We start from the raw sequence: 51027 nt of genomic DNA, 5'->3' as shown, positions 1-51027 counted from the left end.
GATCGAATTCTTCCACTTGTTCTCTGAGTTTTTTAAGAACGTTGGACGCTTCCGCAACTTTTGTATTTCCGTTGAATACGGCGGTGTTCGTGGAATTAACAAGCGAACCGATCTCTTGCACACTGGAAGAAGTCTGCGAGGCTAACTTTCCGATTTCTTCGGCGACGACCGCAAATCCTTTTCCCGCTTCGCCCGCTCTTGCGGCTTCGATGGCGGCGTTGAGCGCGAGTAAGTTCGTCCTTTCGGAAATTTCGGTGATGATGGATAGGATTTCCGTGATTCGAGAAGCGCTGTCTCCGATCGCGGCCATGGCGCTTGTAGACGCGATCATCGCGTTTTCACCGGTAACTCCTTGTTCTTTGGATAGCGCCGCGAGTTCCACTAAATCCTGCATCTCCCGGTTGATATTCACGATTTGTTCCTTGAGTCGCACGACGTTCCCGTCGATTTCCTTCATGCTGAAAACCGCTTTTTCCATGGACTTACCCACGTTTTGAGCGGAGGCGGCGAGTTCTTCGACGGCCGCGGAGGATTCTTCCGCAGCAGAGGCCTGCGTTTGTGCTACGTCGGAAAAATTTCTGGAAGAGTCCGCCATTTTTTCGGATGTGTCTCTGAGAGTGGTTGCGGATCCTCCGATCTCTCTCAAAACTTTGAGAAGATTTTCCCGCATCTGATTCATGGAACCGAGAAGCGTACCGATCTCGTCCTTTTTATCGTGAGAACTTTGCGCGACTAAATTTCCGCCCGCGATTTCTTCGGAAAATCCGACCGCTTTGAGAAGTCCGGCCGTAATCAATTTTTGGAATATAAAGTTTAAGCAAAAAAGAACGGAGACGAGTATGAGTAGGGTGGAAATAAAACTTTGAAAAAGAATGGAAACGATCGCGGTTCGATATATCGAATTGGGAATACTGACCTGCATCGCCCAATAACGTTTGTCTTTACCGATATGGAACGGAAAGAAGTAGTGAGTATGTCCGTTCGAGTCGGTAGTGAATTTTTTTCCTTCCTCTTCCTGGCTTTTTTTAAGATAGAATTCCAATTCCTTCGCATCGGGAATTTGTTTTCCCACCAGATTGCCGTCGAAACCGTTCACCGCATAAATCCCTCTGGGAGAAAGGAGGGCTAAATATCCCTGGTCTTGAAACGGCTTTTTCGTTCCGATCAGTTTTTGTAATTCTTCCAACTCATAATCGAGACCGGCAACTCCGTAAAACTGATTGTCTACTCGGAACGGAACGATCAGAGAGATCATAAGAATTTTGATCTTTCCTTCCACCTCGTAATAATACGGATCGGTCACAAAGTGAGAATTCGTTTTTTTAGGAATTTGATACCAGTCCCCTTCCGGACCTTTGTTGTCGTAATACTTAGCCGCTTCCAATACGATTTCTTGTTTTGTTTTTCCGCGATGAAGATAAGGAATGAATCTTCCGGTGGAATCATGTCCGTTCGTATTTTCAAACTGAGGGTCTTGCCCGTCGAAAGCGTTCGGTTCGTAGGCCACTCGGGCTCCGAAGTAATTCTCATTTACTTTTAGTATTTCTTGTAGGGCTAAGATGACTTTACTTCGGGGGGGCGAATCGAATAAAAGCGGGAATCGGAAACCTCGGATTATTCCCATACCCGTGTCTAAATAATCCTTAACCTCCAAGGTCCAACGTTCGGCTGTTACTTCGGAATTGTTGACTACCTCTTGTTCCAGTTTTTGATAGGCCGTATAGGTATTGATACCGGCAAGAATACTAAAACCGATAAACAAAACGATTGAAAGGTAGAGAGAAATACGAAATCGAATGCTCATTGCGCCTCCCGTAAATGGGCCATTTAGGAATTAAAAAATATTAATAGAGTGTGGGACGAAATGCTCGAGTAAAATATTGCCAATTTATAAAAAAATCATTGTTTTCTATCGATAAAAGGTGGGTAAGAGTTCGTCCCAAAACTCGAAAGGAAATATTTGTAGGAGTTCGTACTAAGGTCAGTGATAAGATCAGGGGTTCAGGGTTAAAATTTTTCCGTTTTTATCCATTATGGCACGCGGAAGAGATTTGAGTTTACCGTTTTACGGAAAACGCGGGGAGTTCCCGCGTTTCTGCGAAACTCAGTGTCTCGTTTCCTAAACGCCGCCCGCAGGAAGCCGTTCAGATGAGTTTCCAGGACTTATTCAGATCGCTCGACGGGTTTTGGAGAGGACTCTAAATTTGTTTTATGTCGGATTTATATCTTACGATTTGATGTTTTAAGATCGAATCTTTTCCGAAAGGAGAGTTATTGGATTGTAAAAGTTTTAGGACAAATTCTAAATTCTTTCGTTTTAACCTTTAAAAATAATGTGAGGAAGGTGCTGAATCATATGACTCTTACGACGCGTAAATTACTCTTAAGAATCAACGGAATCATGCTGATTTTTGCGGCTATCGCCGGTTTGTTTTCCATGGATATCTTGGGAATCTTTTTCGCCAAAGGTCCGGCGGCCCGTCTTTTCGAAGGACAAGAATATATAGGAATCGGATCTCTGGAAGCGCACGGTTTGGCCTTGATTCTCGGGGTGCTTCTTTTTCGCGCGGAACCGACTCGTTCCTGGCACATCACGGCGGTTGCAATTCATACTCTATTAGGAACTGCGAATATACTTTTATGGCAGATTTTTATCGTGGTGGACAGCCTTCCGATGGGTTATATCACAACGATCATGCACTGGTGTTTCGTTCTGATTCAACTGATTGCGGCCTTTCAATCCGAACCGGATACGGACGGCGAACGGAAGGGGTAAAACTCCGAGACGGGGAATCAAATTCGGAGTTTTAAAAACAAAAATGATTTAAGCCGAAAGACCGAAAACGTCGTGGATCTTGTTGACCGCGACCTTCGCCTGATCTTCCGGAATCACGCAGGAAATTTTGATTTCGGAAGTGGAGATCATTTCAATATTGATTCCGTTGTCCGCAAGAACCTTGAACATTCCCGCCGCAACTCCCACATGAGACTTCATTCCGACTCCGACCGCGGAAACGATCGCGATGTTTTCGTTGATTTCCGGTTCTTGCGCGTTATGCGACTTTGAAAAGCTCTGTAGAATCGGTTTCGCTTCGTGGACGTCTTTTTTCGAAATCGTAAAGGAGATCGTATTGATTCCGTTATGTGGAGAGGATTGAACGATCATGTCCACGAGAATATGTTTGGAACTGAGTTCTCCGAAAAGACCCGCAGCTAATCCCGGTTTGTCGGGAACTCCCGCGATCGTGATTCTTGCCTGATCGCTTTTTGCGGTGACTCCGCTGACTTTCAATTTTTCCATAATTTTATCCTCGCTCACCACAAGAGTTCCTATGTTTTCGTTGAAGCTGGAACGAACGTGGATGACCACGTCGTAATTCATTCCCAATTCGACGCTTCGAGAATGAAGAACTCCCGCTCCCAAACTTGCAAGTTCGAGCATTTCTTCGTAAGTGATTTGTGTGTGTTTTTTGGCGTTTGGAACGACTCTCGGATCGGCAGTATAAACGCCGTCAACGTCCGTATAAATTTCACATTCTTTCGCGCCTAGGACCGCGGCGATCGCGACTGCGGACGTATCCGATCCGCCTCTTCCCAGAGTCGTGATGTTTTCATCCTCATCGATCCCTTGGAAACCCGCGATGATTACCACCTTACCTTCGTTTAACGCGGAATCGATTCGAGATCGATCGATCATTTTGATCTTCGCATTTGAAAAATTGCCGTCCGTGAGAAGTTTGATCTGAGAACCCGTGAAGGAAGTTGCGGGAACTCCGATTTCCCAAAGCGCCATGGCGAGGAGCGCAGTGGAAATCTGTTCTCCCGTGGAGAGGAGCATGTCCATTTCCCGTTTGGGAGGATTTGCCGAAATTTTTGCCGCTAGATCCACGAGTTCGTCCGTGGTATGTCCCATAGCGGAAACAACGACGACGACTTGCTGACCTTTATCGTGATAGGATTTGATTCTTTTTGCAACGTTCCGGATTCTTTCGGGGGTTCCCACGGAAGTTCCGCCGTATTTTTGAACGATGATATTTGCCATAACCTTAACAGTCATATTTTTCTTTTAAGGAGAGGGATCAAGAGAATTCGATTTTGCTTTTCCGAATTTTGGAAAGAAGGTTTCGTTCTCAGGAAAGGCTTTAAAACTGACGAAAGTTTTATCAACACGGTAATTCGTTTTCGAATAAGAAAAAAGTATGCTCAGCGTTCTCGATTGGTTTTTCATAATTTCGTATTTGTTGTTCGCGTTTGCGGCGGGAATTTTGCTTTCTCCCAAGGCGGGTAAAAGTCTCGTTTCCTATTTTGTCGCGGATCGTAAACTTCCTTGGTGGTGGCTTGGAACTTCGATGGTCGCAACCACGTTTGCTGCGGATACTCCTCTCGTAATTACCGGCTTTGTCGCGACGGACGGAATTTCCGCCAATTGGTTTTGGTGGAGTTGGGCGATCGGTTATATGGCAATGACGGTTTTTTTTGCGGGCAAATGGAGAAGGATGGAAGTACTCACCGACGTGGAGTTCGTCGAACTCCGTTACGGCGGAAAGCCCGCTACGATCCTCCGAATGGTCAAAGCGTTTTATTTGAGTATATTAGTAAATTCGATTGTACTTGGATGGGTGTTCAAGGCGATGTCCAAGATAACGGGCCCGTTTTTGGATTGGAAGGACCTGCTCGGAGCGGACGGATTTGCGATCGTTCAAAATCTATGGCCCTCTTTTCTAATATTCGATTCTTTGAATAATACGATTACGGTCTTGATTTTGTTTTTGATCGTGATCGTCTACAGCAGCATGGGAGGAATCCAAGGTGTGATTCTGACCGATCTCGTTCAGTTCGCATTGGGAATGGGCGGGGCGATTCTTTTTGCGATTTACGCCGTTTCCAGTCAGGGCGGAATTTCCGGTCTACTTTCCAAAATGGAAGAGGTTTATCCGGATAAACACGAATCCATTCTAAGTTTCTGGCCGGACTTTCGGGAAGCATCCCTGCCATTCAATGTTTTTCTAATATTCATTAGCGTTCAGTGGTGGGCGCAGTATTATTCGGACGGTTCGGGATATTTGGCGCAGAGAATTCACACCGCAAAAAATCCAAAGGAAGCGGAGAAGGGCTCCCTTTGGTTCAACGTAGCCAACTTTATCGTTCGGACTTGGCCCTGGGTGTTGACCGCGCTCGTAACGTTAGTCGTCTTTCCCTTACACGATCCGACGAGATATTTTTCGGAAGGACAACTCGTCGCGGGAGATCGAGAGATGGGATATCCCGTTTTGATGAAGTTGATACTTCCGAGCGGGGTTTTGGGAATCGTATTTGCGAGTTTGATGGCTGCGTTCATGTCCACGGCGGACACTCATATCAACTGGGGTGCGAGTTATTTGGTGAACGATTTTTATCTGAGATTTTTGCATCCGAACGCGAGCGATAAGACCTTGGTGAGAGTGAGCAGGATCGCGGTTGTTTTGATGTCGATCGTCGCCATTCTCGTCGCGACTCAGATTCAATCGATTGCGAGCGCTTGGAAATTTTTGTTGGCCTTTGCTTCGGGTATGGGTTTGCCGCAAATTCTAAGATGGATTTGGTGGAGAACCAACGCTTGGACCGAACTTTCCGGTATGATCACGGCGCTCGTTCTATCTATGATTTTGTATCCTTCGTATCCCGACGTTCGATCGGAATATCTTCTGTTTTGGGTGGCGATCGGTTCCGTCGCGGTTTCGATCATCGTTACCTTGGCGACTCCTCCGGTTCCGCAGGAAACGTTAGACGCTTTTGTAAAAAGGGCCAATCCTTTCGGATTTTGGAAGGGGCAGGGTAGTAAGGAAAGGCTGGAAGATTTTCAAAGTAGAATCGTACTTTGGGTTTTGGGAACCGTAGCTTTGTTTTTCGGAATGTTTTCTTTGGGATATTTTTTTCTATTACGATTTTGGCAAGGAACGTTTTGTCTGATCGGTTTTGTTTTATTCGGGGTGGTTTACTGGAAGAAGGAATTCGGCAGGAACAAAGTCGAATGAATGAAAATTTGCAAACTTGTTTCTAAACCTGAATTGTATGAAAAGGGAATATTATAAAAACTTAATAATATTGCGGTAGCAATTGAAGTAAGCGAATATTTCTGAAATCTAAGTCCGGGTTCAAGAGTTAAACCCGACTCTCGGAGTTCCGTTCGATAAGGATGTTTTATCAGTGATCTCGAAAATTTTCCATTCAACGCGAATTCGACGGTTGAAAATTTGGGCGAATCCATCCCTTGTCAAAGCCAAGGGATGGACCGCGCTTTCTGCTCTGATCAACAAATTGACGGATTGCTCGAAAAACGAAATTTTTTCGTCATTCCAATTTGTTGATCTCGCTTCAATCGCTTTCGCATTGGATCTTCTTTTTTATGATAACCTTTTCGAATAGTTAGGGGTTAGGACTTTATATACGATGAAACGCAAGCGTTTCAAGTGGTACATAACATACAGCTGTTCCTAATTCCTATCCACTCGTCCCTAACATCTAATATGCAAGTGTTCCGACAAGAATGGAGCTTTTTACTTGCAAAAAGTATGATTTTCTGATAGAGAAAAGCCACCTGAGTTTTCCCGCCCTCCACCCAAAATTAGGGGAAACTCAATGCAACGCTTCCTAAGGGGCGCGTTGATTTCACAACTTCGTTGTGAGCCACTCGCGACGCTTCTGCTGCTCGTTGGCTGAAACGCTCTCTACGGATCGCGTTTCAGGTCGTTCGACAGTTTTTGGTACAAGCTCGGTTTATGAAACGATCAAGCCGTTCTTCTTTGGGGAACATCGGTTTTCTTCGGACATAGATCGTCTTGTCCACCTTCGCAATCAGTTCGCCGTTCTTTTCTTGAATCGGGATATTTATGTTAAAAAGAGTCTTTTTTCTTTGGCCGCATTCTTCTTGAATTCGAATTAAATCTTCCGGAAAAATTTTAAACTCGGCAAAAACATCCTGAGAAGTCGCTTTCAGATATTGAATCGAACCGTTCACATCCCAGAGGATATAATTCTCTCCCAAATTTTGTTTGAGCATCAATAGCGGAATCGGATCTACGAAGGCATAAAGAGCCCCGCCGAAGTGAGTTCCCATCAAACCTTTTGTTTTACGATTGAGCGGAAGTTTGACCTTCATTTCTCTCATATCATCGGTAAATTGAAGAATTCTTCCTCCGCATCTCCAATAAATGGGCCATTGGAGAAAGATCTTTATCTGATAGAAAAAAACTTTCCAAAAAGAGTGAGTGGCGGTTCGTGAAATCATATATAGTTTGATATAAAACTATATATGATTTGATGTCAAACTAAAACTGGAAAGCGGGTATAATGAAGTCGGCTTCCGTTCAAATTTCATTTTCGTTTTTTCCATCGTCGATTTCCATTTCCCTGGAGAGACAGGTCAAGGCGGCCAAAGTGAAAATGGGAGAAGCGTCGGTTTGGTTCGAAGTTTGTATCGAAGGAACTACGGACTCCAAAAGGGTTGAAATTCTTTTTAATCCGAGATTTTCGGATCGTTGTATCAGTTTTTTCCAATCGTTGATTTTGCGGTATTGTTTTAAACCGATCATACATACTTCGGAGATCGCCGATCTTAATTCCGTAATATAACTTTTTAAAGGATCGGTTTCCGGATGAAGTCTGTCCCGTATCTGAAAACTAGATCCGCTTGTCGGAGATTTTTCAGGATCCAAGTAGGGTTGTAACATCGTAAGACTTCCGTGTTGTTCGATTACGAGCGATACCGGTTTTATAGAAAGTTGACCCGATACGGAACTTGCAATTCCGCAGACGTAACACAAGGAAGAATCGGACAATACTTGCCTAAGATTTTCGAGACCGCTCGATGCCCTGCTGTAATACGGAAAATAAATTTGTGCAACGCTTTCGTTTTTATCTTCCGCTTCTATATTCAATTGTTGTGAAATACTGTCGAAACTGGGTTCGCTAAATCGGTTGATCTTAAAGACGAAAAAATTACCGGCCGCCCAACGAGGACCTAGAGGACGAGGAGGTTTTTCCGAAAGGATCCTAATCGTTTTATTAAAATCATCGGAAAAAATGTCCGCGTGGAGGGAATCAAATAAAAATTTCTGGGGATTTAAAGTCGCTTTATTACCGAATTTTAATCTACCAGATGCGGTTTTTTGAATGGAAGAACTGACGATCGAACTTTTTCCGAAATCCAAAAGTGAAATTCCTTTCAGTGCCGGAAGATTTCCGATAACGTGAAAGGGCTCTTCCGCCGGTCTTTCAAAAAAACGTTCGAATAACAGTATTTCGTCGGACTTAGGATCCGCGAAATAAGAAAGAACTACAAAACCTTTTTTTAATACTCTGATTCCGGAGCCGAGTCCGGTCAGACTTCGAACGATCAATTCGGAGGAATACGACTTCGTATCTCCGCCGATTACTAAGGAAGGAATTTCTCCCTTATTTGCTTTCAGCGCATCCATACGAACGAACCATTCTCCTACAAGATATACGACTTGATCCGGATCGAACAAGGAATCGTGAGAAAGATATTTCGCATATTCTTCCTGCAACTCGGACAAAATATCCGCGGGCCATAAAAGGCCCTCTTCGATACAAGAACGTTCCAGCCGGGATAATCCGTCCTTTAAATGTTCGGAAACGCTTTGAAAGCCGTATTGTACGATTTCTTTTAGGATCGTATTCGCCCGATCCGTTATGTGCGAGGGGATTTCGGTTTTTCGAACGTTGGTGGAAACAAATCCCTTTTCCTCATACGTTAGCCGAAACGCAAAGACCGCGATCGCGATCGCCTGCTCTCCGAGCGATCCTTTACAATCCGCACGCGCATATCGGATATCGTTCGGTACAGGAAAATGTACCGTTCCCAATCCGTGGATTTTGGCGACAGGAATTTCGGTTCGATCCAATTCCACAACCACGCCGGAGTCGAAAACGGATTTGGCTTTTGCAAGAGAAGAAGTAGATAAAAAGGATCGTAAAGTTTCGTCCGTGATTTCTCCCGGATTCCAAGAAGGACTCGGTTTGTTTGCGGCGATTCGTTTTTGATAAGCGACTAACGTGCGGACGATGTGTCTGCACACTCCCGTCGAAGGACAAGTACAATCGGACTCTTGAATCGAAACCGATCCGGGCAAAACGCAGGTAACGCCGTCTTCCCAATCGACTTCGATACTTCCGTCTTCGGTTTCTTTCCATTCGCCTTTTACGCCGGATTCGATATCGTTTAAGGCCCGATTTACGGTTCCTTTACTCGTTAAAATTTCAAGTTCTTGTTGGGATAAGGAGAGAATGTCTTGGCGCATCGTCTTACTACTTGATTTTTTCGCTTACCCAATGAGCGAGTTCACCCGGAGTCATCGCGCCGATTTCGGCTCCCACTTTTACGAGTTTTTCCGCCATTCCTTTATCGTAATTCGGATTTGCAGTTTCGTCTAACGCGGCTAACCCCAATACCTGAACGCCGCTTTCCGTCAATCGATGGGTGGTGGAAACGAGTTTGGAAGGCGAACCTCCTTCGTAAAAATCGCTGATGAGTATGACTACGGTTCGGCGCGGATTTTCGATTTTTCCTTCCGCATACAAAAGCGCCGAGCCTATGTCCGTGCCGCCGCCTAACTGGACTTTCATGAGTGTTTCCACCGGATCGGAACAAAAATCGGTCACGTCCACTACGTTCGTATCGAAAAGGATCAAACGAGTTCGTATCGTTTTGATTCCCCAAAATATGGACGCGGTGATCGCGGAATGAATGACGCTGTTCAACATACTTCCGGATTGATCCACCAGGATGATCAATTGCCAAAGATCCGCGACACAACGACGTATCCTAGAATGAAATAAAGGTTTTTGCAGGATCAATCTTTTGGATGTAAGATCGTAATGTTTTAAGTTGGCGCGGATCGTATTTTTTACGTCGAAGTTTTTATAAATCTTCAAGGAAGAACGTCGATTTCTGTTTTTAACTCCTTGAAAGGAAGTTAAGATCGTAGTTTCCAATTTTTTCATCAATTCCTCAACCACTTTTCGTACGAGTTCGCGGGCGAGGTCCAACACTTGTCGGTTCATGAGATGTTTGGTGTGTAACACCGCTCTTAAAAGAGTCGTGTTCGGAGAGGCGCGTTTTAAAAGTTCGGGACTAGTCACCATTTCCATTACTTGATAACGTTCTAATGCGTCTTTTTCGATCCGTTCGATCGCCTTTTTGGGAAAAAGTTCGTGTACTTCGTTGATCCATAAGGGTACGGTTAAATTGGATTCTCCCAAGTTCGCGTTTCGTACGTTTCGATCCTCTCCGTATTCTCTTCCGTAGAGATATTCGATCGCTCGATCCATTCTTTGTTGTTCTTCCGAGAGGGTTTGGTCTCCGAGAGATTGTTCGGAGCCGTTTCCCAGGATGAGTCTCCATCGGGTGAATGTGGTAAAATCGTTTTTCATAAATTATATTTTAATAATATTTTTGTATTTAGTTGTTTATTTTTAAGTTTTAGAAAATCTTCGGGAAATAAAAAACAAACTTAAAGGAGACTCTGTAAAATCCAAAAAGAATTGCCTTAAAATCAAATTTTTGCATGAAGTTGCCGATCTGTGACTATCATAAAATGAAAAACTCATTTTATAGAGGCGCCCATTAAGTCGTTCTAATCCCGTATTTGGAAGCGGTTTCGAAAAGAAGTCTTTCGAATTCCATCGCCCTCAAAGTCGTTTTCGGATCTTCTTCTTCGTCGGAAAGTCGGTCGATTGGCGGCTGTAAAATTTCAAACAGATTCCGACCGATTTGATGTTTTTCTCTCGGAGTAAAAAAGGTAAAAGCCGTATGAAGCGCGGGCAGGGCTTCTAAAAATTCAATATGAGATAATTCTGATATTCTATCGTTTAATGCGGTCAAAAGGTTTTTGTCCCGTTGTGCGGTTTCCCGCGCGATCAAAAAAAGTCCGGATAAAAAATCTCCCAGTTCGGAGGAATCGTAGAACGAGTTCAGTTGAAGTAGAATCGTGTCCGCGATGTTTAATTTCCACTGAGCTCCACAAACCGCTCCACGAACGAAAGGATCGATTTCCGAATCCGCCCCGACGCGTAGTAAGACGTCTCGTATCTCTTCCGCGGATAACTTTAAAGACTCCGCACAATATTGATACGTTTGTAAGATTGTTTGAACTCCTTTAGCTTGATCTAATCCTTGAAAGGAAGTGACGCCTAACCGATCCAAAAGATTGAGACATCGCCGATAAATTTCTCTGAGAACGCTTTTCAGGCTTTCTTTGCCTTCCAATTTTAATATTTCATCATACGCATATAAGTAAAGGATATGACGCAACGCGGTGCAAGTTTTTATAAAATCGCACGCTCCGAAAATCATGTTTGAAAGTTGTTTCAGTAAAAAGGACGAGTGTTTGCCAAGACCGGCTAACGCGGCGTCGACGAGGCAGGCCGCGGCAAGTTCCGGGTCGATTTCCAAACGGATTCGCGCATTTAATACTCCCGCAGCGGCTTCGGAAAGCGAAGCCCCATACCGAGACGCCTCGATACAAGAGGAATAAAACTCGACTTGCATCGTGATTTTCCATTCTTCTTTTACGTCGTCGATATCGTTTCGAGCGATCATATCCGTACCTTTGACCAGAGTATAACCGACGATCCCTAAAAGATACAAACGATGTAGAACTTTACTTTGTTCCCTTTGTTCCGGATCCGCCAGGCGAAGTTTGAGAGTTCGAACTTCTTGTGCGGCAGTAAGATTCAATTTTTTTAATGTAGTTTCGATGTCGGAAACGATCGGCGGTAAAGAAGTCCCTGCCGCTAAACGACCGATACGATCTCCTTGCATAACTTCCGAAATCGAATCGAGCACAGGATGTCCCGCTCCTCTTGCGATTTCATCCTTTACAAGCGTGGTACGAAGGCCGTCGATCAGATCCCTTCTCCAGATATCTTTGTGGCCGCGTAAATCGGCCAGGGCCCTGCTCATGGTTTCGGAAGCGATTCTGTCCGCAGAACCGAACTGTTGTCCTTTTTTACGGAGTGTTTTTATGATCTTGTGGACTATGGGTCGATGATCGAATGATTTGCTTTTTTGAAAACTTTCCCAGACGAAATCGTAAAATCCCGGACTCGGCATTCCCGAAGTGTAACCGCTTGCGGCGTTCAACCTTGCGTTGGAATACGGGGTCAGTGCGATTCCGGAGTCGTAAGGTTTATGGTCCTCTAAGTCATTTCGGCTCGCCCAAAATAATTCGTCGGTATCGGGAGGTTTTGAAATTCTTTCTTGTAGAACAGAAGAATGATATCCTCCGGTAACGACCAGAATCGGACCGGTAAATTGTGTTTGTGCGAGTCGAATCTGATTGGCCATAAACGCTTCCCTCGTGGAAGTCGTCTCGTCCGAATGATTCGTTTCTTTTCGTGTATGAATACAAAATAAGGACATGCGTTCGATATAATCGTCTGTTTGTGTTAGGTGATTTACCTCGAAAAGTTCGTCCCATAAATCGTGAAAATGAGAGACTCCCATTTTTTTACAGAGTTTGGAAATGAAATCGCTGTTCCAAAAAGGATCGTCGCCGTACAATTGTACGGTTTCGGAAGAGAAGTTTTTAGAATCACTTTCGATTGAACAGATTTCCGCCCAAGGGAGATCTATAAAACGAGCCGGGATTTGTAAGGATTGGGCCGTTTGCAGAGCGACCCATTCCGGAGAGTAATTGCAATAAGGATAATATGCTCCGCGAGAAAATCCGTACTCGTCCCTGACAAAGCTGTAGATCGCTATCGGGAGCGTATGAGGTAAGAACAATTCGTCGATCTTGGGATTAAAATCGTAAGGACCTTCTATTAAAATCGCCGACGGTCGCAGATCATTCGCCAATTTTTGAAACGCGACTGACGCGGCTACGCTGTGATGTCGTACCGGAAAGAAGGAAATGGAATTCATTTTAAATCAAGTTTAACAATCGAAAACAAATCGTTTGCAATTCGGTTTAAACGGGGCTCGGGATGAATCAAGTTATTTTCTCCGTTGTACTTTTCTAAAACTTTTTCTCTCAAAAAACATCCGGCAACTTTTAGAAGTGCGCGCCGGAACTCACGTTAATTTAAATTTTTCCATAAATTAATTTTTCTAACATTCAAAAATTTGAAGAATGTAAATTTATTTAATTTTTTCCCAGTCGGATCTTGGTTTTGGTCAAGCCGCTCGATACATTCCGTTTTTTGAATTTTTCATATTTGTTAAGTATTTCGATCCAGAAGTTTTCTAGATTTAAAGAATTCGTACCAGGCGTGTTCGTTTCGAAACGCCACGACTTGATCGAAATAGTGTCTTATTTTTTTCAAATCTTCCACGGAATCCTTTACGCCCGAACCGAGCATGTTGGAAACGATATGACCCGCGTTTACCTTTCCTTCGTCGTAGTAATACGCGTGTAAGGCGGCTGAAAATCCCACGCTGACCGCTTCCGCCGTACTCAAAGCGGAACTGAGAGGTTCCAACGCTTTGCCGGAAATCGTTTTAGAATTTCGTAATTCGTGAAAGGAGGTCACCAATACTTGAGTCAGATCTTCCGGAAGTCTTACGGGTACGTTGGCCTGTTTCAACAAACGTTCCATCTCGCGCTCGACTAACGCCTGTTCTTCGGAAATGCTGGAAATGGGCGCCACCGTTTCAAAATTAAAACGACGTTTGAGAGCGGAGCTCATTTCGTTTGTGCCTCTGTCGCGAGTGTTGGAAGTGGCTATGATATTGAATCCTTGTTTGGCGAAGAGCGCGTTTTCTTTTTCGTTCAATTCGGGTATGTGTAAAACTCTGTCGCTTAAGATGGAGAGTAACGTGTCTTGAATTTCACCCGGACATCGGGAAAGTTCCTCAAAACGAACGATCTTTCCGGATTTCATACCCTCGTATACCGGAGCGGGGACGAGAGATTTTTCGGAAGGACCTTCCGAAAGCATCAAAGCGTAATTCCAGGAATAACGAATCTGATCTTCCGTAGTTCCCGCGCTTCCTTGGATCGTTAAGGAGGAATCTCCCGAAATCGCGGCGGCCAAAAGTTCGCTCAGATAACTTTTGGCGGTTCCCGGTTCTCCGATGAGCATTAGTCCCCGATTGGTGGCGAGGGCTACGATACAACATTCTATAAAATTTCGTTCTCCTACGAACTTGGGAGAAATCCCGGAACTTGCATCGCCTAACACAAAATCGATGACCGCCTGCGGGGAAAGTTTCCAGCCTGGAGGTTTGGGTTTTGATTCGTCCCTTTTTTTCAATCGGTCCAGTTCTTCCGCGTACAGTTTTTCTGCGGGAGGTTTTTGAATGTCTAAAAGTGAATCTTGTTTTTCCGTCATAGGGTTATTTCCATTTCGTAAATTTTAGAAAATTTTAATGTTCTTATTTTACGGAGCGTTCCACTTATTAGTGGATAGGTTTTAGGAATCAGATGTCAGGAATCAGTGGATAGGAAATTTACAGAAGTAGGAGAATTCTACTTTGTTTAGAGTCTGATTTTTTTTGTACTGAAAAAGACCTAACCACTATTTCCTAACCACTGACTCCTAGAATCTAACTACTGATTCCTATTCACTGACCACTAATAATCGCGTTTAAAAAGTCCGGATCCGTTTTGTAAAAGTCGAAATCTCTTTCGTTCTTAAATTCATCCGCTTTCTTGCCCAATTCTAAAGCCTTAGGAATCGTCTGCAACATAAGATCTTTTTGTTGCGTCAACGCGTAGTAGCAGGCCAGATTGAACGGAATCCTTGCATTGATGTACTGATCCCCCGTCATTTGAAATCCGAGCTTCAAAATTTCTTCGTCCTTTAAGATGGCGGCTAACGCAAATACGTCCGCCGCAAAAACCTCCGCCTTACGGTAGTATCCTTCGGAAATTTTTAATTTCACTTCCCATTGATTGAGTTTTAAAAAGTCCTCCGCCTTGGTGAGAAACAAATGTTTGATCTTGGTCTTTGCTTCCGGATATTTTCTTCCATTCAACAAATTCATATATTTTGCATATTCGAACTCGCACCATTGTTTCAAACGATCGAATTCTTCGCTTTCAAAATAGATCTTTTTCAAGGACTTCATGTTGGAAAGAAAATCCGGAACGTCCTTCAGTCCGGTTTTTCGTAGATACAAAGTAGTGAGGGAAGTCAGTTTTTCAATCTCTTTCGGCAAGGAATTGATCTGTGTGATGTCCAGATCCAAAACTTTCAAAGCGCTTAAATTTCCGATCGATTCTGGTATGGAAGAAATCGGATTTCCATGCAAACGCAGGCCTTTCAGATTTTTCAAAGAGACGACCTCTTCCGGGAAGATAGTCAATTTATTTTTTCCTAAACTTAAATCTTCCAGTTGGGTCAGAGCCCCGATCGTAGAAGGGATTTTGGAAAGTTCATTTCCGTTTAAGTAGATATATGTGAGAAAGGAAAGTTTCTCAATTCCATCCGGTAGGGAAGAAATCTGATTCGATTGAACATAAAGTGTTTGGAGATTTTTTAAGGACAACACAGGGTCCGGAAAAATCGAAAACTGATTGGAATCGATATCAAGCCTTGTCAGTTGATCCAAAGTTCCGATCTCTGTGGGCAATGTCTTCAAGGCGTTTTGGCTCAAATCCAAACTGGTAAGACGTTTGAGATTTCCGATACTTTCCGGAATTTCCGTAAGATTACAATTACACATAGAAAGAGAAGTCAAACTTTTGAACGTAGCCACAGCAACGGGAAAACGATCGAATTTAGTTCCTCGTAAATCCAAACTGATCTTCGCTTTGGATTCGTTTAACAATTTACTGCAATCGAAATCAGTTTCAAAACCTTGAATGTAGCCTAGTTCTACTTCCTCCAATTGTGTGCAGGAAGAAAGAACTTCGAGATCCTTTACGTTCCATTTGGACAGTTTGATTTTTTTGAGATTTTTCAATTCCGCCAAAGGAGAAGTGTCTTTTACCGGTTCGTCTATTTCCAGCTCTTCCAGTTTCGGGAAAAATTTCAATTCCTGGATCGTAGTGATTTTATCGGAACGGCCCAGGTCCAATTTTGTAAGATTTCCGATCTTCTTATGGTTTTTGGACTTTGTGATTTCATGAGAATTGGAAAGAAGTTTTTTCCAAGCGGCCGGTAATCCGTTGTAAATTTCGGTATAATCGATTTCATCGAATACTTCCTCTTTCTTTTCCGGAGTTTTGAGATTTTCCAGTAAAATTCCCGCCGCTTCCTTCAAACTGGTTTCATTCGAGTTTGGATAAGAAAATCCGGTCACTTGTAACAAACCGTGAAGGGTTTCGCTAAAGGCAACCGGATTGATTTCCTCCAAAGATAACTTCGCTTCCTTGTCTTCGTAAGAAGAAGGTTCTCGAAGGCCCTTGACAAAATAAGCGCCTTCCAGTTCCAGATCCTGTCCTCCTATGTTTCCATAGGAAAGATCGTCTCCGTCGTATCGTATAACAGCGGTTACATCATCGGATAGGAATTGTTTGGAATGTTCGTCGATTCCTCCTCCGTCTCCCGCCGCTCCCCGAGACCAGCCCATTTTCTCCAGCCCGAACACGAGCAGTTCCGCTTTTACTTTTTGATCCTTAAAACCCGGAATGTCTTTTTTAAGTTTATCTTCTTCGGAAAGAACGTATACGGGTCTTCCCAGTTGTAAAAACGGAGGAATGATTTCATAATCGCCAAACAATTGTCCCCAGGATTTTTTCTCCTCTGGGGAAAGTAATAACGGATGAACGATTCCGACGTAGGCTCCTCCCTGAAGGTTTAAGGATTTATCATATACGTCCGCATAATCCTGTTCGTCGGTAAGTCTAAATACTTCGATCGATTTGTCTCGATCCGGAAAACAAACCCACCAGAGAATCGTTTTTGCGATATGAGTCATTAACGGATGTTTGGCGATCAACATTTCCCATTCGGTCACCTTCCATCTTCTTCCGGTTACCATGGCCTGTTCCATTCTTTGCGCGTGGATTTTACCGATTTCACGGATTTGTTTTTTCATCAGCTTCCATTCTTCCACGGAAGCGTTCGCTAGGTCTGCGTCGTCTTTTGAATTCGGCTTTGGTAGATCGTCTTTTATTTTACCTTCTTCGTCTTTTATCATCGGTTTTAGATCGGGACCGAGTACGAATTGAAATTTACGAGAACCGAAATCGAATTCCCTTTTTCCTTGTTCGTCCAAACCGCAATCCGGAACCACACGATCTTCGAGTTCCGATTTTCTAAGTCCTTTTTTCTTGGCGATGGATTCCATAAAGGTATTGGCCATTTCTTTGAGCCCTTTGAACTTCACCTTTTGAGCGATTCCGTTCAATTGCATAAGCGCCGTATCCGAGCCGATCGTTTTTAAAATTTCCAAACCTAAAACCGCGCGTTGGTGTTGGGATTCTCCCGGCCACACTTTGATGAGAGGGGTCAGTTTGAGAGCGATTCGATCTCCGCCTAATCGACCTAAGGCGGTAAAAGCCCATTTGTCTTTGCTGGGCGCGCCGAGGGAAATCCAGAGTTCGAAAAGTTTCCAAACGAAATCGTCCAGGCTGGTAACTTCTGCTTGTTCTTTTAAACCTTTCAAAAGAGGAGAATCCGCTTCCAAACCTTTTTCTTTCAACTCGGACAAAACCGCAGCCGTTTGCGGAGCGGAAAGTTTTCGTTTTTGGATTAGAATCGGAGGAAGTTCTTCCGGAACGACCCAGGCGATCGGTTTTCCTTTGGGAACTGCTTGGATCGCTTTCGAGAGCCACTCGGGAGTCGTGGAATCGTCGAAAGGCTCCGCCATCAAAGTAGAATTTTCTAATATTTCATTTTTGATTTTTTCCTGAATTTCGGCGGAATGTTTTTCGTTTTCTTGAACGATTTCCTCGCCGTAACCCCTTGCAAAAAGAGATTGTAGAATGTCCATCGCCAAGTCGGAAATTTTTTTGTCTTTGTCGACGACCGCCGGGACGAGCCCTTCGATCGCAAAATACGGATGATCGATGAACCAGCTTTTCGTTTCCGCCGCCAATTTGGGAACTGCGTAAAGATATAACAACGGTTTAGCGACTTCCGGCGCCTTGATTCCCAGAAATAACTTGAGCATCTCTTTATACCCATCGTTATTGTAATTTTGAAAAACTCCTTTGACGGAGAGGGCAACCCACTCAAGATCGGAATATCCCGTAATCCCGAGCCAACGTTTTATCTCCTCGGCGGAATCGAGCAAATGTCCGATATGCCGCATATTGCGTTTTACAATTTCAGAATTTTCTAATAAAAAGACGATGTTTTTACGGTATTCCGAATGCGTATAATTGACGGCCGGCTCTTTCCGCTGCCAAGATTCCACGATCGGCAATAATTCCTCTTTCATTCCCAGACCCAAAGCGATCAGGAAAGGAGCGATGGCGTCTTTGGATTCCAATTCTTTCGGTTTTAAATAAGGTTTGATCCATTCCTTACAATGCGCTCGCTCCGATTCGTCCAAAATCGGCAAAAGACTCGCAAAACCTTCCACATAAGTTCCATCCGTGTAATATTGGTCTTTCAGATGATAGGTCGCTAAAAAATGAACCGTCTTTTCCAATCCGAATAGATGATAGAATGGAAGTGTAATATACGAAGGAGGTGTGATTCTTTTTTCTTCCCATCTGTCTTCTTTCCGCTCTAAAAGAGTCATGGCTTTTTCGAGAGAAAGATTTCCGTCTATGGTTTGAGAATCGAGGAACTCCTGAAGTTTTTGGATGGTTCGTTTGTTTTTTTTATCCTCGTAATCATCTATGGTTTCCATTTTACTGAGGACCAGAAACCAAAAATGGGCTTCTTGTTTGCTCATAAACAAAGGAATGTCTTGGTTCGTCCAATCCACGTTCCTCCCGTAATCTCCTCTTTTTAAGGAAGAAAGTCTTTCGATTCTTGTTTTGAGGTCGAAAGGTTTCGGTTCTTCTTTGGGAAGAATCGGAACGACGTTGGAACGGATTTGCAGATCCTCTTTGGAAAGCCCCAAAGTTTTTTCGATCCGTTCTTTTAGTTTTTTTGCTTCGGTTTTGTTGATGCCGTTTTTTGAATTTGTTTCCGCCGCTTTGTGGGTTGCAGAGCCGTTGGTTGCGGATTTATCTGTTGTTTGCTTTGCTTCGGTTTTTGCGCCGTTTGTTTCCAAAGTCTCCGTCTTACTTTTTGCGGGCTTTTTCTCCGCTAATTTTGGGGAAGCGGTCGCGACGGCAATTTCGGTTTCGCCGGAATTTTGATAACCCTTCTTCAATTTCTCACTCAAAAGTTTCTGGGCTTCTTTCAGACACTTGTCTTCGTTATCGAAAGTTTTGGTCTGTGTCTGCCCGCTCGTTCCGATTTTTCCGTAAGTTACTGTGAACGAATTTTCGCTTACTTCTATGTTCCAGAATTTATTGGAGCTTCCGTCTTGGTATGTGAGTTGGTGTTTCATGATTTTCCTTTTTAATAGAGATATTTATTTCATTGAGACTTGATTTTGTTTTTACGAAGAGTTTTGTTATCCGCGTTTGATTGTTTCTAATTGTCTCGCCTTCCTATGGGGCGCTCGATGGGTCGCGTTAAAAAACTCATGCAATGCTCACTACGGATTGCGTTGCAGGGCGCTCATCTTTGCTTCGCAAAGAGCCGTCGCTTCGCTTTGGCTATCTCGCTTCCTATGGGGCGCTCGATAAATTCGAATGAAAAAAACAGAATGAGTAAAACGAGCAAGGTTTATTTTGGGTTTCTTCCCTAATTGATAAAGAAACTTATTATACCTTTCACGGAACTGGACGCCTCGTTTTTTGAACTCCCTTTCCGGATTGTGTGACTCAACGTTTTCTCTTAATATCGATTACCCTGAACATTTGAATTCTGGTCACAGCCCTAAATTTGTATATACGCCGTATCTTCTAATCCTGCCATTCGTTATGGTGCATCTTATAAAATGATGAATCTTTTTTTCATTTTTTGTAAGTTCGGAAAAGAGAGTTCGTTCTTAAATTGCCAAATCGAGGAATGCGGATTTGGACAAAACTCTTAGGAAATCTTTGGACGTAGTCGTCAAAAAATTTATGGATTGAAATAGAAACCCTTATCTATTTTTTGAAACTTCCGAGAAGGTTATGGAAAGATTTTTGCAAAATCCGTTTTTAAGCAAAATCGTATCGATTTCGACTAACTTCTATTTTTTCCGTTTTGTTTTTTTACAACGTATCCCAAAACCTAATTCTACCTTATCAGAAAGATCAAGCTGCAAGGTTCTGTTTCGGTTTTGGGAAAAGTTCTTATATTCGTATATCAAAAATAATTTATCACGGTTTCAAATTGCTTTTATTCGAAAAGTATGTATTTTTAATATACGTTATTATCGGCTTCATCTTTCGATTTTGTTCCTCACTCGATTCCGGTTCGGTTTTTTTGTAGTCGGAATTCTATTCCAACTTTCACCTTTGTTCGCGCAAAAACCCTTGCAGGTAGAAGTGGTCATCATGGACGAAACGGGAAACCACGCGGTCTCCAACACTCCCGTAGTATTTCAAGAAATCGGAAAGTATCTCATTACAAACGGAGAGGGTTCCGTAAAAGTGAACTTTCCTTTTCCGGGAACCTACAATCTTAGAATCATGACTTCGGAAAAGGTTTTTAAAAAGACCGTAACCGTGGAACACGACGGTCAGAAAAAATTTCTTTTTGTGCGCAAACCCGTTCCCGGAGAAATCAACGTTTACGGTGAAAAGGATTTGGAATCTCTTTCCAGATACACTCTTCATCAAGAGGAGATCCAAAGATTACCCGGAGCCCAGAACGATGCGCTCAAAGCGATTCAAACTCTTCCTGGCATTACGGCGGTTCCTCCGATCGGGCTTTCCTCTTCTTCGTTTAACAATTTGGTGAACAGCGTGGGCAACTCCAATCCTTATTCGAACAGCGAACGCGGATTTTTGGTCATGCGCGGAGGAGGCACTCTCGCAAACGGTTATTATCTGGACGGTTTTCCGATGTCCTATCCGTATCACCTGGGCGACCAATCTTCCGTATTAAATAATAATATTATAAAGTCTTTTAACGTTTATTCCGGGTCGTTTCCCGTGCAGTTCGGATTCGCAACCGGAGGAATCATCGACATTCGAACGCCCGATGCCGTCGCCAAAACTTTCTCCGTTATGAACCTGAACACGTTTCTCTCCGACGTATATCACCAGAACAAAATCGCCGAAAATTTGTATGCGATCGTTTCCGCGAGAAAGTCCTATCCGAACGTCGCTCTTTTAAAATTATATCCCGACGGAATTCCCAAGGACGCTAAATACGCGGACTATGAGGATTATCAAGCCAAGTTCAACTGGAAACCGGGAAACAATCATACGTTTAACGTTCTGTTGTTCGGAGCCAAGGATAAGCAGAAATATACGAAGGCTCAGGACGATTTTGAAAACAGTAAAAAGGAATTTCTAGGACTTTCGACTTTGCAGGAAGCCGCTTCGGGTCGTCCTCCGGTCGGCCTGGATCGATTGTTTAGAACGAGCGGATTTCGATATACTTACAATAACAAATCCTGGTTGGAAACTTCCATATCCGTTTCCAATAATTACTTTAAGGAATATTTCGAAGTGGATTTCAAAAATCCTCTGACCGCGGAACAGATTTTCGATCTTCAAAACGTTACGACTCAAAACGTAAATTTCGTCGAAAACAACACGAAAATCAATCTGATTGAAAGGCATCTAACGTTCCGTTTCGGGGGACAACTCAGGGATAAAACGATTCAACTTCAGGGTGAAGACATAAAATCTTCCAATGCGACCTTTCTGGATTTTTTCAACGACTTGTTGGATTCCAATCGTCAATTTCGCGCTCTGATCGAAGGGGATTCCATACATACGAGAGAGATTGCGGGTTTTGCCGAGATGGAATTTAAGATCGGAGGTTTTAGCGTTCTTCCGGGATACAGACATGACTACTACGATAAGGTCCACGAAAAAAGGGACGCGTTTCGAGGAAGAGCGGAATACGAGATTTTAAAAACCGGAACAAAATTCTTAGCGGGAACGGGAGAACACTACAACGCTCCTCTTCAGATCGAACAATTTTCTTTTCGATCCGGAAATCCGAATTTAAAGATGGAACACTCGATCCATTCTTCCGGTGGAATCGAACAAAGGATTTCTTCGGATTATCTGATCAAGGCGGAAGGTTTTCACAATCAATATTCTAATCTTGTGACTCCCGACTCGTATGTTCAAGACCCTTATCAACCTAACAACGAAAAACGGGACATCGTCAATCATCCGGACGACGTTCAAGAAAATCCTCTGATCGTAAGGAACATGAATTATTCCAACTCAAGAGACGGTTTTTCGAGAGGGGTCGAGTTTTTTTTGAAAGCTAACCAAGGTTCCGCTCGCAGATTTTTCGGTTGGATTTCTTATACCAATTCCATTTCAAAAAGAAACAATCATCAACCTCAACTTACGGACGACGAGGAAAATCAAAGAACCAGGGACAACAGAGGTCATAGACTTCAGTATCAGATCCACGAAGGCGGGCATTATCTCAATTATTACGACGACGGAAAATACGAACTGCTTGTGGACAACGACAAACTTCTGTTATACGACTACGATAGAACTCATGTCCTGAACTTCGTTTTTGCCTGGAAGCTCGGTCAGAGTTGGCAGTTTGGCAGTAAATACACTTATCTCACGAACGTTCCGATGACGCCTATCGCGGATTCTTCCAAGGCTTCGGCGGTTGCGTCGACCGGAATCAATCTTTACAATCCAACGTATTCCGAATATTATAATTCCGGAAGATGGCCCGACTTTCATCAATTGGATATTCGAATCGATCGTTTTATGAACTACGAATGGGGTTACGTGAACACGTACGTGGAGTTGATCAATTTTTTCGGAAATAGAAATCAGATCAGTCAGACCTTCAACAATTTCGGTCCTTATTCGAGGAACGCCGTTACCAATCCTTTGACGGGAATTACCACTCCAAGTAATCCCGCTCCGGTTTATAACTCCAATTACATCGAGTCGACCGTAATCGGTGGAAAGGTGAAATACTATCCGTTGATCAGCATCGGAATGCAGATTAAGTTTTAGAAAAATATTGGAGCTTGTCCCAAAACTTCAAAGGAAATTTGCAGGAGTTCCCGCAGATTAAGTCTCTTTGGGGTCTTTAGGCTTTCGTACGATTTTGCTTATCGTTTAGAAACGTAGTAGTTCCCACATTTTCAGATTTTGGGACAAGCTATAGAGTTGTTGAAAGATTCGATGACGGAGTTTAACAAAACCGCCAAATCGTCCGTTTCAATGAAACGGAAAGGGATGGAGAATTGTTTTTTCAACAACTCTAATATATAACTCGATTATATATTTAAAATAAAATATTATTCTAATGTACGAAGCGCTAGGGATGTGGAGCGTGCGCAGCAGTCGTCTCGTGAGAGACGACCGGAGGCGAACGCCGTAGCGCGAAACAAGCCCGGCCTGCGCCTTTTCTCATTTAATCTTTGTTTTACGATTGGTAAAGGCGCAGGAGCGCCCGGACTTTTTCGGATTTTTTTGCCGATCTTAAATTTTAGAAATTCTTTTTGCGAATCCGAAATTCGATTTTGAGAACCGTTGCGATTTTGAATCGGTTCTAATTTTAGCCTTTAACTTTGCGAACTATTCCTTCCGAAAAGGATGGACAGAATGTCTTTTTTTTGATTTCTGGAAAGTATCATTCGGATCCAACCTCGTTGGATCTATCATCAAAAGCAAGGAATAACAATCATGTCCGGACATTCGAAATGGGCGACGATCAAACGCAAGAAAGACGCGATCGATTCCAAACGCGGTGCCATTTTTACGAGAGTGGGAAAAGAAATCACGGTAGCCGCAAAGATGGGCGGAGGAGAACCGGAAGGAAATCCGAGACTCAGACTTGCGATACTGAAAGCCAAGTCGGTGAACATGCCCAAGGACAATATTGAAAGGGCGGTAAAAAAAGGAACCGGAGAATTGGAAGGAGTCACTTACGAAGAATGTCTCTATGAATGTTTCGGACCCGGCGGCATTGCGATTATGGTTTCCGCGGTGACCGATAAAAAATCCAGAACCACTCCGGAAGTGAAAAGTATTCTTACGAAGCTCGGAGGATCTCTGGCGACGTCCGGTTCCGTGAGTCGGCTCTTTGAAAGAAAGGGTGTGATCGTTTTGGAATCGTCTCAAATCGGAGAAGACGAACTCGTGGATCTTGCGGTAGGCGCCGGAGCGGAAGACGTAATCAACGAAGGCGAAGTTTATCGAGTCGTCACGGCTCCGGACGATTACGAAACCGTTTTACACGCGTTAAACGAAAAGGGACTCAAGTCGGAAGAGTCGGAAATTCGTTATATTGCTTTGGTGAGTTCCGAAATCGCGGACAAGGAAGTTGCAGAAAAGGTAATGAAGTTGATCGACCAGCTGGACGGACACGACGACGTTACTTCAGTCACTTCCAACTTCGAATTGGCCGCTTCGCTCGAAAAAGAATTTGAGTGATTTTTAGGGAGTTTGTCCCGCTAATCATTGCGGGAATTGACTTTCAATCTTGAAAGCGGTCGGGACGGATTCTCGATATTTCTTGTCTTTTTCCGGAAATAAACGGGAAAGAATCCCGATAGAACTTGCCCCAAAATCCCAAGAAGGATCCGGCAAGTTTTTAAGACAATGCGGGAGTTCCCACAGAATATGTCTCTTCGGCGTTTTTATGGACGTCGTAAATTTAAAATTCATCTATAGAAGTTCTCTTATGTTAAAAAAAAACGATCATTCCTTGAGAATCATCGGAATCGATCCGGGTTCGCATCGGGCCGGTTATGCGGTTTTGGAAAAAGCCTCGTCTAAGATCCGAATCTTAACGTATGGAACCGTCGAGGTCCCTTCCGGAACTCCGAGTCCGGAAAATCTTTTGATTCTGCGGAAAGGATTGAGGGAAGTTCTGGAAACGTTCAAACCTTCCGTCGCCTCGGTCGAGGAAATGTTTTTTGCGAAGAATAAAAAAACGGCTTCCCGCGTATTCGAGTCCAGGGGCGTTCTTTTAGTTACATTAGCGGAAATGAATATTCAAATTTTGGAACCTACTGTTTCCCAGATCAAAAAAGGAACCACGGGAAGCGGAACCGCCGACAAAAAACAGATCCGTCAGGCGTTGAAACTTCTGCTAGGCGTGGACTTGCTTGCGGGACACGACGATTCCTGGGACGCGGTCGCGGCGGCCTACGTCGGTCTTTCCATTAGCTCCAGCCCTTTGTTTGCGGCGCGGAAGTTGTCGTAATTCCGACAGATTTACAGCGTGTCCCAAAACTTAATTTTACATTATCAAAAAGATCAAGCTGCAAGGTTCTTATCTTCAGATCCAAAAGTACTTGTGGGGTTGGTTATGAGCGACTTGAGCGGAAAGCCGTCGTATCTCCGACGCACAGGATCGAATTTTCTTTCTATTATTCCACTTCCGTTCCTTCAAAGGGAAGTTTTGTCGTTTTAACGTCCAGCAAGGGCCCGAGTTCGTAGACGTTGGTATATCCGTAAATTTTTAAGGAAACGAATGTGGATAAATTCAAAGAAGCCGGAGGCGCCTTGGCTGCAAATGCCTGCGGACTTCCCGTAAAATTGTTATTGCAGTAGATTAGAATTTTTGAATTTAGGTTCGGGATCGTTTCTGCAAGGGATTCTTTCGTAAATTCGGTGAACGGTAGGCTGACCGCGCCTTTGATATGTCTGAGTTTGTAACGGGATTCGCTGCGAGCGTCCAAAAGAATCACATCCTCGTTTTCGATCATCTTTAAGAAATCCTCTTCCGTCAGACGTTTGGATTCCCTTTCATCTGAAAAGGAATTTACCGCATTTTGAAATGCTTTGTAGTCGATCAGTCGATTCGGGATTTTGTTTTTCGTTTTAACCGCCGGTTTCCCCTTTCCCGGCAGAATGTTACTCATACAAAGACTCAGTAAAAGAAAGAAAAAAATTCTCATGAAAGTTTCTCCGTAAGGATTGGAATTTTTCGGTTTTAAAATTCGAATGTCAACCTGAAATGATTGCGATTGAGAAAATTAAGCGTAGTTTATCAACGATCGGATCTTTAAAAATCTAAAAGAAAACGCGATCAAAGAAGCGCGATTTAAAAGAATCATCGCCTAATATACGTTAAAGAAAATTTATTTTGAAATCGCCAGACCACCGGGCTTTCAGCGAGACGCTTTAGTTGTACATCGATCCTTTACGCGGAGATTTACAAGTTTAAGATCTAACTTTTAAAACGCGGCGGGTTATCTTTTCTTCTTTTTCTTTGCCGGAGTCGATTTTTTCTTAGGAACCGATTTCGGCTTTGCGGGTTTTGAAGAGGTGGAACTTTTTTTAGGGGCGGACTTTTTTTTGGACGCAGGCGCGGGGGATTTGGAAAGAGTTTTGGAAAGTTCGACAACTTCCGGTTGTTTAGAAGATTCTACTTTTCTAATAATCGGTTTCGGGTCCTTCTTTTCTTCCGCGGTGATCAAATCGAACAGACATTCGATTCCGAGCGGACCCATAAATAAATTCAAATGACCGGCTTCGGGAAGTTCCACGTCGTCAAAATGACCTAAACGAGAATTTTCGGGAGGAAGGATGATTTGATCTTTTTGCGTAAAAACGGATTGAACGTTCGGTAATTTTTCGAATACGGCGCCGACTTCTCGAATGAACTTGGAATTCGGCATCATTTGCCAGCTACAAATAAACATGGGAAAGAAATAAGCGAGATAGGTTCCTCGAACGGGAGTTCCCGCAATGAAAATTTTTTTAACGCGGTCCCTTCCTTTATAGGTAAGACCGGAAGCGATCAAACCGCCGGTCGAGTGACCTACGAGATAACAGTCTTTGATATTTTTCTCGATCAGATACGTTTCTAAAAGTTTGCTTTTTTTTCGGATGTTTCCCACTTGAAATCCGAGGGGAACCGAGTAAACCGGATGTCCGTTTGCGGAAAGATGTTTTAACATCGGTTCCCAAGAAAGAGTTCTACCTAAAAATCCCGGAACCAACACGACAGGACGTTTATCACCTTCGGGAGAATCTTCCAATTGATTGAAAATTCCTATGATCGCGTGCCAGAGATAAAGAATCGAGTACCATTTTTCCGCTAAAAATTGAAGGATAGGATTTCGGACGGAACGATTGTCGGATACGTAGGCGAGGTGATCATTCATAAGGTTGCTCCCGGTTGAGTCCGGATGTAGGGTTGATTTTTCCTCTTTGCCGCTCCTTGAAAATCAAAAAACGAAAGGAGGAATATTTCCGGGCGTTGCAACGTTTCTCGAAAATTCGAGAAGATTCTATTCTTTCTGAAACTTTAAAGAAGCCGAATTGATGCAATAACGCAAACCGGTAGGCCTAGGTCCGTCGTTGAACACGTGACCTAAATGTCCGCCGCACTTCGAGCAAAGAACTTCGGTTCTTACCATTCCGTGACTGCTGTCTTTTTCTTCGTCAACCGCGCTTTCTTTTGCGGGTTGATAGAAGGAAGGCCAACCGGAACCGGATTCGTACTTGGTTTCGGAGGAGAATAAAACCGCGCCACAGGCCGCGCAAACGTAGTTTCCCTTATCGTGATTTTTATAAAGGGCGCCGGTAAAGGCCATTTCGGTTCCCTTTTGTCTTAGAACTTTATATTGTTCGGGAGTGAGTTCTTTTTTCCATTCGTCTTCGGATTTATTGATTTCGTACTTCATCTTTGCTCCTTTTTTGTTTAACTTGTCCGAGTCTCCGTTGGTATCACAACAACCGGCAAATAACAAGGAAACGGCGATAACCGAAAGTAAAATTCTATTTTTCATAACGGAAGATTCGTTTTGGATCTTGGATAAGTTACTGAAATCAGCCGTTTCGTTTTACAACAATGTTAGGCTTCACCAGCATTTAGGTCTTTTAATTCCTAATTTTGTTCATCAAACATCATGACATCTGTCAACGTTCTATGAGTCAGTGAATAGAAATCAGGGTTTCCTCAAAGGGCGACTGGGTTTTAACAAGGTAAAATTCCCTTACTCCGTAAATTAACTAACCACTGATTCCTAACATCTACCCCTAGTACCTGTATTCTTCCACGATCTCGCGGAGCGAATCGTCCATTTCACGGATAAAACGAAGTTCCTGAGTCATTCTCCACATCGTAACCGAACCGTGATAGGCCATCAAAATTCTCCTCGCAACGTATTGAATGTCCATGTTTCTTTTGAGCTGACCGGAACCGATCGCCTTTTGAAGATAGTCTCCGATCATGCGGGTCCATTTGCCGACGATGTCCTTTAAGAATTCCGTATATTCGGGATCGGAATCCATTACCTGACTCGCAAAACCCGCAAAAGGACATCCGACAAATTCTCCGTGGCGTATTTGTTTTTCTTTGAGAATCACCCAGGCTCTTAAAAATTCTCCGAGGTCCGGATAACGATCCATCAAATCTTGAAGATCGCTGAGAGTTTTCTCTTCCTGGCGCGCCAAATAGGCAAGGCCCAATTCTTTTTTGGAAGGATAATGATCGTACAGACTCGCCGCAACGGAATTGGATTCCTGAATGATCTGTCTCATACCGGTATTGGAAAAACCCTGCTTGTAGAAAAGAGAAGTGGCGGTGTCTAAAATTCTTTCCCGAACGCCTGTCCCTGATTCCTTTTTTTTACGCGGTTGAGTTTTCATGACGGAACGTCGTATGTCCAGAAATACTATAAGGTTCATTTTCCCATCCGAAAAAACTTCTGTCAATGACTTTGAAAGTGAGGGATAAAAAAACAGAACGAACGTTCTGTTTTTTTGTTTGATCTAAATTTAGCTCCGTCTAAATTAGGGTTAGAATCTCCAAAAATACGGAGGGCCGATATGATCGCGGATGAAATTCAACTCGTGACTCGGATATCCGATCTGGACACTCAGAGGCACGTGACCAGCAGAACTTACGAGAATTTCTGTCTGGAAGGCCGATTTCGGACCTTGGAAAAGAACGGTTTTTCCCTTAGGGAGATTTTGTCTCAAGGGATTGCGATTCATCCTTTGGAATCTCAGATTCGATTTTTTGCCCAGCAGATGGAAGGGGCCACTTTGAGGACGGAAACGACGGCTTTCTCTCTCAAAGACGGTAAAATTTTTTGGGATCAAAAAATTTTATCGGACGCGGGTATCCCTGCGGCGGAAATCAAAACCCTTACGTATTCGGAAAAAGACGAAAGTCCGATCGATCTTCTCCCTTATGAAAAAACGGAGATAACCGGATTCGATCAGTTCCAGCAAATTCCCGATTTCCGAGGAACTTGTAAGACTGTGGACACGGAGATGGTCACTCTGTACAGCGAGAGAAACATATTCGGAGAATACAATCCCGCTTATCTCTGGAGAATCGTGGAAGATGCCAGATGGTTTTTTTCCACCGAGACCGGTTTGACTCTCGAACGATTTGTGGAGATGGATACCACGATGTTTTTTATGGGCGGTGTGTTTCGATTTTTTCATCCCGTTCCCGCGGGAAGAAAAATCAAGGTAAGCACTTGGATCCATTCATTTGAAAAGATCCGGAGTTATATGAGGCACGAAGTTACGGACGTGGAAACCGGTCTAAGATATTTCGCGGTTCAGGACGAACAATTGGTGGTTTCGCTCGCCAAGTCCCGGCCGAAAAAGGCGCCCGAAGAGTTTCAGAAACTCGTGGGAGATTATGTTGAGAATTTTGAATATTCTCGAAAGTAAATATAGGATTTATGATTAAGAATTTGAAGTTTGGAGAAAGAAAATGAAATTAGCAAAACCATTGGCAATTTGTACACCAAGAAGAACTCCTTTTGCTCAGATCGCGAAAGCACTCGGACCGTATCCCGGACATCACCTGGGAAAAATAGTCGCGGAAGATATTCTCGCTAAAAGCAAACTGAAACCGTCTCGAATCGACGGGGTTGTCGTAGGAGAAGGATTCAGTAACGCGCCTAACTCCGCAAGAGTGATCGCAAATCTGGTCGGAATGAGAGACGAGATCGCCTGTATCACGGTCGCAAACAATTGCGTTTCCGGAATGGAAGCGGTTGCGGAAGCCGCTCGCAGAATCGTTCTCGGGGAAGGCGAAGTGTTTCTCGCGATCGGAGAGGAATCTCAAACTTCCATGCCTTTTATCGTTAAAGGCGCCCGTTTGAACAAAAAAGCGGGATCTCTGGATAAACTGAAAAAACTTCTTCCGGACAACCTACCGGAAGGTGTCGAACTGAGAGATACTCTGGAAGACGGCCTCGGAGACGGAGAGACTTCTTACGGCATGCAAGTGACCGCGGAAATCGTCGCTCAGAATTATGGTCTTTCTCGCGAAGTCCAAGACAAAATCGCTTTCGAATCTTTCAAAAGAGCATTAGAAGCTTCTAAAGCGGGTAGATACGCTCCTTACATTATTCCGATGAAAGACGACGAAGGAAACGAACTCGCCATCGACGAAGCGGTGGGTCTGCGCGAAGGTTTGGTGGAAAACCCGACTCGTATGGGACGCGCTATGCTTATGTTCGACAATCCGGGAATGAAATTCGAAGAGTTCAAAACGAAATACGCGAAGGATCTTAAAAAATCCCACGGTCCTACGGTTTCCATTTTTAACGCAAGTCCTCGTTCCGACGGAGCTGCGGGTGTGATCGTTACAACCGTTGAAAAAGCGAAAGAACTCGGACTGACAATCGAAGCCGTTGTATCCGGATGGCATATGAAAGGCGTTCATCCGAACAACATGGGAATCGGACAAGCCGTCGCCACCGAAGCTTTGTTAGCCGATGTAGGCCTTAAAATCCAGGACATCGATTACGTGGAAATCCACGAGGCGTTTGCTGCAACCGCAGTCGGGGCTCTGGAGCAGATCAAAATGGATACGGGTTGGGATTGGGAAAAATCTTTCGACGCCAAAAAAATCAATCCGAACGGCGGTTCCATCGCGATCGGTCATCCGTTCGGCGCGACCGGAATCCGTTTGATTGCGAACGCGATCATGGACTTAAAGGAAGATCCTTCCGCTAACAAAGTGGTGATCACCGCTTGCGCTCACGGCGGTATCGCCGGGTCCATGTTGATCGAAAGATACAAAGGTTAATTAGAACTTTAGATTTTTCTAAAGTGAAAATCGAACCCGTTTTTCTAAAAGAAGAATGGAAATTTAAAAGCCTCGGTTCAATACCGGGGCTTTTTATTTGAGGTTTAAAGGAATTATAAAACGATCCTCACTAAAAATAGTTATAATCTTGCCCTTAAGTAATAGGAACGGAACCAATTTTACTTTTTGATTCTTTAACAAAAACTCTCTATTTATAAATCGCCGTTAATTCAATCCGAAAGCGTTCAATTTGCGAATATCTTTGATTTTATCGTTTGAATTTTGTTGTACTGAAAAAAATTCGTTTCCAATTCGCGTTAAAGAAAGGATTCGCAAAGGATAAAAGTTTTAAACTTGATTATCATTTCGTATAAAACGATTTCGATTCGACCTTTTTTCTACTTGCGTAAACCGATCTTCCTACAATAGAATTAGGCATGCAGAATGTATTGCTTCAACCGGAAAAAGGAATCTTTATGGATTCCGTAACCTCTACAAATTCAATCATCAAAAGCCAGGAGTTCCCGCACGGAACTTGGATCGTCGCAGAAGAACAAACCGAGGGAAGGGGAAGAAAGGATCGAACTTGGGAAGTCTTTGGTGAAGAGTCTTTGATTTTTTCGGGAAAAATCGGTTTGGAAAATTTCGATGGCGGACCGGGGCTTTCCCTTTTTATAGGCACCGCCGTTTGTAAGGCGATTCTTTCCGTATATCCGGAACTCACTCGGGAAATCAAAATCAAATGGCCGAACGATTTGTATCGAGGAAGCAAAAAGGTTGCAGGAATTCTAATAGAATCCGAAGTGGAAGGTCCTTCCGCGACTTTAATCATAGGGGTCGGATTGAACTTATATGGAAAAAACGAATCGATTCCCGCTCATCTTCCGGATGCGGGTTTTTTAAATACGAATCCGAATCGAGCCGGTAAAAAAAGCGAGATTTTGGAAAAGCTGGTTCCGTTTTTGAACGAAGCGATTCTGCTTTGGAAGGACGTGGAAGGAAGAAAAAAAGAACTCATTTTGTTAAACGAACTCCTGCTCTGGAAGGGACAATCCGTTAGTTATACCGAAAATGGAAAATTACAAACGGGAATCTTGGAAGGACTTGGTGAAAACGGCTCTTTAATTCTAAAAACACCTTCCGGGACGAGCCTGGATTTCATTGACAGTCCGGAGGACTTCCATTCTCTAAACTAAAATGCTTTTAGTAGTCGACGTCGGCAATACGAATACGGTTTTCGGAATTTTCGAAAACGGAAATAACGTTCCTCTTTTTCACAGACGAACCGTAACCAGAAAAGACAGGACATCCGACGAACTCGGATTGTTCTTCAGAGGATTCTTAAGAGAATTCAAAATTGAAAACGAAAACGAAAAAATCACGGGCGGGATTTATTCCAGCGTTGTACCGACGTTAAATCCGATCTTAGAGAGAATGTTTCAAGATTGGTTTAAGATCGAGGCGATTCGAGTTCATTATCAGATGAAACTCCCTTTCTCGATTTCGTATCCGAGGCCCTATGAAATCGGAGCCGATCGACTTGTAAACGCAGCGGCTTGTGTGACCGATTCACCCGGAAAATCCATCATCATCGATTTGGGAACGGCGACAACGTTTTGTGTCCTGAACGAAAAACCCGAATATCTCGGAGGAGTGATCGCGCCCGGATTGAAACTTTCGATGGATGCTTTGACGAGGAATACTTCTCAACTTCCTCCGATTGTTTTTCAATCTCCCGAAAAAATTTTGGGAGATTCCACGATCGAGTCGATTCAAGCCGGATTCTTTTTCGGCTGGATCGGTCTTTTGGAAGGTATCATACGTGAAATTAAAAAGGAAAAAGGCGAAGATTATCGCGTGATCGGAACCGGAGGTTTGGTCACGGTCATTGACGTATCTCATCCGGGAATTTTCGATAAGATCGATCCTCTGTTGACCTTGCGCGGATTGCAGATTTTACATCAAATGAATTCCTAATTTAGTGATTTATGTTTTACTAAATTGCTGTAAGTCGACTTGAAAAAGGGCGTTTTCGATCCTTCTTGTTCTAAAAGCTTTCTTAACTTGTGGGATTGGTTATGGTAGAGAGCGAGACATTGGAACTCTTACGTCACCCTAAACTAAAGTTTTCACTTTAAAACGTATGTCGAGCGCAATGGAATGGGGAAAACTTTCGGACGCGGCCTTCAAAATCGCTTAAAAGAAATTTTCCTTTCAAGCGATTTTTGAAACGACCGGATTCGTTTTAAAAACAATGAATTTCTAAAAACCTACAATGCCCGCAAAATTTACTTCGCGAACCTTAAGGAGAAATTCATTGAATTTCTTTCGGGGTAAGAAACTTATCCTAAAACTTTCACATCCATGTGAAAAGGTCTTAGGATCAATTCTAAATTAAAATCTGTCGTTTTTCGGTTTTGCAACGTTTACTTTCAAGTTGCGTGTAAGAACGTTTTTTCCGTCCAAATCCTTGATCGCTTTGTCCGCTTCATCCTTATTCGGCATTTCGACAAAACCGAAACCTTTGGATTTTCCGGAATACTGGTCCGTGATGATTTTTACGGAATTAACGGCCCCGTGAACTCTAAAAAGATCACCTAACGTTCCTTCGTTCAGATCGTAAGAAAGATTTCCTACATAAATATTAACCGACATATTTGCCTCGTGAGGTTGTAAATTAGATCAAGTTATCTTGATTTAAAAACAGCGTTTTCCGGAAACCGGAAGTAGAAGAATTTTAGAGATGCAGAACTTAGAAATAAGAGCAAACTTTAAGATAGGACTACGTTTTAGAAGTTAGAAAATCGAATGAATAACTGTAATTCTTTATCCATATTATCGGCGGAATTCCCTTTGGCAATACTAAATTTTTCGTAACCCTGGTTCACAAAAAGAATTTCATAGTTCCAATAAAATAGGAACCGAAATTCTCCTTAAAAACGATTAAGTTTTCCTCAAAGTAAAATCGGCGGGCTAATTACCCTGAAAAGGAAGAAAAGAATGTTTTTTGAAACGAAACAAACAAAAGAATGGGTCGGTTTTACCGGATTTCTGAACGTCTCTTTCGAGGCCTCGTTTACTCCCGCAGTCGAAATCGGTTGGAGATTGAATTTTTCTTTTTGGAACCGAGGATATGCGACAGAAGCGGCATCTACTTGTCTGCACTATGGCTTCGAACGACTTGGATTTCCAAAAGTGGTTTCTTTCACTTCCGTTTTGAATACACGTTCTCAGTCGGTTATGAAAAGAATCGGACTCAAAGAAATCGGTTTCTTCCGACATCCTAATCTACCCTCCGAACACACCCTATCCGAGCACGTTCTTTACCAAATTGCGAACCCGAACGAACTTAGGCCCGTTCGATTCCCATTTTTTAAATTGAATCGGTAGTTTTTCTTTTGACGCGAGTTTTCTTAAAAAACGCAAATTTGACGTAATAAAGATTGGGCGAATCCGGCCTTGGCTTTGCCAAAGGCCGGACCGCGCTTTTCGTTCCAATCTGCAAAGCAACATGTTGTATTATTAGTATATTCCAAAATATTCATACTTAGAATCATGTTGCATTGCAGGATTTCCACTACAATCGCTTTCGCATTGGTTATTCTGAGCTCACGTTAAATAAAACTCCAACACCACGGCCCTATAAATCCACTGTGGGAAACTCGCGCGTCGGTCTCTATAAACATTAACCTTTCCATGAGATCTTCTAAGGTCAGTCCTAACCCTAAAGTGCGGGAACTCTTACAAATTTTCGTTTCGATATTTTGATAAGCGTAAAACGCACTTCTAAAACATTCTATAATATAGATTTTCAAAAAATGTGGGTTTTTAGAGGTTTCCAAAGGTCATTCGGAATCCTATCCACTTGAAACGCGGGAGTTCCCACAGCAAATAGTGATCCCTCTCCCCGGAAACGTGGGAACTCCTAAAAATTCTCTATTTTTTTCTTGCTAAAATCCAATGCATAGTGAACATTGTTCACTATGCATTGGCGAACAGCGTTCGCTAAGGAGAATCAAATGAAAGTGAAAAATAAAATCAATTATTCCCCAAAAGAAACCCTTGGGGCCGTTCGGGAAACTCTATCGGAGGAAACGTTTGCAAATCCCGCAATCAAAGGGATCGGTTACTTTTTGAGAGATTTGTTTTTTTTCGGTCTCGCGATAACACTTCTTTGGAATGTAAATAACTGGTACATTCTTCCTTTTTTGTGGTTTTTTGCGGGGATGACGATCGCCGCACTGTTTATCGTAGGACACGATTGCGCTCACGAAGCGCTATTCAAAAGTAAATTTCTTCAGTATTGGATCGGACAGATTGCGATGCTCCCTTCCTTACATGCATACAATCAATGGGCGTACGGCCATAATAGAATCCATCACGGACATACGATTAAAAGACAGGGTGATTTCGTATGGCATCCGGTGACAACGGAGGAATATGCAAAATTTGGAATATTTAAAAAGTTAACGCATCGATTTTTCTGGTCGGCTTGGGGCGGCGGTTTTTATTATATGATCGAAGTTTGGCTTAAAGGAATGGTTTTGTTTACGGCTCCTCTTAAGGAAGCGGGAAGAGATAAATGGATTATGCTTTCTTTCGCGTTGATTTCATCCGGTCTCGTTTTTTATTTCGGCGCTTATTCCGGCTCCGGAGTTTTCAATGTCGGAACGGGGTTGTGGATGTTCACTAAGGTTTGTTTGCTACCTTTTATCGCATGGAATTATTTTATGGGAATCACGGTTTACGTTCACCACATTCATTCCAAAATCCCATGGAAAACAAAAGAGGAATGGACTCCGTTTTACGGACAGATGAAGGGAACCGTCAATTATCACATCAATCCGATCATGAATTTTTTCTTTCATAATATTTTCATTCATATGCCGCATCACGTTCACATGAAAATTCCATTTTACAATCTGAAACGCGCCCTGAATGAAATCAAGACGGTTTATGGGGATAATATTTCCGAAAGAGATACGATTTTCGGAGATTACATTCAATCAACTTCTCGCTGTAAGGTGATCGATTCGAAAACCGGCCAATGGATGACTTATGGAGAAGCCCGAACCGTAACTGCTAAAAAGAAACAATTGGAGACCGTTTCCGCATAAAGGTTTTGTTGTGAAAAATTCTCGGGTGCGTCGGCGACTCAGATTCGACGCTTCGGGAATTTCAACTTGAAATGTGGGAGCTCTTGCAAATTAAACGAAAGTGACTCCCTACAAAACGAACCGGTTTATTTATGGTTTCTTTGAATTGAGATCTAAATTGTTTTTAAAAAAATAGGATTTTAAATCGAAGAGGAATGTTCCGGGTGAATGTTTCACCCGGAAAAATGGAATTACATGTTCAAGAAGGATGCGATGATCGTCCAAACTCCGACTGCGATTCCAATAATTCCCAACTTACCTTGGATGGGAGCCAATTTTGCTAAGAGTTCTGCCCCTTTTTTCTTTGCTTCTTCGTTCTTAGAAAGAACATAAGTAGAAATAGTGCCGAATCCGAGGATAAACCCGAGAATTGCTTGCATGATGTTTCCTGCAAGAAGAGTTACCCAGTAAATAGGCCAAGTGGAAATCATTCCGAGTCCGAGAATTCCGGAAAAGATGACTCCGTAGATTCCCCAAAAGCAGAAAACCAGACCGATCCAACCTTGATAAGGTGAAATCTTTGCAAGTAACTCTTTTGCGTCCGGTTTTTTTGCCAAAAGCAGGGAAGGCACAGCAAGGATGCTGAGCACCATGAGCGTAATTCCTGATACCATTTGTATCTCCTGTTGAAATTGAATTAGATCCAAATATCTGATTAGTTTTGTTTTTCTAAAAAGATTGTATGTATCTACAGATCGGTTAACTCTTTGGAAAGTAATTTTTTGCTCGTTTTTTAGTTTTTACTTCTTATTTTGATAAAAAAATGATCTAAGGACTTTTTTACATATACGGCGCTTTTCCGAAATTTGAATGCGTTTCGTATTGGACTTTAAGGAATTGGAATCATTCTTTTTATGATCCTGTTCAAACACCCAACGAATTTATAATAGGATGAATTCTATATAGTTCAAAATATTTGTTATTCCCACGTGAATTTACTGAAATTGAACTGATTTATTTTTGGTTATTAAGCCACCTTCGTTTGAATACAACCCTCTTTGTCCGAAAAAGATTTTTTGAACTAAAATTACTTCGCTTTCCGGCGTCATTAAGGAGATAGCGACATTCAATTCTAGCCTCTTTTAGGGATATTCTTTATTGTCGAAGAGTTTCTTCGGAAATTGTAGCAGTTCCCACGTAGTAGATGTCAGGAATCAGAGTTAGGACTTTACAAGATGTCAGGGTTAAAATTATCCATAACGGCCGGAAGAGATCCGATTTACCGTTCGTTTAAATATGTAGTAGTTCCCACATTTTTGTGAACTAACGCGTATCGCCTCCTATTGTCGCAATTTTTGATACGCAAAAGACCAACTTTTTAGATCGCTTGACTCCCGAATTTTACCCTTGACCGACAAATAAGGTCGACCAGATTGGTTGAAAACGACTTTAAACAGGCCGGATCGATATGTACGCTATTATTTCAGTTGGAAACAGACAATACAAGGTAACCCAGGATCAGGAGTTTCTGACCGAAAAAACCGGTAAAAACGCAGGTGAATCCTTTGACGCGAAAGTTCTTCTTTTCTCGGAATCCAGCAATAAAGTTCATATCGGTCAACCCGAGCTCAAGACCGCTCGCGTTTCTCTGAAAGTTCTCGAAGATGTGAAAGGCGATAAAATTCACGCTTACGTTTACAAAAGAAGAAAAAATTATCAGAAGGCTTGGGGCCACAGACAACAGCTCCAAAAAGTGAAAGTCGTTTCCCTTTCCGCGGTTTGATCCGAATTCGGATCACTCGGTTCGGAGAATTTTATTCTTCCTTGGAAAGCGAGGGCCACTCCCCAGCTTCTCTTGGAAAAAAAGGTGAGAATCTTCTCTGCTCTGCCGTCTCGGTTTTGGTCCAGACTCTATATCTGCACCTCTTACAATCCGGCAAGGTAAAACCCGCTGAAATCGCCGACGGTTATTTGCGGTTTGAAGTTCTCGGTCAAGATGCATTGATACAAAATAGCTTTGATTTGATACTTTCGGGTTTAAAAAACCTGAAAGGTCAATATCCGAAAGAAATTGAACTGATAGGAGTATTAGAAAATGGCACATAAAAAAGGCGGCGGATCCTCTAAGAACGGCCGGGATTCAAATTCCCAAAGACTCGGAGTAAAACGCTTCGGAGGAGAATCGGTTCTCGCCGGTAACATTCTTGTCCGCCAAAGAGGAACTAAATTCCGCCCTGGCAATAACGTTGGACTCGGTAAAGATCATACTCTCTTTGCTCTCGTTCATGGGAAAGTAAAGTTCGAGATGGTTTCCAAGTTGAAAATGCAGGTTTCCGTTTACCCGGAATAACCCCTCATATTCAAACTCAAACCGGATGAACCGCAGCCTCCTGCCCGTTTCCTGGGTCCGGACTCTGCGGTTTTTTGTTTTTAAATTAGTTTAAGAATTTAGAATATTCAAAAAACATGGAATCTTTTGTAGACGAAATCGCCATCGAAGTTTACGCCGGACACGGCGGGGCCGGATCCGTACATTTCCGCAGAGAAAAGTATGTGGAGTTCGGCGGTCCTGACGGAGGCGACGGCGGTATCGGAGGAAATATCATCCTTCGTCCCAATCTTTCCATGTACACTTTGGATAAATACCTTTCGAAACGGAAGTTCAAAGCCGAAGCGGGATTTCCGGGAGTCGGCGATAATTGCTCCGGAAAAAAAGGAGAAGACCTAATTCTCTTTGTTCCTCTTGGGACTCAAATTTACGACGAGGAAACCGGAGATCTTCTCTTCGACTTTGTTTCCGACACGCAGGAATTTGTCGTGGTTCGAGGCGGACGCGGCGGAAAAGGGAACACTCATTTTAAATCTTCCACCAATCAAACTCCGCGTTTTGCACAACCCGGTGAGGAGGGAGAATATAAATTCTTACGTCTTTCTCTTAAACTTTTAGCCGACGTCGGAATCGTAGGTCTTCCGAATGCGGGCAAGTCGACCTTGATTTCGAAGATCACCGACGCGCATCCTAAGATCGCGGGTTACGCTTTTACGACTCTTTCTCCAAATCTAGGAGTTGTTAAACGAAGAGGGGATATATTTCGTTTTACGATTGCGGACATCCCCGGCATCATCGAAGGCGCGAGTATGGGAATTGGGCTCGGTCTTTCTTTTCTACGTCACATCGAACGTGTAAAAGGAATTTTGTATCTCTTTGACGCGTCTTCTCTGGATATCGAAGAGGATTTGAAGATGCTTCGGAACGAACTTTCCACTTACAATCCGGAATTATTAAACCGACCTTATTTGATTGTGTTGAATAAGATCGACGTTTGGGATGATCCCGAATTTACAAAGGATGTGATCTCTAAAGTTTCTCATCTGGGGAAGGTGATCGCCATTTCCGCGGATAAAGGGACCAACTTGGAAGAACTTTTGGAAAGTATGGACGAAACTTTTTTTAAGAAGGAAATCGAAAAGGTTCTTAAATCAACGAAAGAATCAAGATCGGTCTCTTCGAATGAATCCGATATTTTAGATTCTTTCGAAAACTCGAAGGAAGTTAAGGAATGAGATTCTACTTTGTAGAACTTTGATATCTAAAAACTATCCACTAATCCCTAACCACTTGAAACGTGGAAACGGGCTTCGTAAAACTAGATTCAAAAAACTTTTGCAACTAGAGCAGACTTACAGGAAATTACGGAACGAATATGGAACGAAATTCACTCTCTGAAAAAATCCGTTCCGCGGAGATGATCGTAATCAAGGTCGGTTCCGCGAGATTGTCCGGCCCGCCGTCCGAGGTGAACGATTTTCTCTTTCAATTGGTAAGCGATATCCGTCATCTCAGGGATCTCGGTAAAAAAGTGATCTTAGTTTCCTCAGGCGCGATCGCGAGAGGAAGGCTTTTGTTAAGCGAACTCCCGTCTTCGGTTTCTTCCGGAGATTCCCTTTCCGAAAAACAGGCGTTAGCTGCCATGGGTCAGAACAGGCTCGTCAATCTCTATGATAGTTTTTTTTCAAAGGTGAACTTGAGTATCGCCCAGATACTTTTCGGCGTTTTGGATCTCGAGTCCAAAGAAGGTTATAAAAATCTAAAGAACACGTTCACCCAACTTTTGGAATGGGGAATTCTTCCCGTCGTCAACGAAAACGATTCGGTGGCAACCGAAGAAGTCAGATTCGGAGACAACGATATGCTTTCCGCACTTGTAAGTTTGATCGTAGGCGCCGATCTTCTGATCATTCTTACGGGAGTGGACGGTTTTCTCAACGAAAAGAAAGTGGTTCCTTTTTTAGAAAAAATTTCCAAAGAAGATTTAAACCTCGCAGGCGGTCCGAGCGGTCCCGGAACGGGCGGAATGTTCACTAAACTCAAATCGGCCGGTTTATTGTCGGAAGCCGGAATTCCCACCGCGATCTTAAACGGTAAGAAGATGCACGTGATCCGGAAATTTTTGGAAGAGAATTCCGTCGGGACGTTAGTCGCTCCTTCCGGAAACCGCGTTTTTTCCGAAGAGGACGTAAAGGAAATCATTCGCAAAAATCGAAACGGAAACGGGGAAAGCTATATATGAAAGAAATTGAATATGTTGAGAATCTATGTTCTCGCGCCAAAAAAGCCTCCAGAACCCTGAAACAACTTTCTTCTTCCAAAAAAAATAAGATTCTTTTGGATCTAGCGGATCTATTAGAAAAACGTAAATCTGAAATTCTTTCTGCTAACGAATCGGATTTGAAAGACGGCAAGGAAAAGAATCTTTCTTCCGCTTTGATGGATCGTCTTCTTTTAAACGAAAAACGAATCGGTGCAATGGCTTCAGCAGTCCGGGAAATCGCCTCTTTTCCCGATCCCGTAGGAGAGGTTACGAGAGGTTTGACTCTTCCGAACGGCCTCGAACTTGTCACAAAAAGAGTTCCTCTCGGAGTTGTGATGGTTATTTACGAATCTCGTCCGAACGTAACGATCGACGTAGGCGCTCTTTCATTCAAATCGGGGAACGCATGTATTCTGAGAGGGGGAAGCGAAGCGTTTCATTCCAACGCAATTTTAGTAAAACTATTTCATGAAATTCTAAACAAGGAAGGAGTAGACGCGGGCGCAGTCACATTCGTGGAAAAAACGGATCGTTCCTTTATGCTTCCTTTCTTTCAACAAACTTCTTTGATCGACATCGTCGTTCCAAGAGGCGGAGAGGGGCTCATCAGGTTCGTAAGCGAGCATTCCAAAATTCCGGTCGTCAAACACGACAAAGGCGTTTGTAATCTTTATATCGACGAGGACGCCGATCCCGAAAAAGTGATTCCGATCGTAATCAACTCCAAGGTCCAAAGACCCGGAGTTTGCAACGCTACGGAGAATTTGATTCTTCACAACGGTTACCCGTTCCGAAAAGAATTGTTGGAAGCTCTTGCAAAAGAAGGTGTGGAACTTTTACTCGATCCTTCCGCGCTTTCTCTTTTCCCAAAAGGAAAACCAGTCAAAGAAGCGGATTATTTGGAAGAGTTCTTAGATTTGAGACTTTCGGTAAAAACTGTGTCTTCTTTGGAAGAGGCTTTGGCTTTTATCGAAAAAACTTCTTCGGGTCATACGGAAGCGATCGTCACGGAAGATCTGAACACGGCTAAAATTTTTACGAACTCTTTGGATTCTGCGGCGTTGTTTATCAATTGTTCCACTCGTTTTCACGACGGAGGAGAATTAGGACTCGGCGCGGAAGTCGGGATTTCCACCGGTAAGTTGCACGTTCGTGGACCTATGGGTTTGGTTCATCTTACGACTACGACCACTTACGTGACCGGAAACGGACAAGTTCGGGGATAATCCTTTGGCCGAGGATTTTACCGGAATTTTCGGGGGAAGTTTCGATCCGCCTCACGAGGGACATTCAGAAATCTTAAAGTCTTTTTTTCGGGAAGTCTCCGAATGTAAGGAGGTTTTCCTGATTCCGAACCGTCAGAATCCGCTCAAAGGGGAAAAACTTTCTTCATCCCAAGATATATTAGAAATGTTGAATTTATTTGTTTCCGAATTTTCGGAATTGATTCGAATTCTGGATTTGGAATTGAACCGAAGCGGTCCGAGTTTTACGATCCAAACTCTTCAAGAACTTAAGAACCTTTATCCGAATCGCGACTTTGTTCTTTTGATCGGAGAGGATAATTATTCCAATTTTCATAAGTGGAATAATTGCGAAAAAATTCTGGATGAAGTTCTAAAAGTTTTTGTCTTTCGAAGATTTTCGGAAGTAGTTCCCTTGAATCGTCATCTTTCCTCTCAAATTCAATTTCAGTTTTTGAAAAATCCTTTAATTCCCGTTAGTTCTACGGATTTGAGAAAATCCTTTTTTCGATCTACGATTCCGGATCGAATTTCAAAAAACGTTTCGGATTATATTTTAAAAAACAAACTTTATCAGCGGGTGAGGGATTAGTTAGGCGTTTGGATTTTACAACGTGTCTCAAAAACGGAAGTAGCATTTAGCGATTGCTGTTTACCATAACAACCCACAAGTTGAGAAGGATTTTGGAAGAAGAATCAAAAACGCACGTTTCAAGTGGCGAGTGATTAGATTTTAGGGATCAGGACTTTACAACAATAAAATCCAAGTGTTCCGACAAGAATGGAGCTTTTTACTTGCAAAAAGTATGATTTTCTGATAGAGAAAAGCTTCCCGAGCTTTTCCGCCTATTTCGCGACCCGTAGGGAGCGAAATAGAGTTAAACCTTTCGCGACCTTAAAAGCGAGATAGCCGCCGGGAAGCGGCGGCTTCTTTGCGAAGCAAAGAAAGGGCAAGGTTCTTATCTTGAGATCCAAAACCTGAAATGTGGGAACTCTCACGTTTTAGATGTTAGTGCAATTGTAAAATAAAATCTTAATCTCTAACTATTCTAAAAACGACTCTAAATCGTGAAAAGAATATTAGGGAACGTAATCCGTGGGAACTCCCACGCGTTTTTTAGGTTTTTGGGATAAGTCCTAAAATGGAAATTACGGTGAAGCGCTTTCGGGAGTTGCGTTTGAATTCTAAAATAAATCATTCAGATCATAAAATGAAGATTTTTCTCAAGTTCCTTCTTGTTATAATATAAAAGAACGTGCGGATAGGCAAATGTATGTATAAATATTTAATATCTTTTTTTGTAATCTTTCTCTCTTTCTGCGCCAAGCCTCCGGACAAACCGGATCCTCCTTACGTCGTATTGCAATATTTGCAAAACGTAAATTCTACCCAACAACAGCAACAAGAAGGAAATAATTCTGCCAACGATTCTCAATGTCCGGGAGCAGCTACAAATTTCAATCCGAGCGCCCTTTTTGATACGGGACAAACCCTTTGTTGGGATGGGGGCGGAACGGTCCAGGATTGTGCAACGTTGTTGCCCGGCGCCGATGGAAATTTTAATAATCTTCCGAACGCTCGCACTTTTACCGGTCCGACCCAACACTGTCGATTTCCGTCGGATTATACAACTCTGGATACTCTGCACGGACTTACCTGGAAAACCTGTGCTCAGGGTCAAACCGGTTCTAATTGTGCGGGTGGCGCTCCGATTTCGATCAGTTGGACCGACGCCAACGCCGGACTTGCGGGAAGTTGTTCTGCCTTAAACGGGCTCAACGGTGGACAAGGTTATGCGGGCAAAACCGACTGGAGAATTCCTACGGTAAAAGAGTTGGCCTCGTTGGTGCATTATTCGAACAACCCGCATGTTGATACGGCTTCCTTCCCGAATACGTTTTCGGGAATTCCTTACGTGACGAATACACCCGCGGCTAAATTGCTCGGTTCGAATTGGGCGGTGAGTTTTGCGACCGCGACTCTAGGACTTAGTACTCAATTACAAGGAAACCCACTCAACCTTCGTTGTGTTTCCGGAAATCCTATCCCTGCGTTTTCCTTTGTGGACCCCGGAGACGGAACGATTCGGGATCTAAATACGGGTCTTCTTTGGACAAAATGTACGGATGGCCAAACGGGTTTAGGATGCGCGGGTGGGACTCCTCCGACTGCTTGGGATTGGAATGCGGCGCGGGGTACTTGCAACGCTATGAATTTAACCGGAAGAGCCTGGAGATTACCGAATGCGAACGAACTCTTGAGTATTATCGATTTCAGTAATGCCGTTGCAATGATGCCTGCGATTGATGACACTTTTTTTCCGGTTACTTCAAATGCTCAGTATTGGACATCAACGACATATGATAACAATAAGAGTTTTGCGGTGGATATTTTCTTTGTAGACGGTACGTTAGGCGGGTCCGATAAATCCGGCACAATGCGAACGCGTTGTGTTACTACGTTTTGACGGGCAAAAGTCTTTTGCCGATCGATTCTAATATCAGAAAATCATACTTTTTGCAAGTAAAAGTTCCGGATTTTGTGGGAACTCCCACGTTTTAGGAATCAGATGTCAGGAACTCGCGCAATCTTCATGAAACGATAAATTCAAATTTCTCGAGTACAATTGAGATAAAATCAAAGTGAAATTCAATCCGTCTTTGTCCTCTTTATGAATCGTTCGCTGCAGCTCAATGCGTCGCTTCCTTTTTGTAAGGTTTGATTTTTTAAATCTCATTCGTTTTATTTTCCATGTTCGAAATCCTTCATTTTTTTCCGGTAGTTTTTCCAGAAAAGAATGAAGGATTGTGCTTTCTTCCGTAACCGATCAAAAATTTATTTCTCATTTGTTATTGAATTTACGGATTCATATAAATAATATGAATACAGACGTTTTCGGAGGGAGGATTATGGATAGTAAAACCAACTCGATCAGTCACAAAACCAATGAAATGAAACTTTCGATTGAAAATATTTCCTCCGCGGGAACTCTTCCCGGCCCGGCGGTCATCATTCAAATTGAGGGAGACATCAATATATTCTCCGCCAAAGCACTAAAAGACGCGTTCAACGATGCGATCGAAAAAAAAATTTATATTCTTCTAATTGATCTTTCGAGTGTGCGTACTATGGACTCTTCCGGAATCGCCACTTTTATCGGGGCTCAGAATCGATTGAGTAAAATTCCGTGCGCCGGGCTAGCGCTCTATTCGCTTACCCCGCAGATTGAAAAGATGCTCGAATTAACGAGGCTCAAGGCGCTTTTTCGTACGGCTTCCGATCTTTCCGAAGCGATTCGAATCTTCAGCATATGATGCAATTCTATAAATCTTACCGTTCATTCTAAAAATGTGGGAACTCCCACGTTTTTAAACGAACGGTAAACTCCGACCTCTTCCGTGCCGTTATGGATAAAATCGGAAAAACTTTAACCCTGACATCTGATCCCTATTCACTGACCCCCCCCCCCTAAAACGTGGGAACTCCGACATTTTTGTGGAACTCAGTGTCTCGCTTCTATTGGCGCTCGACAGGTTTTGGGACAAACTCAAACTAAACGTCGACATGCCCAAACTTTCTTAAGCGAATTCACGTTAAAATAGAGCACCTAACGTCGATAAGGTTTGGATTCTAAAATCATAAAATACATAACTTCGAACAAATTGGAGACGGCGATTCGGGCTGTTACAAAAAGAGGATTTATTTTGGCAAGGAAGAGGGTAGACGCTTACAATTTTCTTCCGGTTTGAAGTTGATTTTGAACAAACCGGAAGAATTCGATTTTCTTAAAGCGCAGCGTTGGCGGCGGCGAGTGCGGCCGTATAATTCGGTTCCGATGTGATTTCGGGAACAAGTTCCACATAACGCACCGTATCCGATTTGTCCACGACAAAGACCGCTCTTGCAGAAAGCCCTTTGAGCGGACCGTCGGCGATATGTGTTCCGTAGGCTTTTGAAAATGAAAAATCTCTGTACTGGGATCCGGTTACGAGATTGGGGGAATTGATTCCTTCCGTAGAACAAAAACGACCCATTGCAAAGGGAAGGTCGCCGGAGATGACCAAGGTTGCGATGTCCGACAGTCCGGCCGCCTTTTCGTTGAACACTTTTGTTTCAAGCGCACAAACGGATGTATCCAAACTAGGAACCGCAAGAAGAATTTTTACCTTTCCCGCGTAGTCTTTGAGATTGAATTCGGAAAGATCCTGTTTGATCGCTTTGAAGTCGGGAGCTTTTTCTCCCGGAGCGGGAATTTTTCCTTCGAGTGGTACCGGATTACCTTTCAGTGTGACTTGTGCCATTTGAGTTTTCCTTGATAAATTAGATTTTAAGAATATACGAGAAGGGCCATTCTAAATAACGAGTGTGGCTTAGAAAGCAGGTTTTTTCCTTAATTTTACACGCTTCGAAATTTTATGTCCGAATTCAATCCGATTTTTTGCAAAATGATGTTTTGGAATTATGAAATCCGGCGTTTAAAAATTCTTGATCGAAATTTAAAATCATCTATGGGTTATATTCGGGGTTTGATCTAAGACTTTCGCAATCCGACAACTCTCCTTCGTCCGGAAAAAAAGATAGGTTTTAGGAATCGTATCGGATTGCGCTGAAAAATCGCTTGTAAAACGAAACAGGTTCTGCGCAAGTTGGTGTCAGAACTCATTTTATGAATCTCAATCGCGTAACAACACAAGGTTCTCTTAACACCGTATGGGTGTGGCTCGTGCTTGTGGTGGTCGTCCGGCCACCGGGATCCCGCTTTACGCTGTAGAGATTTACTTCAGGCGCAATCCTAAGAAAAGCCTCCTCCGGTGTAAAGCCGGGGGAGGCTTTTTTGTTTTAAGGCGCTTGTTTGAAATGAATCGTTCAATCAAAAGTTTATGGAAGGAAATGAGATATGAATCTAAACGGAGCCGAACTCATCGTTCGATTTTTAGAATTTGCCGGAATCGAAATCGTGGCCGGGATTCCCGGAGGAGCAAGCCTTCCCGTCTATGACGCGTTATACGGAAGTAAGATCCGCCATATTCTCGCGAGACACGAACAGGGAGCCGGATTTATCGCGGGTGGAATGGCGAGAACGACCGGAAAACCCGCGGTTTGTATCGCGTCTTCCGGGCCGGGAGTTACGAACTTAATCACCGCGATCGCGGACGCAAAGATGGATTCGATTCCGTTGATCGCGATCACGGGTCAGGTTCCGGTTTCGATGATCGGCACCGATGCTTTCCAAGAAATCGACACTCTGAGTTTATCCGTTCCCGTCACAAAAAGAAGTTATCTCGTAAAAGACGTTGCGGATCTGATCGTTACTCTTCCCCAAGCTTGGAAGACCGCTATCGAAGGACGTCCGGGACCGGTTTGGATCGACGTTCCCAAGGATGTCGCCTCCGCTAAAATCGAATGGGACGAACAAAAAGAAAAAGAATTTTGGAATATTCAAAAACCAGAATTTATTTTGAAGATCGATACGATGTGGATGGAGCGTTTCCGAGAATTGTTATCCCAAGCGGCAAAACCCGTGTTTTACATCGGAGGCGGATTGAACCGTCCTTTATCTTCGGAGTTGTTCGGAATATTAAGGGAAAAACTGAACTTTCCGGTAGTTTCCACATTGATGGGATTGGGAATCTGCGAGGATGAACATCCTCGATTTTTAGGAATGCTCGGAATGCACGGTTCCAGGGCGACCAACCTCGTTTTGGAAGAGGCCGACTTACTGATCGCACTTGGGGTTCGTTTTGACGATCGCGCCACCGGAAAATTAAACGAGTTTTGTCCGAACGCGAAAATCGTTCATGTGGACATCGACGCGACCGAAATCGGTAAATTAAAAAATCCTAATCTTTATCTGAAACACGATGTGGAAGTTTTTTTAACGCGGGTCTTGGACGAGGAATATTCTTCGGAACACGCGGCTACGGAAGGATGGTTGGAACGGGTGAGAACTCTCAAAACTCTTTACGGACTTCCTATGCCCGAAGAAAGGGACGTTTTACATCCGTTTTCGATCATTCGCAGCGTTGCGGAAATCTTAGGAGATCGCGCGATCATTACCACGGACGTGGGTCAACACCAGATGTGGGCGGCTCAGTATTTTCCGTTTCGAAATCAAGGATCTCTTTTGACATCCGGCGGGCTCGGGACGATGGGATTCGGATTGCCGACCGCGATCGGAGCCGCTTTGGTCTCTCCGGAAAAAAGGATCGTTTGTATCTCGGGAGACGGATCGATTTTGATGAACATTCAAGAGTTGGATACTCTTCGGGAGCTGGATCTCGACGTAACGATCCTCCTGATGAATAACGGACATCTCGGCTTGGTGAGACAACAACAAGAGCTGTTCTTTTCGTCCAAATTTTCCGCGTCCCGTTTTGTACACTCTACGAACTTTACGAATATTGCATATTCTTTCGGAATACCTTCTTTCGAGCTAAGGGAAGAATTTTCTCCGCTAAAAGTTTTGGAAGAAGCCCTAAATCGAAAAGGCCCCTCTTTTGTGGTTTTGCAGGTCGCGCCGGAGTTACGCGTCCTTCCGATGGTTCCGCCGGGAAAAGCAAACCGAGAAATGATTTATTAGAATATTAGAATTCTGGAATTTAATCTATGTTAACACGCGATTTAAAAGAAGAAAAAGGTTATACCTATCATATCGTATCCGAAGAAGGTGCGGCCGCCATTTTGCGTCTGATCGGAATTTTATCCCGCAAGTCAATCAACTGGAAGGATTGGCGCCTCCGGCGCGACATAGAGAACAAAACCCAGGAGATTTTCATCGTAATTCAAACCGGAGAACCGGAAAAAATACTGAACTTGTTCCGGAGTATTCCGGAAACTAAAGGAGTCCACTATGTCGAATCGGGTTTTGAATCGGAAACAATACCCGAACTCCCTCCCGAAAAGGCGCATAACCAACCCCGCAAGTTGAAAAGGGTTTCGGAATCAGAAGGATCAAAAACTAATATTTTCAAACGGCGAGTGAAAGGAATATTCTAAATTTTTTATGTATTGTTCGGATTCCTTTTGGAAATAAAATGATGCAGAAGGTCGGCGATTTCCTCTTTACGAAACGGTTTACTGATGTATTCGTCGATACCGGAAGCCAGGCAATCTTCCTTGTCCGTCTGGCTTGCGTTAGCCGTCATTGCGATAATATAAGGGCGTAAGGATTGATTGGTATGCTGCGTTAAAATTTTGGCGGTATCGATTCCGCTCAAGTCGGGCATTTGAATGTCCAAAAATAAGACGTCGGTTCCGCTCGTTTCCACGTAATGCAGGGCTTCGATTCCGTTGGAGACGACCACGGGCGCATATCCCAGTTTTTCCAGAACTTTTTTCATCAGCATCTGATTGATCTCGTTGTCTTCCGCAACCAGGATTCTTAGGTCTTGAATCGGAATTTTGCCCGCATCGGATTTCGGTTTTTTAGGTTCGAAGTTCACTTCCGATTTTTCGGCGAGAGGAATCCTTCCCGAAATTTCGAAAACACTTCCGCGATTTATGACGCTCTGTGCGGTAAGATTCAAGTTCATCAGTTCCGCGAGACTTTTACTGATCGCAAGTCCGAGTCCGGTTCCTCCGTATTTTCTTGAAACGGAAGTATCCATCTGTTTGTAAGCCTGGAATAATTCTTTGAGTTTTTGTTTCGGTATTCCGATTCCGGTGTCTTTTACTCGGATCGTTACGTCGTAATGTTTAGCGTCGGATTCGAAATCGAACTCGATCAATACGCTTCCTTTATCGGTGAACTTGAACGCGTTTGAGATGAGATTGATTAGGATTTGTTTAAGCCGATTGGGATCGGTGGAAACGATCAAAGAAGAGGGTTGTTTTCCGATCATCTTAAATTCTATATTCTTGCGTTTTGCGTCCGCCTCGAAAATATAATACACGTCCTTTAACAGATCCATCAGGTTAAAAGCGATGATTTCTATTTTCATATTAGCCGATTCTAATTTTGAAAAGTCTAATATATCATTCAAAAGATTGAGTAATAGATTTCCACTTCTCCGGATCGTATCTACGTAATCCTTTTGTTCCGACTGAAGTTCCGTCTCCGATAGAAGACCGGCGACGCCTAAAATTCCGTGAACCGGAGTGCGGATTTCGTGGCTCATGTTCGCAAAAAACTGATTTTTAGATTTTTGAAGCTCTTCCTCTTTTTCATGAATCAGGATAAGCTCGCGATTCTTTTTTATCAGCTCGAGGTTCGCTACGATCTGATCGGATAAAACCTTTAAAATCAACTTTTGTTTGGAATCCAGTCGTTTCGGTTTGGTATCGAATACACAAAGACTTCCGATGTTAAATCCCTCGGGGGTTTTTAAAGGAGTTCCCGCATAAAAACGAGAATAAGGCGGACCTAAAACAAGAGGATTGTTCTTAAATCTTTCGTCTTTCAAACTGTCTTCGATTTCCAAGACGTCGTCCTGCATAATCGTATACTGACAGAACGAACTGTTTCGGGGAAATTCGACATCGTTCGTTCCTATTTTTGATTTGAACCACAGTCGATTTTTATCGACTAACGAAATCATTGCGATCGAAGACTCGCAGATATAAGCCGCGATTTGCGTAAGCGAATCGAATTTTTCTTCCGAAGCGGTGTCTACGATCCGATACGTATATAAAGCGTCGAGTCTTTCCGTCTCGTTAAACGGGATCGGCGCCGAATGATCATTTGAAGTTTCCACGGAATCAAAGCCGGGAACATTCTTTCCAAAAAATCAAATTAGGCAAGACGAATTTGAATGGAAACCTTAAATTCACGCGAGCTAACCGATGCGAAAGCGATTGAAGCGGAAATTCCGAAGGAATTGAAACATTATATTGCAACCGAGGAAACTTAGGCAGATGTCTCGGCTCTCTATGGATCGCTCATCTTAGCTACGCTAAGAGCCAACGCTTTCGCTTCGCGGCTTTTGGCTGTCTCGCTCTCTCCTATGTTTCTTGTGTCAAGCCCTCCCGCTATTTTTTTTTACATAAGACCATATTGGGCTAATTTTCGATTTAATATATTTTCG

36 protein-coding genes and 4 pseudogenes are annotated in these 51027 nt (G+C 43.2%); 22 read left to right on the top strand and 18 right to left on the bottom strand.

Features of this window, described 5'->3' with window-relative positions; genetic code table 11:
* Positions 1–1804, bottom strand: a 1804-nt coding sequence (locus LEP1GSC194_RS15770; RefSeq protein ID WP_020774504.1) for a methyl-accepting chemotaxis protein, incomplete at its 3' end; no start/stop codon positions are given.
* Positions 1805–2356: 552 nt separating this feature from the next.
* Here LEP1GSC194_RS15770 and LEP1GSC194_RS15765 point away from each other — a divergent pair.
* Positions 2357–2776, top strand: coding sequence for a hypothetical protein (locus LEP1GSC194_RS15765; RefSeq protein WP_017809698.1), 420 nt, complete (start codon positions 2357–2359; stop codon positions 2774–2776).
* A gap of 48 nt (positions 2777–2824) precedes the next feature.
* On the opposite strand, the gene LEP1GSC194_RS15760 is transcribed toward LEP1GSC194_RS15765, so the two are convergent.
* Positions 2825–4042 (bottom strand): aspartate kinase, encoded by a 1218-nt coding sequence (locus LEP1GSC194_RS15760; protein WP_020774506.1) that lies wholly within the window; start codon positions 4040–4042, stop codon positions 2825–2827.
* A 157-nt stretch (positions 4043–4199) separates the two neighbouring features.
* Here LEP1GSC194_RS15760 and LEP1GSC194_RS15755 point away from each other — a divergent pair, with 157 nt between their 5' ends.
* Positions 4200–6014 (top strand): sodium:solute symporter family protein, encoded by a 1815-nt coding sequence (locus tag LEP1GSC194_RS15755; protein ID WP_020774492.1) that lies wholly within the window; start codon positions 4200–4202, stop codon positions 6012–6014.
* A 707-nt stretch (positions 6015–6721) separates the two neighbouring features.
* Here the strand turns inward: LEP1GSC194_RS15755 and LEP1GSC194_RS15745 are convergent.
* The 6 genes from LEP1GSC194_RS15745 to LEP1GSC194_RS15720 form a co-directional block, all read right to left on the bottom strand.
* Positions 6722–7267, bottom strand: a complete 546-nt coding sequence (locus LEP1GSC194_RS15745) for a DUF4442 domain-containing protein (protein ID WP_020774495.1) — start codon at positions 7265–7267, stop codon at positions 6722–6724.
* A 79-nt stretch (positions 7268–7346) separates the two neighbouring features.
* The gene (locus LEP1GSC194_RS15740; protein ID WP_020774498.1) at positions 7347–9299 is read right to left on the bottom strand and encodes a hypothetical protein; all 1953 of its coding nucleotides are present in this window, start codon (positions 9297–9299) and stop codon (positions 7347–7349) included.
* A 7-nt stretch (positions 9300–9306) separates the two neighbouring features.
* A complete protein-coding gene (locus tag LEP1GSC194_RS15735) occupies positions 9307–10431 on the bottom strand; it encodes a VWA domain-containing protein (RefSeq protein ID WP_036043318.1) in 1125 nt (374 codons plus the stop codon).
* Positions 10432–10624: 193 nt separating this feature from the next.
* On the bottom strand, positions 10625–12925 hold the full coding sequence (locus LEP1GSC194_RS15730) for a DUF5682 family protein (RefSeq protein WP_020774507.1): 2301 nt from the start codon (positions 12923–12925) through the stop codon (positions 10625–10627).
* A gap of 296 nt (positions 12926–13221) precedes the next feature.
* Positions 13222–14334 (bottom strand): AAA family ATPase, encoded by a 1113-nt coding sequence (locus tag LEP1GSC194_RS15725; protein WP_020774514.1) that lies wholly within the window; start codon positions 14332–14334, stop codon positions 13222–13224.
* A gap of 232 nt (positions 14335–14566) precedes the next feature.
* Positions 14567–19402 carry a DUF4132 domain-containing protein gene (locus LEP1GSC194_RS15720; protein WP_020774515.1) on the bottom strand — a complete coding sequence of 1612 codons (4836 nt, stop codon included), beginning with the start codon at positions 19400–19402 and terminating at the stop codon, positions 14567–14569.
* A 673-nt stretch (positions 19403–20075) separates the two neighbouring features.
* On the opposite strand from LEP1GSC194_RS15720, the gene LEP1GSC194_RS15715 reads away from it, so the two are divergent.
* The 3 genes from LEP1GSC194_RS15715 to LEP1GSC194_RS15700 all read left to right on the top strand — a co-directional run bounded on the left by LEP1GSC194_RS15715 (position 20076) and on the right by LEP1GSC194_RS15700 (position 25263).
* Complete coding sequence (locus LEP1GSC194_RS15715) at positions 20076–23063, top strand: TonB-dependent receptor plug domain-containing protein (RefSeq protein ID WP_020774502.1); 2988 nt, start codon at positions 20076–20078, stop codon at positions 23061–23063.
* 675 nt (positions 23064–23738) lie between these two features.
* Complete coding sequence (locus LEP1GSC194_RS15705) at positions 23739–24488, top strand: YebC/PmpR family DNA-binding transcriptional regulator (RefSeq protein ID WP_020774493.1); 750 nt, start codon at positions 23739–23741, stop codon at positions 24486–24488.
* A gap of 250 nt (positions 24489–24738) precedes the next feature.
* Positions 24739–25263, top strand: coding sequence for a crossover junction endodeoxyribonuclease RuvC (locus tag LEP1GSC194_RS15700; protein ID WP_231384476.1), 525 nt, complete (start codon positions 24739–24741; stop codon positions 25261–25263).
* Positions 25264–25429: 166 nt separating this feature from the next.
* Here LEP1GSC194_RS15700 and LEP1GSC194_RS15695 read toward each other — a convergent pair whose 3' ends face one another.
* The 5 genes and pseudogenes from LEP1GSC194_RS15695 to LEP1GSC194_RS22730 all read right to left on the bottom strand — a co-directional run bounded on the left by LEP1GSC194_RS15695 (position 25430) and on the right by LEP1GSC194_RS22730 (position 28846).
* Positions 25430–25924 (bottom strand): rhodanese-like domain-containing protein, encoded by a 495-nt coding sequence (locus LEP1GSC194_RS15695; RefSeq protein ID WP_051185261.1) that lies wholly within the window; start codon positions 25922–25924, stop codon positions 25430–25432.
* Positions 25925–26254: 330 nt separating this feature from the next.
* A complete protein-coding gene (locus tag LEP1GSC194_RS15690) occupies positions 26255–27172 on the bottom strand; it encodes an esterase/lipase family protein (RefSeq protein WP_020774503.1) in 918 nt (305 codons plus the stop codon).
* 126 nt (positions 27173–27298) lie between these two features.
* A complete protein-coding gene (gene msrB, locus LEP1GSC194_RS15685; RefSeq protein ID WP_196809723.1) occupies positions 27299–27694 on the bottom strand; it encodes a peptide-methionine (R)-S-oxide reductase MsrB in 396 nt (131 codons plus the stop codon).
* 355 nt (positions 27695–28049) lie between these two features.
* Entirely contained in the window at positions 28050–28661 is a 612-nt protein-coding gene (locus LEP1GSC194_RS15680) for a TetR/AcrR family transcriptional regulator (RefSeq protein ID WP_002995249.1), read from the bottom strand.
* Positions 28642–28846 (bottom strand): annotated as a pseudogene (locus LEP1GSC194_RS22730) (hypothetical protein). The gene LEP1GSC194_RS15680 and the pseudogene LEP1GSC194_RS22730 overlap by 20 nt, the downstream one beginning before the upstream one ends.
* On the opposite strand from LEP1GSC194_RS22730, the gene LEP1GSC194_RS15675 reads away from it, so the two are divergent.
* The 4 genes from LEP1GSC194_RS15675 to LEP1GSC194_RS15660 all read left to right on the top strand — a co-directional run bounded on the left by LEP1GSC194_RS15675 (position 28842) and on the right by LEP1GSC194_RS15660 (position 33048).
* The gene (locus LEP1GSC194_RS15675) at positions 28842–29702 is read left to right on the top strand and encodes an acyl-CoA thioesterase (RefSeq protein WP_020774511.1); all 861 of its coding nucleotides are present in this window, start codon (positions 28842–28844) and stop codon (positions 29700–29702) included. The pseudogene LEP1GSC194_RS22730 and the gene LEP1GSC194_RS15675 overlap by 5 nt on opposite strands.
* A 43-nt stretch (positions 29703–29745) precedes the next feature.
* A complete protein-coding gene (locus LEP1GSC194_RS15670; protein ID WP_020774508.1) occupies positions 29746–31071 on the top strand; it encodes a thiolase family protein in 1326 nt (441 codons plus the stop codon).
* Positions 31072–31508: 437 nt separating this feature from the next.
* Positions 31509–32267 (top strand): biotin--[acetyl-CoA-carboxylase] ligase, encoded by a 759-nt coding sequence (locus LEP1GSC194_RS15665; protein WP_021064462.1) that lies wholly within the window; start codon positions 31509–31511, stop codon positions 32265–32267.
* 1 nt (position 32268) lies between these two features.
* Positions 32269–33048, top strand: coding sequence for a type III pantothenate kinase (locus LEP1GSC194_RS15660; protein WP_020774513.1), 780 nt, complete (start codon positions 32269–32271; stop codon positions 33046–33048).
* 417 nt (positions 33049–33465) lie between these two features.
* Here LEP1GSC194_RS15660 and LEP1GSC194_RS15655 read toward each other — a convergent pair whose 3' ends face one another.
* Together LEP1GSC194_RS15655 and LEP1GSC194_RS23200 are read right to left on the bottom strand one after the other, a co-directional pair.
* Positions 33466–33726: an RNA recognition motif domain-containing protein gene (locus LEP1GSC194_RS15655; protein ID WP_002995161.1), complete on the bottom strand. Its 261-nt coding sequence runs from the start codon at positions 33724–33726 to the stop codon at positions 33466–33468.
* Positions 33727–33758: 32 nt separating this feature from the next.
* Positions 33759–33940, bottom strand: a pseudogene (locus LEP1GSC194_RS23200) (hypothetical protein); the annotation flags it as partial.
* Between the two features lie 140 nt (positions 33941–34080).
* Here LEP1GSC194_RS23200 and LEP1GSC194_RS15650 point away from each other — a divergent pair.
* Together LEP1GSC194_RS15650 and LEP1GSC194_RS15645 are read left to right on the top strand one after the other, a co-directional pair.
* A pseudogene (locus LEP1GSC194_RS15650) lies at positions 34081–34461 on the top strand (GNAT family N-acetyltransferase); the annotation flags it as partial.
* Positions 34462–35090: 629 nt separating this feature from the next.
* On the top strand, positions 35091–36188 hold the full coding sequence (locus LEP1GSC194_RS15645) for a fatty acid desaturase (RefSeq protein ID WP_020774490.1): 1098 nt from the start codon (positions 35091–35093) through the stop codon (positions 36186–36188).
* Between the two features lie 230 nt (positions 36189–36418).
* Here LEP1GSC194_RS15645 and LEP1GSC194_RS15640 read toward each other — a convergent pair whose 3' ends face one another.
* Complete coding sequence (locus tag LEP1GSC194_RS15640; RefSeq protein ID WP_020774510.1) at positions 36419–36841, bottom strand: hypothetical protein; 423 nt, start codon at positions 36839–36841, stop codon at positions 36419–36421.
* A 794-nt stretch (positions 36842–37635) separates the two neighbouring features.
* On the opposite strand from LEP1GSC194_RS15640, the gene rplU reads away from it, so the two are divergent.
* From rplU to LEP1GSC194_RS15595, 9 genes are all read left to right on the top strand, one after another.
* Positions 37636–37950 carry a 50S ribosomal protein L21 gene (gene rplU / locus LEP1GSC194_RS15635; RefSeq protein WP_020774487.1) on the top strand — a complete coding sequence of 105 codons (315 nt, stop codon included), beginning with the start codon at positions 37636–37638 and terminating at the stop codon, positions 37948–37950.
* Positions 37947–38273 (top strand): ribosomal-processing cysteine protease Prp, encoded by a 327-nt coding sequence (locus tag LEP1GSC194_RS15630; protein ID WP_020774483.1) that lies wholly within the window; start codon positions 37947–37949, stop codon positions 38271–38273. Before rplU ends, LEP1GSC194_RS15630 begins: the two co-directional genes overlap by 4 nt.
* Entirely contained in the window at positions 38263–38517 is a 255-nt protein-coding gene (gene rpmA / locus LEP1GSC194_RS15625; protein ID WP_002629808.1) for a 50S ribosomal protein L27, read from the top strand. The genes LEP1GSC194_RS15630 and rpmA overlap by 11 nt, the downstream gene beginning before the upstream one ends.
* A 116-nt stretch (positions 38518–38633) precedes the next feature.
* Complete coding sequence (obgE, locus tag LEP1GSC194_RS15620) at positions 38634–39731, top strand: GTPase ObgE (protein ID WP_017809554.1); 1098 nt, start codon at positions 38634–38636, stop codon at positions 39729–39731.
* Between the two features lie 140 nt (positions 39732–39871).
* Positions 39872–40738 carry a glutamate 5-kinase gene (proB, locus tag LEP1GSC194_RS15615; RefSeq protein WP_020774509.1) on the top strand — a complete coding sequence of 289 codons (867 nt, stop codon included), beginning with the start codon at positions 39872–39874 and terminating at the stop codon, positions 40736–40738.
* Positions 40735–41985, top strand: coding sequence for a glutamate-5-semialdehyde dehydrogenase (locus LEP1GSC194_RS15610; RefSeq protein WP_020774494.1), 1251 nt, complete (start codon positions 40735–40737; stop codon positions 41983–41985). Before proB ends, LEP1GSC194_RS15610 begins: the two co-directional genes overlap by 4 nt.
* Before the next feature lie 4 nt (positions 41986–41989).
* Entirely contained in the window at positions 41990–42595 is a 606-nt protein-coding gene (nadD, locus tag LEP1GSC194_RS15605) for a nicotinate (nicotinamide) nucleotide adenylyltransferase (protein WP_017810185.1), read from the top strand.
* Between the two features lie 682 nt (positions 42596–43277).
* Positions 43278–44471 (top strand): Lcl C-terminal domain-containing protein, encoded by a 1194-nt coding sequence (locus LEP1GSC194_RS15600; protein WP_017810187.1) that lies wholly within the window; start codon positions 43278–43280, stop codon positions 44469–44471.
* A gap of 442 nt (positions 44472–44913) precedes the next feature.
* Positions 44914–45318 carry an STAS domain-containing protein gene (locus LEP1GSC194_RS15595; protein ID WP_036043324.1) on the top strand — a complete coding sequence of 135 codons (405 nt, stop codon included), beginning with the start codon at positions 44914–44916 and terminating at the stop codon, positions 45316–45318.
* Between the two features lie 471 nt (positions 45319–45789).
* On the opposite strand, the gene tpx is transcribed toward LEP1GSC194_RS15595, so the two are convergent.
* Positions 45790–46305, bottom strand: coding sequence for a thiol peroxidase (tpx, locus tag LEP1GSC194_RS15590; protein WP_020774500.1), 516 nt, complete (start codon positions 46303–46305; stop codon positions 45790–45792).
* Positions 46306–46901: 596 nt separating this feature from the next.
* On the opposite strand from tpx, the gene ilvB reads away from it, so the two are divergent.
* Together ilvB and LEP1GSC194_RS15580 are read left to right on the top strand one after the other, a co-directional pair.
* On the top strand, positions 46902–48584 hold the full coding sequence (ilvB, locus tag LEP1GSC194_RS15585) for a biosynthetic-type acetolactate synthase large subunit (RefSeq protein ID WP_020774512.1): 1683 nt from the start codon (positions 46902–46904) through the stop codon (positions 48582–48584).
* A gap of 26 nt (positions 48585–48610) precedes the next feature.
* Positions 48611–48892, top strand: a pseudogene (locus tag LEP1GSC194_RS15580) (hypothetical protein); the annotation flags it as partial.
* Between the two features lie 113 nt (positions 48893–49005).
* On the opposite strand, the gene LEP1GSC194_RS15575 reads toward LEP1GSC194_RS15580, so the two are convergent.
* Positions 49006–50697 (bottom strand): GAF domain-containing hybrid sensor histidine kinase/response regulator, encoded by a 1692-nt coding sequence (locus tag LEP1GSC194_RS15575; protein ID WP_020774505.1) that lies wholly within the window; start codon positions 50695–50697, stop codon positions 49006–49008.
* Positions 50698–51027 lie beyond the last annotated feature (330 nt).

The organism is Leptospira alstonii serovar Sichuan str. 79601, from assembly GCF_000347175.1.
GTDB classification, from domain to species: domain Bacteria; phylum Spirochaetota; class Leptospiria; order Leptospirales; family Leptospiraceae; genus Leptospira; species Leptospira alstonii.
This window is presented reverse-complemented; position numbering and strand designations above follow the sequence as displayed.

Bases quoted from the DNA above. Each gene is read 5' to 3' on its own strand.
- LEP1GSC194_RS15765 (WP_017809698.1), top strand. From the start codon at position 2,357: ATGACTCTTACGACGCGTAAATTACTCTTAAGAATCAACGGAATCATG.
- LEP1GSC194_RS15760 (WP_020774506.1), bottom strand. From the start codon at position 4,042: ATGGCAAATATCATCGTTCAAAAATACGGCGGAACTTCCGTGGGAACC.
- LEP1GSC194_RS15755 (WP_020774492.1), top strand. From the start codon at position 4,200: ATGCTCAGCGTTCTCGATTGGTTTTTCATAATTTCGTATTTGTTGTTC.
- LEP1GSC194_RS15745 (WP_020774495.1), bottom strand. From the start codon at position 7,267: ATGATTTCACGAACCGCCACTCACTCTTTTTGGAAAGTTTTTTTCTAT.
- LEP1GSC194_RS15740 (WP_020774498.1), bottom strand. From the start codon at position 9,299: ATGCGCCAAGACATTCTCTCCTTATCCCAACAAGAACTTGAAATTTTA.
- LEP1GSC194_RS15735 (WP_036043318.1), bottom strand. From the start codon at position 10,431: ATGAAAAACGATTTTACCACATTCACCCGATGGAGACTCATCCTGGGA.
- LEP1GSC194_RS15730 (WP_020774507.1), bottom strand. From the start codon at position 12,925: ATGAATTCCATTTCCTTCTTTCCGGTACGACATCACAGCGTAGCCGCG.
- LEP1GSC194_RS15725 (WP_020774514.1), bottom strand. From the start codon at position 14,334: ATGACGGAAAAACAAGATTCACTTTTAGACATTCAAAAACCTCCCGCA.
- LEP1GSC194_RS15720 (WP_020774515.1), bottom strand. From the start codon at position 19,402: ATGAAACACCAACTCACATACCAAGACGGAAGCTCCAATAAATTCTGG.
- LEP1GSC194_RS15715 (WP_020774502.1), top strand. From the start codon at position 20,076: ATGGAAAGATTTTTGCAAAATCCGTTTTTAAGCAAAATCGTATCGATT.
- LEP1GSC194_RS15705 (WP_020774493.1), top strand. From the start codon at position 23,739: ATGTCCGGACATTCGAAATGGGCGACGATCAAACGCAAGAAAGACGCG.
- LEP1GSC194_RS15700 (WP_231384476.1), top strand. From the start codon at position 24,739: ATGTTAAAAAAAAACGATCATTCCTTGAGAATCATCGGAATCGATCCG.
- LEP1GSC194_RS15695 (WP_051185261.1), bottom strand. From the start codon at position 25,924: ATGAGTAACATTCTGCCGGGAAAGGGGAAACCGGCGGTTAAAACGAAA.
- LEP1GSC194_RS15690 (WP_020774503.1), bottom strand. From the start codon at position 27,172: ATGAATGATCACCTCGCCTACGTATCCGACAATCGTTCCGTCCGAAAT.
- msrB (WP_196809723.1), bottom strand. From the start codon at position 27,694: ATGAAGTACGAAATCAATAAATCCGAAGACGAATGGAAAAAAGAACTC.
- LEP1GSC194_RS15680 (WP_002995249.1), bottom strand. From the start codon at position 28,661: ATGAAAACTCAACCGCGTAAAAAAAAGGAATCAGGGACAGGCGTTCGG.
- LEP1GSC194_RS15675 (WP_020774511.1), top strand. From the start codon at position 28,842: ATGATCGCGGATGAAATTCAACTCGTGACTCGGATATCCGATCTGGAC.
- LEP1GSC194_RS15670 (WP_020774508.1), top strand. From the start codon at position 29,746: ATGAAATTAGCAAAACCATTGGCAATTTGTACACCAAGAAGAACTCCT.
- LEP1GSC194_RS15665 (WP_021064462.1), top strand. From the start codon at position 31,509: ATGCAGAATGTATTGCTTCAACCGGAAAAAGGAATCTTTATGGATTCC.
- LEP1GSC194_RS15660 (WP_020774513.1), top strand. From the start codon at position 32,269: ATGCTTTTAGTAGTCGACGTCGGCAATACGAATACGGTTTTCGGAATT.
- LEP1GSC194_RS15655 (WP_002995161.1), bottom strand. From the start codon at position 33,726: ATGTCGGTTAATATTTATGTAGGAAATCTTTCTTACGATCTGAACGAA.
- LEP1GSC194_RS15645 (WP_020774490.1), top strand. From the start codon at position 35,091: ATGAAAGTGAAAAATAAAATCAATTATTCCCCAAAAGAAACCCTTGGG.
- LEP1GSC194_RS15640 (WP_020774510.1), bottom strand. From the start codon at position 36,841: ATGGTATCAGGAATTACGCTCATGGTGCTCAGCATCCTTGCTGTGCCT.
- rplU (WP_020774487.1), top strand. From the start codon at position 37,636: ATGTACGCTATTATTTCAGTTGGAAACAGACAATACAAGGTAACCCAG.
- rpmA (WP_002629808.1), top strand. From the start codon at position 38,263: ATGGCACATAAAAAAGGCGGCGGATCCTCTAAGAACGGCCGGGATTCA.
- obgE (WP_017809554.1), top strand. From the start codon at position 38,634: ATGGAATCTTTTGTAGACGAAATCGCCATCGAAGTTTACGCCGGACAC.
- proB (WP_020774509.1), top strand. From the start codon at position 39,872: ATGGAACGAAATTCACTCTCTGAAAAAATCCGTTCCGCGGAGATGATC.
- LEP1GSC194_RS15610 (WP_020774494.1), top strand. From the start codon at position 40,735: ATGAAAGAAATTGAATATGTTGAGAATCTATGTTCTCGCGCCAAAAAA.
- LEP1GSC194_RS15600 (WP_017810187.1), top strand. From the start codon at position 43,278: ATGTATAAATATTTAATATCTTTTTTTGTAATCTTTCTCTCTTTCTGC.
- LEP1GSC194_RS15595 (WP_036043324.1), top strand. From the start codon at position 44,914: ATGGATAGTAAAACCAACTCGATCAGTCACAAAACCAATGAAATGAAA.
- tpx (WP_020774500.1), bottom strand. From the start codon at position 46,305: ATGGCACAAGTCACACTGAAAGGTAATCCGGTACCACTCGAAGGAAAA.
- ilvB (WP_020774512.1), top strand. From the start codon at position 46,902: ATGAATCTAAACGGAGCCGAACTCATCGTTCGATTTTTAGAATTTGCC.